The sequence below is a fragment of the Hanstruepera marina genome (assembly GCF_019880635.1).
GTDB classification, from domain to species: Bacteria; Bacteroidota; Bacteroidia; order Flavobacteriales; family Flavobacteriaceae; genus Hanstruepera; species Hanstruepera marina.
Genome location: NZ_JAINVX010000004.1, coordinates 230,687 through 288,357 on the forward strand (window position 1 = coordinate 230,687; position 57,671 = coordinate 288,357).

Annotated in this window: 56 protein-coding genes (2 of these 56 running past the window's edge); 24 read left to right on the forward strand and 32 right to left on the reverse strand. The window is 32.2% G+C overall.

Features of this window, described 5'->3' with window-relative positions:
* Positions 1 to 669, forward strand: partial view of a mechanosensitive ion channel family protein gene (locus tag K7G76_RS11890; RefSeq protein ID WP_223034446.1) — the 3' portion only. 570 nt of this gene lie to the left of the window's left edge; the window shows 669 of its 1,239 coding nt (coding positions 571-1,239); the start codon falls outside the window, past its left edge; its stop codon occupies positions 667 to 669.
* Here K7G76_RS11890 and K7G76_RS11895 read toward each other — a convergent pair.
* Together K7G76_RS11895 and K7G76_RS11900 are read right to left on the reverse strand one after the other, a co-directional pair.
* Complete coding sequence (locus K7G76_RS11895; RefSeq protein WP_223034447.1) at positions 666 to 1,058, reverse strand: acyl-CoA thioesterase; 393 nt, start codon at positions 1,056 to 1,058, stop codon at positions 666 to 668. The genes K7G76_RS11890 and K7G76_RS11895 overlap by 4 nt on opposite strands.
* Before the next feature lie 3 nt (positions 1,059 to 1,061).
* On the reverse strand, positions 1,062 to 1,949 hold the full coding sequence (locus tag K7G76_RS11900) for a DUF72 domain-containing protein (RefSeq protein WP_223034448.1): 888 nt from the start codon (positions 1,947 to 1,949) through the stop codon (positions 1,062 to 1,064).
* Between the two features lie 173 nt (positions 1,950 to 2,122).
* Here K7G76_RS11900 and K7G76_RS11905 point away from each other — a divergent pair, with 173 nt between their 5' ends.
* Entirely contained in the window at positions 2,123 to 2,536 is a 414-nt protein-coding gene (locus K7G76_RS11905) for a glyoxalase (RefSeq protein ID WP_223034449.1), read from the forward strand.
* Here the strand turns inward: K7G76_RS11905 and K7G76_RS11910 are convergent.
* From K7G76_RS11910 to K7G76_RS11940, 7 genes are all read right to left on the reverse strand, one after another.
* Entirely contained in the window at positions 2,529 to 3,206 is a 678-nt protein-coding gene (locus K7G76_RS11910) for a DUF2461 domain-containing protein (RefSeq protein WP_223034450.1), read from the reverse strand. The genes K7G76_RS11905 and K7G76_RS11910 overlap by 8 nt on opposite strands.
* A 76-nt stretch (positions 3,207 to 3,282) precedes the next feature.
* On the reverse strand, positions 3,283 to 3,840 hold the full coding sequence (locus tag K7G76_RS11915) for a hypothetical protein (protein ID WP_223034451.1): 558 nt from the start codon (positions 3,838 to 3,840) through the stop codon (positions 3,283 to 3,285).
* Between the two features lie 52 nt (positions 3,841 to 3,892).
* Positions 3,893 to 4,024, reverse strand: a complete 132-nt coding sequence (locus tag K7G76_RS11920; protein WP_255573008.1) for a hypothetical protein — start codon at positions 4,022 to 4,024, stop codon at positions 3,893 to 3,895.
* Between the two features lie 89 nt (positions 4,025 to 4,113).
* Positions 4,114 to 4,278, reverse strand: coding sequence for a DUF1328 family protein (locus K7G76_RS11925; protein WP_223034453.1), 165 nt, complete (start codon positions 4,276 to 4,278; stop codon positions 4,114 to 4,116).
* 48 nt (positions 4,279 to 4,326) lie between these two features.
* Positions 4,327 to 5,232: a mechanosensitive ion channel family protein gene (locus K7G76_RS11930; protein WP_223034454.1), complete on the reverse strand. Its 906-nt coding sequence runs from the start codon at positions 5,230 to 5,232 to the stop codon at positions 4,327 to 4,329.
* 42 nt (positions 5,233 to 5,274) lie between these two features.
* Complete coding sequence (locus K7G76_RS11935; RefSeq protein ID WP_223034455.1) at positions 5,275 to 5,778, reverse strand: Dps family protein; 504 nt, start codon at positions 5,776 to 5,778, stop codon at positions 5,275 to 5,277.
* A gap of 173 nt (positions 5,779 to 5,951) precedes the next feature.
* On the reverse strand, positions 5,952 to 6,635 hold the full coding sequence (locus K7G76_RS11940) for a tRNA pseudouridine synthase A (protein WP_255573009.1): 684 nt from the start codon (positions 6,633 to 6,635) through the stop codon (positions 5,952 to 5,954).
* 200 nt (positions 6,636 to 6,835) lie between these two features.
* Here K7G76_RS11940 and K7G76_RS11945 point away from each other — a divergent pair, with 200 nt between their 5' ends.
* Positions 6,836 to 7,267 carry a hypothetical protein gene (locus K7G76_RS11945; protein ID WP_223034457.1) on the forward strand — a complete coding sequence of 144 codons (432 nt, stop codon included), beginning with the start codon at positions 6,836 to 6,838 and terminating at the stop codon, positions 7,265 to 7,267.
* A gap of 36 nt (positions 7,268 to 7,303) precedes the next feature.
* Here the strand turns inward: K7G76_RS11945 and hisIE are convergent, their stop codons facing one another.
* The 19 genes from hisIE to K7G76_RS12040 all read right to left on the reverse strand — a co-directional run bounded on the left by hisIE (position 7,304) and on the right by K7G76_RS12040 (position 25,757).
* On the reverse strand, positions 7,304 to 7,900 hold the full coding sequence (gene hisIE, locus K7G76_RS11950; RefSeq protein ID WP_223034458.1) for a bifunctional phosphoribosyl-AMP cyclohydrolase/phosphoribosyl-ATP diphosphatase HisIE: 597 nt from the start codon (positions 7,898 to 7,900) through the stop codon (positions 7,304 to 7,306).
* On the reverse strand, positions 7,897 to 8,652 hold the full coding sequence (hisF, locus tag K7G76_RS11955; RefSeq protein WP_223034459.1) for an imidazole glycerol phosphate synthase subunit HisF: 756 nt from the start codon (positions 8,650 to 8,652) through the stop codon (positions 7,897 to 7,899). Before hisF ends, hisIE begins: the two co-directional genes overlap by 4 nt.
* Complete coding sequence (gene hisA, locus K7G76_RS11960) at positions 8,642 to 9,388, reverse strand: 1-(5-phosphoribosyl)-5-[(5-phosphoribosylamino)methylideneamino]imidazole-4-carboxamide isomerase (protein WP_223034460.1); 747 nt, start codon at positions 9,386 to 9,388, stop codon at positions 8,642 to 8,644. The genes hisF and hisA overlap by 11 nt, the downstream gene beginning before the upstream one ends.
* On the reverse strand, positions 9,385 to 9,966 hold the full coding sequence (gene hisH, locus K7G76_RS11965; RefSeq protein WP_223034461.1) for an imidazole glycerol phosphate synthase subunit HisH: 582 nt from the start codon (positions 9,964 to 9,966) through the stop codon (positions 9,385 to 9,387). The genes hisA and hisH overlap by 4 nt, the downstream gene beginning before the upstream one ends.
* Complete coding sequence (gene hisB / locus K7G76_RS11970) at positions 9,966 to 11,102, reverse strand: bifunctional histidinol-phosphatase/imidazoleglycerol-phosphate dehydratase HisB (RefSeq protein ID WP_223034462.1); 1,137 nt, start codon at positions 11,100 to 11,102, stop codon at positions 9,966 to 9,968. Before hisB ends, hisH begins: the two co-directional genes overlap by 1 nt.
* 85 nt (positions 11,103 to 11,187) lie before the next feature.
* Positions 11,188 to 12,228: a histidinol-phosphate transaminase gene (gene hisC, locus K7G76_RS11975; protein WP_223034463.1), complete on the reverse strand. Its 1,041-nt coding sequence runs from the start codon at positions 12,226 to 12,228 to the stop codon at positions 11,188 to 11,190.
* Positions 12,225 to 13,511, reverse strand: coding sequence for a histidinol dehydrogenase (gene hisD / locus K7G76_RS11980; protein ID WP_223034464.1), 1,287 nt, complete (start codon positions 13,509 to 13,511; stop codon positions 12,225 to 12,227). The genes hisC and hisD overlap by 4 nt, the downstream gene beginning before the upstream one ends.
* Positions 13,508 to 14,365: an ATP phosphoribosyltransferase gene (hisG, locus tag K7G76_RS11985; protein WP_223034465.1), complete on the reverse strand. Its 858-nt coding sequence runs from the start codon at positions 14,363 to 14,365 to the stop codon at positions 13,508 to 13,510. The genes hisD and hisG overlap by 4 nt, the downstream gene beginning before the upstream one ends.
* 251 nt (positions 14,366 to 14,616) lie before the next feature.
* Positions 14,617 to 15,429, reverse strand: a complete 813-nt coding sequence (locus K7G76_RS11990) for a prohibitin family protein (protein WP_223034466.1) — start codon at positions 15,427 to 15,429, stop codon at positions 14,617 to 14,619.
* A gap of 15 nt (positions 15,430 to 15,444) precedes the next feature.
* The gene (locus K7G76_RS11995; protein WP_223034467.1) at positions 15,445 to 17,478 is read right to left on the reverse strand and encodes a VWA domain-containing protein; all 2,034 of its coding nucleotides are present in this window, start codon (positions 17,476 to 17,478) and stop codon (positions 15,445 to 15,447) included.
* A gap of 1 nt (position 17,479) precedes the next feature.
* Complete coding sequence (gene fabG / locus K7G76_RS12000) at positions 17,480 to 18,226, reverse strand: 3-oxoacyl-[acyl-carrier-protein] reductase (RefSeq protein WP_223034468.1); 747 nt, start codon at positions 18,224 to 18,226, stop codon at positions 17,480 to 17,482.
* Positions 18,227 to 18,334: 108 nt separating this feature from the next.
* On the reverse strand, positions 18,335 to 19,207 hold the full coding sequence (gene sucD / locus K7G76_RS12005; RefSeq protein WP_223034469.1) for a succinate--CoA ligase subunit alpha: 873 nt from the start codon (positions 19,205 to 19,207) through the stop codon (positions 18,335 to 18,337).
* Between the two features lie 71 nt (positions 19,208 to 19,278).
* Complete coding sequence (locus K7G76_RS12010; RefSeq protein ID WP_223034470.1) at positions 19,279 to 19,686, reverse strand: nuclear transport factor 2 family protein; 408 nt, start codon at positions 19,684 to 19,686, stop codon at positions 19,279 to 19,281.
* Positions 19,687 to 20,622 (reverse strand): UDP-3-O-(3-hydroxymyristoyl)glucosamine N-acyltransferase, encoded by a 936-nt coding sequence (locus K7G76_RS12015; protein ID WP_223034471.1) that lies wholly within the window; start codon positions 20,620 to 20,622, stop codon positions 19,687 to 19,689.
* Position 20,623: 1 nt separating this feature from the next.
* A complete protein-coding gene (efp, locus tag K7G76_RS12020; protein ID WP_223034472.1) occupies positions 20,624 to 21,190 on the reverse strand; it encodes an elongation factor P in 567 nt (188 codons plus the stop codon).
* Between the two features lie 4 nt (positions 21,191 to 21,194).
* Positions 21,195 to 21,980 carry an acyl-ACP--UDP-N-acetylglucosamine O-acyltransferase gene (gene lpxA, locus K7G76_RS12025; RefSeq protein ID WP_223034473.1) on the reverse strand — a complete coding sequence of 262 codons (786 nt, stop codon included), beginning with the start codon at positions 21,978 to 21,980 and terminating at the stop codon, positions 21,195 to 21,197.
* A gap of 100 nt (positions 21,981 to 22,080) precedes the next feature.
* Positions 22,081 to 23,487, reverse strand: a complete 1,407-nt coding sequence (locus K7G76_RS12030; RefSeq protein ID WP_223034474.1) for a bifunctional UDP-3-O-[3-hydroxymyristoyl] N-acetylglucosamine deacetylase/3-hydroxyacyl-ACP dehydratase — start codon at positions 23,485 to 23,487, stop codon at positions 22,081 to 22,083.
* Positions 23,474 to 24,502, reverse strand: a complete 1,029-nt coding sequence (gene lpxD, locus K7G76_RS12035; protein WP_223034475.1) for a UDP-3-O-(3-hydroxymyristoyl)glucosamine N-acyltransferase — start codon at positions 24,500 to 24,502, stop codon at positions 23,474 to 23,476. Before lpxD ends, K7G76_RS12030 begins: the two co-directional genes overlap by 14 nt.
* A 25-nt stretch (positions 24,503 to 24,527) precedes the next feature.
* Positions 24,528 to 25,757 carry an HD domain-containing protein gene (locus tag K7G76_RS12040; RefSeq protein ID WP_223034476.1) on the reverse strand — a complete coding sequence of 410 codons (1,230 nt, stop codon included), beginning with the start codon at positions 25,755 to 25,757 and terminating at the stop codon, positions 24,528 to 24,530.
* A gap of 36 nt (positions 25,758 to 25,793) precedes the next feature.
* Between K7G76_RS12040 and porX the strand changes: the two genes are divergently transcribed.
* The 5 genes from porX to K7G76_RS12065 all read left to right on the forward strand — a co-directional run bounded on the left by porX (position 25,794) and on the right by K7G76_RS12065 (position 30,291).
* Positions 25,794 to 27,347, forward strand: coding sequence for a T9SS response regulator signal transducer PorX (porX, locus tag K7G76_RS12045; RefSeq protein ID WP_223034477.1), 1,554 nt, complete (start codon positions 25,794 to 25,796; stop codon positions 27,345 to 27,347).
* Positions 27,348 to 27,421: 74 nt separating this feature from the next.
* A complete protein-coding gene (gene tsaE / locus K7G76_RS12050) occupies positions 27,422 to 27,844 on the forward strand; it encodes a tRNA (adenosine(37)-N6)-threonylcarbamoyltransferase complex ATPase subunit type 1 TsaE (RefSeq protein WP_255573010.1) in 423 nt (140 codons plus the stop codon).
* A 260-nt stretch (positions 27,845 to 28,104) separates the two neighbouring features.
* Positions 28,105 to 28,656 (forward strand): hypothetical protein, encoded by a 552-nt coding sequence (locus K7G76_RS12055; protein WP_223034478.1) that lies wholly within the window; start codon positions 28,105 to 28,107, stop codon positions 28,654 to 28,656.
* Between the two features lie 63 nt (positions 28,657 to 28,719).
* Positions 28,720 to 29,919, forward strand: a complete 1,200-nt coding sequence (locus K7G76_RS12060; RefSeq protein WP_223034479.1) for an alanine dehydrogenase — start codon at positions 28,720 to 28,722, stop codon at positions 29,917 to 29,919.
* Positions 29,920 to 29,922: 3 nt separating this feature from the next.
* Positions 29,923 to 30,291, forward strand: a complete 369-nt coding sequence (locus K7G76_RS12065; protein WP_223034480.1) for a hypothetical protein — start codon at positions 29,923 to 29,925, stop codon at positions 30,289 to 30,291.
* A 49-nt stretch (positions 30,292 to 30,340) separates the two neighbouring features.
* Here the strand turns inward: K7G76_RS12065 and K7G76_RS12070 are convergent, their stop codons facing one another.
* The gene (locus K7G76_RS12070) at positions 30,341 to 33,382 is read right to left on the reverse strand and encodes a T9SS type A sorting domain-containing protein (protein WP_223034481.1); all 3,042 of its coding nucleotides are present in this window, start codon (positions 33,380 to 33,382) and stop codon (positions 30,341 to 30,343) included.
* Between the two features lie 411 nt (positions 33,383 to 33,793).
* Between K7G76_RS12070 and K7G76_RS12075 the strand changes: the two genes are divergently transcribed.
* The 8 genes from K7G76_RS12075 to asnB (K7G76_RS12110) are packed head-to-tail and all read left to right on the forward strand — an operon-like array spanning position 33,794 to position 44,298.
* A complete protein-coding gene (locus K7G76_RS12075; protein ID WP_223034482.1) occupies positions 33,794 to 34,891 on the forward strand; it encodes a glycosyltransferase family 4 protein in 1,098 nt (365 codons plus the stop codon).
* Complete coding sequence (locus K7G76_RS12080; protein ID WP_223034483.1) at positions 34,888 to 35,835, forward strand: glycosyltransferase family 2 protein; 948 nt, start codon at positions 34,888 to 34,890, stop codon at positions 35,833 to 35,835. Before K7G76_RS12075 ends, K7G76_RS12080 begins: the two co-directional genes overlap by 4 nt.
* A 13-nt stretch (positions 35,836 to 35,848) precedes the next feature.
* Positions 35,849 to 37,189 carry a murein biosynthesis integral membrane protein MurJ gene (murJ, locus tag K7G76_RS12085; RefSeq protein WP_369412205.1) on the forward strand — a complete coding sequence of 447 codons (1,341 nt, stop codon included), beginning with the start codon at positions 35,849 to 35,851 and terminating at the stop codon, positions 37,187 to 37,189.
* Complete coding sequence (locus K7G76_RS12090) at positions 37,189 to 38,304, forward strand: O-antigen ligase family protein (RefSeq protein ID WP_223034484.1); 1,116 nt, start codon at positions 37,189 to 37,191, stop codon at positions 38,302 to 38,304. The genes murJ and K7G76_RS12090 overlap by 1 nt, the downstream gene beginning before the upstream one ends.
* Positions 38,305 to 38,307: 3 nt before the next feature.
* On the forward strand, positions 38,308 to 40,158 hold the full coding sequence (gene asnB / locus K7G76_RS12095; protein ID WP_223034485.1) for an asparagine synthase (glutamine-hydrolyzing): 1,851 nt from the start codon (positions 38,308 to 38,310) through the stop codon (positions 40,156 to 40,158).
* Entirely contained in the window at positions 40,158 to 41,246 is a 1,089-nt protein-coding gene (locus K7G76_RS12100) for a glycosyltransferase (protein ID WP_223034486.1), read from the forward strand. The genes asnB (K7G76_RS12095) and K7G76_RS12100 overlap by 1 nt, the downstream gene beginning before the upstream one ends.
* Positions 41,246 to 42,403 carry a glycosyltransferase gene (locus tag K7G76_RS12105; RefSeq protein WP_223034487.1) on the forward strand — a complete coding sequence of 386 codons (1,158 nt, stop codon included), beginning with the start codon at positions 41,246 to 41,248 and terminating at the stop codon, positions 42,401 to 42,403. The genes K7G76_RS12100 and K7G76_RS12105 overlap by 1 nt, the downstream gene beginning before the upstream one ends.
* Before the next feature lie 5 nt (positions 42,404 to 42,408).
* Positions 42,409 to 44,298: an asparagine synthase (glutamine-hydrolyzing) gene (gene asnB, locus K7G76_RS12110; protein WP_223034488.1), complete on the forward strand. Its 1,890-nt coding sequence runs from the start codon at positions 42,409 to 42,411 to the stop codon at positions 44,296 to 44,298.
* Here the strand turns inward: asnB (K7G76_RS12110) and K7G76_RS12115 are convergent.
* On the reverse strand, positions 44,285 to 45,238 hold the full coding sequence (locus K7G76_RS12115) for an ATP-grasp fold amidoligase family protein (protein ID WP_223034489.1): 954 nt from the start codon (positions 45,236 to 45,238) through the stop codon (positions 44,285 to 44,287). The genes asnB (K7G76_RS12110) and K7G76_RS12115 overlap by 14 nt on opposite strands.
* 84 nt (positions 45,239 to 45,322) lie before the next feature.
* Between K7G76_RS12115 and K7G76_RS12120 the strand changes: the two genes are divergently transcribed.
* From K7G76_RS12120 to K7G76_RS12135, 4 genes are read left to right on the forward strand one after another with little or no spacing between them, the layout of a single operon-like run.
* Positions 45,323 to 46,408: a glycosyltransferase family 4 protein gene (locus K7G76_RS12120; protein WP_223034490.1), complete on the forward strand. Its 1,086-nt coding sequence runs from the start codon at positions 45,323 to 45,325 to the stop codon at positions 46,406 to 46,408.
* Between the two features lie 8 nt (positions 46,409 to 46,416).
* Positions 46,417 to 47,625, forward strand: coding sequence for a DegT/DnrJ/EryC1/StrS family aminotransferase (locus tag K7G76_RS12125; protein WP_223034491.1), 1,209 nt, complete (start codon positions 46,417 to 46,419; stop codon positions 47,623 to 47,625).
* On the forward strand, positions 47,622 to 48,212 hold the full coding sequence (locus K7G76_RS12130; RefSeq protein ID WP_223034492.1) for a sugar transferase: 591 nt from the start codon (positions 47,622 to 47,624) through the stop codon (positions 48,210 to 48,212). The genes K7G76_RS12125 and K7G76_RS12130 overlap by 4 nt, the downstream gene beginning before the upstream one ends.
* Positions 48,212 to 49,201: a polysaccharide deacetylase family protein gene (locus tag K7G76_RS12135; protein ID WP_223034493.1), complete on the forward strand. Its 990-nt coding sequence runs from the start codon at positions 48,212 to 48,214 to the stop codon at positions 49,199 to 49,201. Before K7G76_RS12130 ends, K7G76_RS12135 begins: the two co-directional genes overlap by 1 nt.
* Here K7G76_RS12135 and K7G76_RS12140 read toward each other — a convergent pair.
* Positions 49,194 to 50,432 (reverse strand): GNAT family N-acetyltransferase, encoded by a 1,239-nt coding sequence (locus tag K7G76_RS12140; protein ID WP_223034494.1) that lies wholly within the window; start codon positions 50,430 to 50,432, stop codon positions 49,194 to 49,196. The two genes, K7G76_RS12135 and K7G76_RS12140, sit on opposite strands and share 8 nt — an antisense overlap.
* Entirely contained in the window at positions 50,422 to 51,660 is a 1,239-nt protein-coding gene (locus K7G76_RS12145; protein ID WP_223034495.1) for a GNAT family N-acetyltransferase, read from the reverse strand. The genes K7G76_RS12140 and K7G76_RS12145 overlap by 11 nt, the downstream gene beginning before the upstream one ends.
* 381 nt (positions 51,661 to 52,041) lie before the next feature.
* Here K7G76_RS12145 and K7G76_RS12150 point away from each other — a divergent pair, with 381 nt between their 5' ends.
* The 4 genes from K7G76_RS12150 to K7G76_RS12165 all read left to right on the forward strand — a co-directional run.
* On the forward strand, positions 52,042 to 53,163 hold the full coding sequence (locus tag K7G76_RS12150; RefSeq protein WP_255573012.1) for a DegT/DnrJ/EryC1/StrS family aminotransferase: 1,122 nt from the start codon (positions 52,042 to 52,044) through the stop codon (positions 53,161 to 53,163).
* Positions 53,164 to 53,305: 142 nt separating this feature from the next.
* A complete protein-coding gene (locus tag K7G76_RS12155) occupies positions 53,306 to 55,051 on the forward strand; it encodes a polysaccharide biosynthesis protein (protein ID WP_255573013.1) in 1,746 nt (581 codons plus the stop codon).
* Between the two features lie 12 nt (positions 55,052 to 55,063).
* Positions 55,064 to 55,855 carry a polysaccharide biosynthesis/export family protein gene (locus tag K7G76_RS12160; RefSeq protein ID WP_223034498.1) on the forward strand — a complete coding sequence of 264 codons (792 nt, stop codon included), beginning with the start codon at positions 55,064 to 55,066 and terminating at the stop codon, positions 55,853 to 55,855.
* 11 nt (positions 55,856 to 55,866) lie between these two features.
* On the forward strand, positions 55,867 to 57,671 hold the 5' portion of the coding sequence (locus tag K7G76_RS12165) for a GumC family protein (RefSeq protein WP_223034499.1). The gene runs 514 nt beyond the window's last position; the window shows 1,805 of its 2,319 coding nt (coding positions 1-1,805); its start codon is at positions 55,867 to 55,869; the stop codon falls past the right edge of the window.

A 57,671-nucleotide genomic window follows, 5' to 3' on the forward strand; every position in this document is an offset into this window, starting at 1 on the left:
ACCATTTTGGGTTTTGTAGCCAGTATTCAGTTTGCCGTTAACGACACTATTAGAATTGGAGATTGGATAACTATGACAAAATATGGCGCTGATGGTGATGTTATTGCTATAAATTTGAATAATGTACAAGTTCAAAATTTTGATAAAACCATAACTATTATTCCAACTTATGCTTTTATTAGTGAAGCGTACACCAATTGGCGCGGCATGGAAGAGTCTGGCGGAAGACGAATAAAAAGGTCATTAACAATCAAAGCCAATAGTATTACCTATTTAACGGATGAGGATATTCAAAAACTTAAAACAATAGATTTAATAAGTAATTATATTGAATCTAGACAAGACGATATTAATGCTTACAATGAAAAAATTGGCGCCAATAAAGAATTGTTAATTAATGGTAGAAACCTAACTAATCTAGGTGTATTTAGAAAATATGCACAAGAATATGTCACCAACCATTCTGCCATTAATAAAGATATGACCATTATGATTAGACAGCTTGCGCCAAATTCAAAAGGAATTCCTTTAGAGGTTTATGCCTTTAGCAGTGATAAACGTTGGGCAAACTACGAATACATTATGGCCGATATTTTTGATCATTTACTAGCCGCTGTACCCTACTTTCAACTTGAGATTTTTGAGGATATTTCTGGTAAGGTAAACTAATCTGTTTCCAATCTATCCTTTACAAATTCAACTTGGGTTTTACCATGAGGTTTTGGTTTTCCTTTTTCATCCAGATTTACCATTATAATTTTATCTATGGTCAATATGGTTTCTCGGGTCATTTTATTTCTGGCTTCACAGCGCAAAGTGATTGAAGATTTACCAAATTTAACAACCTCCATTCCCAACTCAACTATATCACCTTGTTTAGCAGAACTCATAAAATTGATCTCTGATACAAATTTGGTAACAATACGTTTATTTTCAAGCTGAATTAAAGTATACAAGGCTGCTTCTTCATCTATCCAAGCCAATAATCGACCACCAAATAATGTCCCGTTAGGATTTAAGTCTTCAGGTTTTACCCATTTTCTTGTGTGAAATCTCATGTTTTAAAGTAAGGTTTGTTGCGAATCATCATTGGGGATTTTCAAATTACACCCTAATTCAGCATTTAATTTTTTTATAAAATAGGCAGAAAGCAAAGGTGATTCTTTCTCTATATTTTGGTGTACAAAAAAATCTATTTCCTTTATGCCCTGCTCTTGCCATTCTTTTAACCTAGTAACCCAATCATCTAATCGTGAATAATCACTCGGATGATTAGCGCCAACGTACCTAACAAATGCTGTTGGGTTGGTTAATCGCATGTGCATTAGATCTCTTCTTCCAGCAGTATCAACAATAACGTTTGAAATATTATTGGATTCCAGTAAATCATACAATTGATTTGAAACGGCTTCATCATTGTACCAATCAGTATGCCTAAACTCAATGGCCAATGGCAACTCTTTTGGCCAACTTTCAACAAAGTGGACCACCCTGTCAAAATCTTTTGGCGCAAAATTATTGTGCATCTGCAAAAAAATTGTTCCCAACTTTTCTTTTAGATTGGACGCATTGTAGAGGTAATTTTCAACAACAGCTTGTACGTCGTTTAGACGTTTCCAATGGCTAATTTCCTGATTGAGCTTAGGGAAAAACTTAAAACCTTCTGGTGTTTTCTCATACCATGCTGCAAATTGTTCTGGAGAAAAAATCCTGTAAAACGTTGCATTCAATTCTATGGCATTAAACTGTCTGGAATAATAGCCTAATTCATCTTTAGTTCCTCTGGGATAAAAACCTTTCAAATCGGCTTTGTTCCATTTGGCACAACCAACATATATACTGGGAACATTATCATCTTTTACCCTATTCAATACCCGTGCTGTATCAATATGATCGGGTTTTAGAGTAAAATCTATGCTTTCAGGATTGTCAACGCTTCCAAACTTCATTTTATCGGGTTTTAACCAAAGATAATGGTTACAATTATTAAAATAAAATACTTTAAATAATTAAGCTTGATTTTAAAATGCAAAGAATCTATTGTTGATAACGCTGTTAATATTGAAATTGAAGTTGACCGGTATAAGCTATTTGAATTTATATTTTTAATAAAACTAAAATCATGAACCGATCTACAAGCCTATTGCAATGCCGACCAGAAATTTCATCGGCATTATTTTTTGACACCATGAGTCCTGATGAACGTTTTCAAAACAAGACTTTACGACCTATAATTAAAATGCAAAGTGATTTGTTTGTGGCTGTATTTAAAAACTATGCTGCCAAGCACAAAAATGTTTTTTATGGTTTATCTGTTGAAAAGCAGATTCACTACATTGAAAATGCTATTCACAAAGACATGAAGTTTAGAAACTCACTAAAAGGAATGATAATTGGTCAATTTACTGTAGAGGAATATAGTTTTTATATAACCAACTCTTCAGCTTTGAATAAACGTATGATGAATATTGTTAAGGAGCGTTTTATTAGCGACATTCAATTATTCCAAAAAGATACAGTTTTAGAAGCTATTTGATAAGTGATTCGCCATTTAGATTTGTAGTGAGTACATCGCTCATGTAATCAAAAAAAGGTCTAACAGCCTTAAACGAATTATTAACTTCGTCCAAGAAATTATTGGACAAGACCTCTGAATCCTTATATTTTTTGGTAAAAATGTATTGTTTTTTTCTAATTAAATCTATGTCTGGATGATTTTTATCAAAATCTCTTGGTGCTGATTTTAGTTCGTCGCCCACCAAATTCCCCCAAATAGTTTTAAAAGAAACCTCATTCATAATATCCCTCATTTCCGAAGCATCCATTTCAAACTCCTTTCGCATTCTTAACAAGTCATCTTTATTAGGTTCCCAAAAACCTGTAGCGATAAACGATTCATTGTTTGGAGCAATATGCAAATAGTAACCACCTCTAAGCTGCGGTTTTTTTCTATGAAATGAGCCGCCAAAATGTGTTTTGTAAGGCTGTTTGTTTTTTGAAAAGCGAACATCACGGTATATTCTAAATATTTTGGAACTGTCAACATCATCGTGAGTCTTTAGCATAGTAAATAGCTCATTATAGAAAGCCTTTACTTGTGTTTCTAATGCTTTAAATTCTTTTTTGTTATCGTTAAACCAGTCACGATTATTATTTTTTTCTAATTTCTTTAAAAAGTTTAAGACGCCTTTGGAAAGTGTTTTCATACCAAATATTTTTTATAAAGTTATAAAAAAATGCCTCAATAAAATTGAGGCATTGTTATTAATCTATAACAGTCTATTATTTACTAGACTTTAGAGTCATAAATTTAGTTGTCATTAAAGAATTGGATTCCGTATCATAATATTCTATAACGAAATTTCCTTCGTCTGTAAAATACCCAATGCCCGAATAATCCTTATTGTTAAAAATATAATATCTGTCATCCAAACTTGTTTTTAAGGCATTACCAAAAACACTTTTAGAACTATTGCTAGTTACCGAAAATCCGTTAGATTTTTTTATAAAATCATACTCCTTTCCATTTCTAATATAAGTTACCAACTCAATTTCAGAATCGTAAAACGGATCATTATCATTATCAATTGCAATGGTTTTAGTCACCGTTTTATCGTCATGAATAACCATATCCTGATTTACTTTTCCGGCATCAGCCTTATCAAGCTTTATTTTCTTTTCTTCTTTTGTTGTTACTTTAATTTTGTTTTCTACAACCTTCTCGCCATTGTTAATCTTAACGGTTTTTACTTCAGTTGTTTCAGACATGTCTTTTGGTTTTTCTTGTGCAAATAGAGCACCAGAAATTAAGAATACTGATATATAAATTAAATTTTTCATTGTTAAATAGTTTTTAAGGTTAATAATATAGTTTCAAATAAGGAAATGGTAATTAATCGTCTACTACATCTTCAACGGCATCGCCAACTTCATCTGCAGCATCTTCTACATCATCTCCAACTTCCTCTACTGTTTCTTCAATTTTTTCACTTGGTTCTTTTTCATCTCTACATCCTGTAAACACAGTTGATACAGCGAATAAGAAAACAAATGCTACTAATATTTTTTTCATCGTATTTAATTTTAATGGTTAATAATCTCTTGTTTTTGTTTCTATTTAGTGCTCAATAAACCCTTTAGTAAGGATAAAACAAACAGTACTAAGAAAACAAAGAAACATATTTTAGCAATTCCTGCTGATGCTCCAGCTATTCCACCAAAGCCAAGTATTCCAGCTATAATTGCAATTATTACAAATGTGATTGTCCAACGTAACATAATTTTTGTTTTTTAAATTAGTATTAAGGCTTTTATTTTTAGCCTACTCTAGTTATTAGAGAATTCTTCTTGAAATTTGACAGGATTTTCAAACTTTAGTTTGTTGTCAAATTGTAAAGTTCGAATTGGGAATGGTATAATTATACCAGCTTTATCATAAGCTTTTTTTATCTCGATAATGGCCTGTGTTTTAGCACGCAGTTTTTCCAACATGCTTTCTGCATCAATCCAAAAGCGGCATAAGTAGTTAATTGAGCTATCACCAAATTCTGTGAAGTAAAATTCTACATCTTCAGCAGATTCTACTTGTTCAAAAGTTTTAGCAATAACCTTTTTAGTTAATGATTCTACTTGTTCAAGGTCAGAATCGTAATTAACACCACATTCTAAAAACACACGCATTTTTGTTGTTAATGAATAATTTTTAAGTGGGTTTTCAAGAATCATCTTATTAGGAATGACCACTATATTGTTATCGGCTTCCTTTAAAGTGAAATCTTTCATATTAATATCTATTACTTCACCCGAATATCCATTGGTTTCTACCCAGTTACCAATTTGAATTTTCTTTCTAAACGATAGAATAATTCCAGAAATGGTATTCGCCAAGGTCCCTTGTAAGGCCAAACCAATGGCTAAACCTGCAACACCGGCACCAGCTAACAATGATGTAAGTGCTTTGTTTAAATTCATTATTCCTAACGCTAGAAATAATCCGGCTAAAACAACTACTACAGCAGTTATTCTAGAAATCATACTACTTACCGCTTCATCACTAACACGTTTGTCTACGATTTTTTTAGTAAGCTTGTTTACATATTTAGCGATAAAAAAAGCAGTCGCTAATACTATTAATGCTAGTAAAAGATTAGGAAGATATTCCACTATTGTATTAAACCAACCTTTTAATTTGCTTACTAAATTACCAAATGCTTCTGCTAATTGCTCTTTCATTGTTCAATGCTTTTAGTCGTTAATAATTCAGTTAGGCATATACTAAACTTCCATAGGCGCTTCTTTTAAAGAGTCTTTAGTGTCCTTTAACCAAGCATCTAACATCCAGCTTGTTTTTTCCAATTCTCTAATGTAAGCACCTATCAAATCAATTGTTCCTTCATCTGAAACAGATTCCGCTTTTTTAATTACTTGACTCATTTGCTTTAAAAGAATTTTATGGTCACTTAATGTTTCTTTTACCATATCAACATCGGTCTTTAAATTGTCTTTTTCTGTTATGGCAGACACTTTAAAATAATCTTTGAATGTACTCATTGGATGAAATCGTAATGTTAATATTCGCTCTGCTATTTCATCAATTTTTACTTTAGCGTCATTATACATCTCTTCAAATTTCATATGCAAATCAAAGAAGTTCTTGCCCAAAATATTCCAATGGTTACTTCTTAACTTTTGATAGTATATATGGTAATCTGCTAATAGTGTATTTAATTCTTCAACAACTGGTATTAGATTTTCATCTTTCATATTCAAATAACTCATAATCTTACTTTCTTTTTTGGTTTTACATTAATTACGAGTATAAACTATGGGCTAGATGAGAAATGTCAAGCGATTTAACAAGCTTTAACGGCATTAAGATTTATTTAACTTAAATTATGTTAAAGGAAATATGGTACTGTTAAACAATTTAACAGAAATTACATCAAGTATTTCTATATAAATTCAACTTTATTTAGGATTAATCCCGAAGCTGGAGCGATATAGTTTATTGGTATATTATGATTAGGATGTAGACTGTCCTCTACATCCTGAAGCGATAACTCGCCTTTACCGACTTGTATTAGCACTCCCATCATTAGCCTTATTTGGTTACGCATAAAACCTTTGCCTTTTACACGTAACAAATAAGATTCTTCAGGAAAAAAACTTGCAGTAAACGTTTTGTTTTCTGTTATTTCGCAAACATCAATTTCCCTATCATAAACACCTTTGTCTGTAGCTTTATAGCAGTACGATTTTAAATAGTGTTTCCCTTCAAACAGTTTAGCTGCGATTGTCATTTGCTCGACATCCAAATCATCTAGAATTGTTGTCATAATAGGTGCGCAAAACGGATGGAACTTACCACCACAAGCAAAAACATAGAGGTACTCTTTAACTTTTGAATCTTGAATGATATTGAAGTTTTCTGTAACAGGCTCAATACTTAAAGCACGAATGTCTTGGGGCAAGTTGTAATTAAACAGCTCTAAAAAAACATTAAGGTCTTCAATTTGGTGGTATATAAACAATTCGAAAGCTGCTTCATTAGCAGAAACCATGGCATCTGTTCTACCTGAAGTCAGTGTTTTAAAACGTATACCTTCTAATATATAATTTAAGGTTTTATCTATCATTAAGTGCAACGTTTTTAAATTAGGCTGCTTTTGCCAACCATGGAATCTGTAACCCAAGTATTGACATTTAATAAGATAATAGAAACGCTTTTTTTCAAACACTTTATAGAATTTTAAAACCGTTCGAAATTACTGTATTTTAAGTATCTAACAAATTTTTTATAAATTGTAATATATAAACTAACTAAATACTTAAAAAAATGACTGAATCAAACAAACCTGCAATCTGGTTTTGGATTGTAAGCATTATTGCTTTGTTATGGAACTTAATGGGTGTTAATGCCTATATTCAACAGGCTTACAGAACAGAAGCTGTTATGTCTCAAATGACACCTGAACAAATTGCTTTACTTGATGCTAGACCAACTTGGGTAACTGCACTATTTGCTATAGCTGTTTTTGCTGGAGCAATTGGTTGTTTATTATTGCTTTTAAGAAAAAAGCTAGCCACTAATGTTTTAATTTTATCTTTTTTGACAGCGACAATTCAGCAAATATGGTGGTTCACAACTGATGGGCCTACAACTATGGATCAATTTTCAGGGACAATCATGCCTATCATGATTATTGTTATCTGTTTATTTTTAGTATGGTTCTCAAAAAAATCTGCTGCTAAAGGTTGGATTTCATAATTGAATCTATAAAGATTAAAAAAGGCATTAGAAATTCTAATGCCTTTTTTTTAAGACCTTTTCAATATCACATAATTTATAACCTTTAGCTTGCAATAAAATTAAATAATGAAAGAGTAAATCAGCACTTTCATTTAAAAACAAATCATTATTGTCGTCTTTAGATTCGATAACTAATTCCACAGCTTCCTCACCTACTTTTTGCGCTATTTTATTAATGCCTTTTGCAAATAATGATGCCACGTAAGATTCATCTTCTAAAGAATTATTTCTTCTGTTTTCAATTATAGATTCCAATTTGGAGATAAATCCATGTTTTGATTTGTTTTCTTCATTCCAGCATGTATCAGATCCTTTATGACAAGTTGGTCCTTCTGGATTTACTCTAATAAGTAGCGAATCGTGATCACAATCTGATTTAACAGATACAAGGTTAAGTACATTGCCACTCTCCTCGCCTTTTGTCCATAGTCGATTTTTAGTTCTGCTAAAGAACGTCACCAACTTGGTTGACTTTGTTTTTTCTAAAGCTTCTTTATTCATATAACCTAACATCAGTACAGCGTTAGTTACATCGTCTTGTATAATTGCTGGAACTAGTCCGTCGTTATTTTTGTTGAAATCTATATTCATAGCCTAACTTCTATATTTTTATTCTTTAGTTCTTGCTTCAAATCAATAATATCAATTTCACCAAAATGAAATACACTTGCTGCTAAAGCTGCGTCGGCATTACCTCTTCTAAAAACATCAGTAAAATGCTGAACTGTGCCCGCTCCACCAGATGCTATTATTGGTATATTAACGAGTGTTGATAATTTGGCTAATGCACCATTTGCAAAACCTTTTTTAGTTCCATCATTATTCATAGAAGTGAATAATATTTCTCCAGCACCAAGTTGTTCGACCTCTTTTGCCCAATCAAATAGATTGAGTTTTGTACGAATAGTTCCACCGGCTAAATAAACTATCCATTCATCATTATTTTTTTTTGCATCAATTGCCACAACAACACATTGACTTCCATACCTGTTGGCCAACTCGTTTATTAATTCTGGACGCTTCACTGCTGATGAGTTTACCGATATTTTATCAGCCCCATTTTTAAGCAATATATCCACATCTTCTACAGATGAAATACCACCACCCACAGTAAAAGGAATATTTACTTGTTCCGCCACCTTTAAAACTAGATCTTGCATAGTTTTACGTCCTTCTCTTGTAGCCGAAATATCTAAAAACACTAATTCATCAGCTCCTATCGTTGCATATTTCTTGGCTAAAGCAACAGGGTCACCGGCATCACGTAAATCCATAAAATTGATGCCTTTTACGGTTCGTCCGTTTTTAATGTCTAAACAAGGAATGATTCTTTTAGTTAGCATTAATAATAAAATTTTCCAGTTCTCTTAATGATATTTTATTCTCGTAAATAGCTTTTCCTATGATTGCTCCTTCACAACCAATACTCTTTAGATTTTGTAGGTCTTCAATTTTAGTTACTCCTCCAGAAGCTATTAAATTTAGAGATAACGTATTTAGATTTGTTTGGCAATATTTTATTATTCTTTTGTAGAGCTCTTCTGATGCCCCCTCTAACATGCCATCTTTAGAAATATCAGTACAAATCACATAAGTAATTCCAGCCTCTAGGTATTTTTTAATGAATGGTATTACATTAATATTACTCTTTTCTGTCCATCCACTTATAGCAATTTTTTGCTTGTTACAATCAGCTCCAAGAATTATTTTTTGAGCTCCATAACGTGAAATCCAATTTTTGAAGGTGTCTTCATGCTTAACCGCAATACTACCGCCAGTAACTTGTTTCGCCCCAGAATTAAAGGCAATTTGTAAATCCTCGTCTGATTTTAATCCTCCTCCAAAATCAATCTTCAAATTTGTTTTTGAAGCTATCATTTCTAATACTTTATAGTTAATAATATGTTTTGCTTTAGCCCCATCTAAATCTACTAAATGAAGATACTCTACACCAGAATCTTCAAATTGCTTCGCTACTTCCAGTGGGTTTTCGTTGTATACTTTTTTGGTGCTATAATCACCTTTCTTAAGCCTAACGCATTTTCCTTCTATAATATCTATTGCTGGTATTATTCTCATAATTCTAAAAAATTTTTTAAAATTTGTTCTCCTGCCTGACTACTTTTTTCTGGATGAAATTGTACACCATAAAAATTATTTTTTTGCAAAGCAGAAGCATACTCTAATTGATAATTGGTTGTTGATATACACTCTTGACAATTTTCAGCATAATAACTATGCACTAAATACATAAATTCATATTCATTTACATTTTTAAATAATTCAGATTTTAAATTATAAATAGTATTCCATCCCATTTGAGGCACCTTTGAACTTGTACTAAATCGTTTAACCTTCGTGTTAAAAATCCCGAGTCCTTCTGTATTGCCTTCTTCAGTTTCCAGGCACATAAGTTGCATGCCTAAACAAATTCCCAAAACAGGTAGCTTAAGTTTTGGAATCAATATATCGAGACCACTGTTTTTAAGCATTTTCATAGCTGAACTCGCTTCTCCCACACCAGGAAATATAATCTTATCTGCCGATTCAATTTTTTCAGGATTATTTGATAAAATGGCATCAACTCCCAGTCTTTTGAACGCGAATTGTATACTCTTTATATTTCCAGCACCATAATTTATGATTACAACATTCATTATAATACGCCTTTAGTGGATGGTAGAATCATTCTTTCTACATCGCGCTTTATTGCCATTTTTATAGCTTTAGCAAAGGCTTTAAAAATGGCTTCTATTTTATGGTGTTCGTTAGTACCTTCTGCTTTAATGTTGAGATTGCATTTGGCGCCATCTGTAAACGATTTAAAAAAGTGCATAAACATCTCTGTAGGCATTTTACCAACCATTTCACGTTTAAAATCAGCCTCCCAGACCAACCAGTTTCTTCCTCCAAAATCAATAGCAACTTGTGCCAAACAGTCATCCATAGGCAAAGAGAAACCATAGCGCTCTATGCCTAATTTATCGCCTAACGTAATTGCAAATAGTTCGCCTAACGCTATTGCAGTATCTTCAATGGTGTGGTGTTCATCAACCTCTAAATCACCGTTAACCTTAATATTTAAATCTAGTTGACCATGTCTAGTTATTTGATCCAGCATGTGATCGAAAAACGCAATACCTGTGTCTATTTTGCTTTTTCCAGTTCCGTCTAGGTTCAAATAAATTTCAATATTCGTTTCGTTTGTATTTCGTTTAATACTGCCTGTTCTATTTTTGGTTTTAAGAAATATGTATATTCTCTCCCAATCATTACTTTCCAATGCTATAAACGAATCTAGCTCATCTCCATGAACGGTAATCTCATTGGCGCCTAAATTGGTATTATTATTTATAAAGATACCTTTAGCCCCTAAGTTCTTTGCCAGTTCTACATCTGTAAGGCGATCACCAATAACAAATGAATTTTCTAAATCGTAATCATTAGAAAAATATTGAGTTAGTAAACCCGTATTTGGTTTACGAGTTGGTGCATTTTCATTTGCAAAAGTTCTATCAATAAATTGTTCTTTAAAAACAATGCCTTCTGCTTCAAATGTTTTCAATATAAAATTGTGAACTGGCCAAAATGTTTGTTCTGGATAGGTTTCTGTTCCCAATCCGTCTTGATTTGTAATCATTACTATTTCAAAATCAAGTTCTTTTGCAATTTTACTTAAGTATTGAAATACTTTTGGATAAAACACTAGCTTTTCAAAACTATCTATTTGCTCGTCTGCTGGTTCTTTAATAAGTGTGCCGTCTCTATCTATAAATAATACTCTTTTTTTCATATTTATCTTGTTTATATTGTAAAATCAGGAATCTATTTGATTTATACTCTATTATGGATTTCACAATAAGTTTGGATTGACCATTTTATTTAAATTCATTGAAAATTTTTACTAATTTTTTGTTCTCTTTTTCTGTTCCAATAGTAATGCGCAAGCAATTATCGCAATTGGTTTCATTTGTCCTATTTCTGACAACAATGCCTTTTTTAATAAGTTGATTGTATCGTTTAATTGCACTATCAACTTTTATTAAAATAAAATTGGCATCAGATGGGAATATTTTTTCAATACATTCAATGTGTTTTAATTGCTCGACTAATTGTGCTTTTTGTTCTATTAAATAATTTACCTCTTGAACAACATTTGAACTGTTCATTAGTCGTTTTATAGCCTTTTGTTGCGTTAATTCATTTACATTGTATGGTGGCTTAATTTTATGTAATGCATCTGTAATAGTTTTTGAAGCGTAACAAATACCAAGTCTAATTCCTGCCATTCCATATGCTTTTGATAAAGTATGTGTTACAATTAAATTTGGAAATTCATCGAGCCTGCTTAACCAACTTTCTTGCTTTGAAAAATCTATATAGGCCTCATCAATAATCACTATACCTTTAAATTGGTTTAATAATTTTTCAACTAACTCTGGATTAAAGCTATTGGCTGTTGGGTTATTTGGAGAACATAAAAACAAAAGTTTAGTACGCTTATTCGCGGCTCTTAAAATTTCATCAATATCGGGCTGAAAATCTATACTGCGCAACGGAATTTCAATATTTTTTACTGCATTGATATTTGCCAATACATTATACATTCCATAGGTAGGTGGTAACGTGATTACTTTATCCTGATTTGGTTCGCAAAACACTCTAAAAATTAAATCTAAAATTTCATCACTCCCATTACCTAACAAAATATTATTAATTGGAATATTCTTAATTTCAGACAACCTGTTTTTTAAAACAAATTGTTGGGGATCTGGATAACGATTCATATCATTATCAAAAGGATTTTCGTTAGCATCTAGAAAAACCAAATCGCTTGATATATCCTTAAATTCATCTCTAGCAGATGAGTACGGTTTTAGTGATTTTACATTGCCTCTTATTAAAAGTTCTATATTCATTGTTTTAAGTCTTTTAGTCGATAAGAAACCGCATTCTTATGAGCTTTCAAGCCTTCTGCTTCTGCCATTAACTCAATAACACTTCCTATATTTTTTATTCCTGCTTTAGTTATTTTTTGAAACGTGATGCTTTTTGTAAAACTATCAAGATTAACTCCTGAGTACGCTTTACAAAATCCGTTTGTCGGTAATGTGTGGTTTGTCCCAGACGCATAGTCACCTGCGCTTTCTGGTGTGTAATTACCTATAAAGACAGAACCTGCATTTTGAATGCCATCAACAAAAAATGTTTCGTTTTTAGAGCATATAATAACGTGTTCTGGTCCATAGCTGTTTATTAATTGCAAAGCATCTCTATCAGATTTTAGATGTATGGCTTTTGAGTTTTTAATTGCTGTTTTTGCGATTTCCATTCGTGGAAGATCTACAACTTGTTTTTTAATTTCTAAAGTCACTTTTTTAATCAAATCTTTAGAAGTAGATACTAAAATAACTTGGCTATCTGTTCCATGTTCAGCTTGACTTAATAAATCTGAAGCCACATATCTTGGAATTGCAGCATTATCTGCAAAAATGAGTAGTTCACTTGGTCCTGCAGGCATGTCTATAGCTATACCGTATTTCGTAGCTAATTGTTTAGCTACGGTAACAAATTGGTTTCCAGGACCAAATATTTTATACACTTCTGGGATACTATTTGTTCCGAAGGTTAAAGCTGCAATAGCTTGAATACCTCCTACTTTAAATATTTTGGTTATGCCACATAAATTTGCTGCATATAAAACTTCATCTGCAATTTTTCCATTCTTATTGGGCGGTGTACACAAAACAATATCTTCACAGCCTGCAATATTAGCTGGGATTGCTAACATTAAAACCGTAGAAAATAAAGGTGCTGTTCCTCCAGGTATGTATAATCCTATTTTATTAATAGCCCTTTTTTCTTGCCAACATTTAACCCCAGTTGTGGTTTCGACTTCTATACGCTTAGTTTTTTGAGCTATGTGGAATTTTGTGATATTGGATTTTGCAACTTGAATAGCCGCTTTTAAATCATCGGATATACGCGAATTAGCTAAATCAATTTCAGCTTTGGCAACCCTAAAATCATTTAAAATTGCACCATCAAACATACAAGTATATTTAGAAACTGCTTGATCTCCGTTACGTTTCACATCATCAAAAATTAGATTTACTGTATTTTCTATATCATGAACCGTTTGGGTGGGTCGTTTTAATATTCTTGACCAATTTTCTTTTTTTGGGTTTTCAATTACTATCATAATACCATATTTTCAATTGGGCAAACTAAAATTCCTTCTGCACCATTATCCTTGAGCTCATTAATTACATCCCAGAATTCATTTTTATTAATTACAGAGTGAAGGGAACTCCAACCTTCTTTTGCCAAAGGCAGTATTGTTGGACTGTTCATTCCAGGTAGAATACTAACAATTGCATCTAGCCTTTCATTTGGGGCATTCAGTAAAACATATTTGTTTTGTCTTCCTTTTAAGACGGATTGAAGTCTAAATTGAATTTTATCCAAAATAGCTTGGTTCTCATCAGATATTTTTGGTGAGACCGCTAAAACGGCTTCTGACTTTAGTAACACCTTTACTTCTTTTAAACCATTTTTAAATAGCGTGTTGCCACTAGATACAATATCTACTATAACATCAGCCAATCCAATATTAGGCGCTATCTCAACTGACCCATTTATAATATGCAATTTTGCTTTAATTTTGTTTTTAGCCAAAAAATGATTTACAGTATTTGGGTAAGATGTAGCTATGCGCTTTCCTTGTAAATCTTTTATAGATATAAAGGTTTGTGATTTAGGAATGGCTATAGAAACTTTACATTTAGAAAAACCTAATTTCTCAATTATTGAAATTCCATTCCCTTTTTCTATAAGGACATTTTCTCCAATAATAGCAGCATCTACAATACCATCTTTAAGATATTGTGGTATATCACCATTCCTCAAATAAAATACTTCTAAAGGAAAATTTCTGGTTGATGCCTTAAGTTGATCTTTACCGTTGTCTATTGAAATACCTATTTCCTTAAGGATTTTCATTGAATCGTCGTGTAACCGACCCGATTTTTGAACTGCAATTTTTAATTTACTCATTATTCTTTTTTTGTTGTCTGAGTAAATCTTTTGGAGAGATTTCTAATGTGATAGAAATAAAAAACCGCTTGATTTACTCAAACGGTTTTAAAAATATCTTGGTTTTTATTCAATACATCTTCAGCTCGCTTGAGTGCAAGTATGAAAATGATGATGATGTAATTGAATAAAATTCATTTGTCTTTTTCTTCCGAACAAATTTTCAAAAAATAATTTTATATATCCAAATGTTTTTAGGTTTTTTTTGAACTCTACTGATTACCAAGTATAATAGGCATTCCTGAATCGCCAGAACCTATAACGATTACTTTTGAGTTTGGTGACTCCGATAATTTAATGGTGGCTTCAATACCTTTGTCTTGTAAAATCTTATCAGTTAACGAGGCGCTTAATATTCTGTTTGCATCTGCTTTACCTTGAGCTTCTATACGTTGGCGTTCGGCTTCTTTTTGGGCTGTAACCAATCTAAATTCATATTCCAACGATTCTTGCTCTTGTTTTAATTTGCGCTCAATTGCATCTTTAATAGTTGGAGGTAGTGTAACATCTCTAATTAAAATACTATTCAATTGAATGTATTGATCTTCAACAATTTTTTTGGTTTCTTCATAAATTTCTGCCTGAATGGCGTCACGTTTCGTAGAATACAACTGCTCTGGTGTATAGCGCCCTACTACACTTCTAGCTGCAGAACGAACCGCTGGCTGTAAAACACGTTGCAGGTAATCTTTTCCTTTTTCTTTATGCAATCGTGGCAATTGTGAGTACTTTGGCTGATATAATACTGAAGCATCCAATTTAATATCCAATCCGTTTGAAGACAAAACTGACATTTTCTCTGGTATTTCCTGTTGTCGTACCTCGTACTCAATAACACTATTCCATGGTGCTACGAAATTAATCCCTTCTCCAAGAGGATCGCTATCGGGATCTACTCCTCCACCCAACTGATATAAAACTCCAGCATAACCAGAATCAATAGTTACAATAGATTTTGTAACAAGAACAAATAAGACTATAACTGTAATAATAATTGGCAACCCAATTTTTGGCAATTTTTCCATTTTTGAAATTTTAAATTAAATAAGTCCGTTATATTTTCTAATAAACCATTCCGAAGCTAAACACATAGCTATTAAGGCAAGTAAATATTTCCAATCTATCAAAGGTACTGTATTTTTTGTGCTTTTCTCAATAGCTACAAAGCGATTATCATTTAATAAACTACTAATCAAATCTTGAGATGTATTAGGGAAATAGGCTTTTCCATAGCTATTATTAGCCAATGCCTGCATTTTTGTTACATCGGCATTTAAAAACTGTTCCTCAATATTATATTCCAGGATTTTAAATTTACCTGATTTACTTAAATTATCCGTTGTGGTTTTTACAGTAAAACTATAATCTGAAGGTAGTAAACTACTTAAATCGACTTCAAAATTATTATTTCGCAAAACAAACGGAAAATCTCTAACAACTTTTGTACTGTCATTCATTACAGAAACAACTAAATTTTCACGATTGTCAAATTCATAGTTTTTATTGTAATACTGTGCCTTAATAATCACGTTTGAGTTGCCTTCGTAAAAAGAATTATAGTCTAAAGTCAAGCGTTCTTTGCGTTTATTTGTAGATAAATATTGAACCAACTTTCCTGTGAAATTATCAAAAGGATTAAACGAATTTTTATTTAAAAAGGACTGTGCTCGCCATTTCCAAATATCTTCTCCAAAAATAATGGCTTCTCTCCTTCCATTTATTTCAAAACTAGCCATCAATGGATTGTTGGTTGTTGTGTTTCTTATTTTTTTAAATAACACGGTTTCAAAAGGAATCGTAAACTCAACATTACCAAATTTTGATTTTAAAGGCGGAAAGGATTCAAAATCTAGCTCATTTATAATAAATACATTGTAATTTTGATTTGGTGATGCTAAATAATTTTCTGTTTGTGCCGAGTTTTTTTGCGTGTAAAATGAATTCACTTGATTTAAGAAATTCCAATCAGTTTTTGTACCTGTAATAACCAATTTATTACTTTTAGAAGCCTCAAGTTTTTCATAAATTGACTTAAAGCGATTGTTAGGCTGATATAGAACAACTAATTGAAAATCGTTAATTTGATTTTCGTATTCTTTTGCAGTTAAAATACTTACTGTTCGCTGTTGATTACTTTCAATACTCTTTTTTAAGGCGCCAATATCTGGATGAAGCCAATCGCTAACAATTGCTATTTTAGATTTCTCATCCACAACCTCAATAGCAAAATTTTTAATATTGTTTTGTGTATTTAATTCACTTGTTATGGGTTCTACACTAACTTGATAAGAAAATGTCCCAACTTTATTTGCCGGCAGTGTAAAATTCACAACAGCTGAATTGCTATTCTTATCGAGCTTTAATACTGACGAATAAACCGTAGAGCTACCACTTTTAACTGTAAATTTTGGGTTGAACTCTTCATCACCATTATAAACGACTATAGCCTCAACAGGAAATTTATTCTTCAAAAATGCATATTTGTTGACGTTTAATTGCTCTATCTTTAAATCGATGTGCGCTACTGTATCACCCAATATTACAGGGAAAATAGGCTGTTTATATGCTCTTGTTGCAAAACTATAATCGCTACCATAGGTTTGATTTCCATCAGACAAAATAATAGTTGGAGCAACCGTTTGTTTATAAACATCATTTAAACCATCAAATAAGTTGTCAAGATTGGTTTGTTTATCTTGAAATGACAAGCTATCAGAAAGCTTCAATTCATTTCCAAAAGCATAAAAATCAATATTAAATTTTTCATTTAATTCTTGATGGTTTCGTATTTTACCGACTATATTTTCAACTAAAGAATCTTGGTTTAAGAACGATATAGAATTAGAGTTATCTACTGCTACAACCAAACTAGGCTTTTCATAAAAAGTAGACAACTGTTCAATTTTTGGATTTAACAATAATAGAATGACCGCAAATACTGTAATAAATCGTAGCACCAATAAATAATTATTAACGGACAATTTATGTTTCACCTTATATCTATACTGAAAAAGCGCTACTAATAGCGCTATAATTCCAGATATTACAATATATAAGATTACTGTATTTGACATTTTATGTTAACATACCTCCATCTACATTTAAAGTTTGACCAGTAACATAAGCAGACATATCACTTGCCAAGAACACACAAGCATTAGCTATATCTTCTGGAGTTCCACCTCGCTTTAACGGGATTGCTTCTCGCCATCCTTTCACGGTATCTTCATCTAGTTTGGCGGTCATTTCAGTCTCAATAAAACCTGGAGCAATAACATTGCTTCTAATATTTCTCGAGCCTAATTCTAAAGCCACTGATTTGGAAAATCCAATAATACCTGCTTTTGAAGCCGCATAATTAGTTTGTCCAGCATTCCCTTTTACACCAACAACAGAACTCATATTTATAATTGATCCCTTACGTTGTTTTAACATAGTACGCTGTACGGCTTTGGTCATATTAAAAACAGATTTTAAATTCACTTCTATAACTGTATCAAAATCTTCTTCGCTTATTCGCATAAGCAAATTGTCTTTAGTAATTCCTGCATTATTAACAAGCACATCTATACTTCCAAATTCAGCTACAACTGCATCGGCAAGTTCTTGAGCTTCTTGAAAACTAGCAGCATTGCTCTTATACCCCTTTGCTTTAATACCTAAAGCGTTTAATTCTTTTTCTAATTCATTTGCTGCTTCAACAGAAGAGCTATATGTAAATGCTACATTAGCACCTTGTTGTGCAAAAACTTGAGCTATCCCTCTACCTATTCCTCTACTAGCTCCAGTTATTATGGCTGTTTTACCGTCTAATAATTTCATGTTTCAATGTTGAGATTGGTTGTTTGTCAAATATAATAAATACAAGTTGCATCAAATAAAAAAACCTTACAAGATTTTGTAAGGTTTTTAACAGAATATTATAAGCTTTTAAGCTAAAACTTCAGCTACTTTCTTTCCTATTTCAGCAGGTGAATCCACGACATGGATACCGCAAGCTCTCATGATTTTCTTTTTAGCTTGAGCTGTATCATCACTACCACCCACTATAGCACCAGCGTGTCCCATAGTTCGCCCTGCTGGAGCTGTTTCGCCAGCAATAAAACCAACTACAGGTTTTTTACTTCCGCTTTCTTTATACCAATTGGCAGCATCAGCTTCCAACTGACCGCCTATTTCCCCAATCATTACAACTGCTTCAGTTTCCGGGTCGTTAATTAATAATTCAACAGCTTGTTTGGTTGTCGTTCCAATAATTGGGTCACCACCAATACCAATTGCTGTGGTAATACCTAAACCTTGTTTTACAACTTGATCTGCCGCTTCGTATGTTAGGGTTCCTGATTTAGAAACAATACCAACTTTTCCTTTTTTGAATACAAAGCCTGGCATAATACCAACTTTTGCTTCCTCTGGTGTTATAACACCTGGACAGTTGGGGCCAATTAAACGACAATTTTTATCTTTTATGTAATCTGAAGCAACAATCATGTCTGCAACAGGAATACCTTCTGTAATCGTAATAATAACTTTAATTCCTGCGTCTGCAGCTTCCATAATAGCATCTGCGGCAAAAGCCGGAGGAACAAATATTATAGTCGTATCAGCACCTACTTTCTCCACAGCTTCCTGTACTGTATTAAAAACAGGCTTATCTAAATGGGTTTGTCCACCTTTACCAGGTGTTACTCCTCCTACTACATTTGTACCATACTCAATCATTTGACCAGCGTGAAAAGTACCTTCACTACCAGTAAATCCTTGGACTATTATTTTTGAATCTTTATTAACTAAAACGCTCATTTAAGTTTGATTTTTGTTGTTTTTTAATCGACTACAAAAGTAGTCTTTTGCATACTATTTGTAAAAGTATTTTACGAATTTATTTTATTGAATGCATTTGAATTTAGTGTATCATTATCTGCAGGCTGACTCATTTCATAAACACGATAAATCTTATTATCTTTAATTTCAATAATGCACATATAGTGAGCCAATGGAATTTCTTCTTCAGTAGATTCTATTGTTCTTGCGTACAATGTATATCGTGTTGTTACTTGGTTTCCTTCTGACAATAGATGACTTAACTGAAATCTTAAACTATCATAAGATTCTGTTACGCCCTTAAAAAAATTATAAACTCCTGAAAAATCGCGTTCACGAAATCCCATGCTACTATTCCAATATACCTTACAGTCTTGGTGATAAAACTTTTCAATTAAGCCTAAATCATTTGCCAGATCGGATTCGTAAAAAGATTGTATTAATTTTTTAGGGCTCATTTATTTTTTATTTAATTTTTCCAATATTTCAGGAATCTTTTTAATTGATGCTATTTCTTTATATTTTGATCTAAAATCATCTGCAGGAGTACCAAAATAGCTTTTACCACCTTCTAGTGATTTACTGACTCCTGATTGCGCAGAAATAACAGCCTTTGCTCCGATGGTAATTCCACTGGTCATTCCAACTTGTCCCCAAATGGTTACTTCATCTTCTATAATAACACAGCCAGCTATTCCGACTTGAGAAGCAATAAGACATTTTTTTCCAATTATTGTATCATGCCCTACTTGAATTTGGTTATCCAATTTAGAACCTTCGCCAATAGTAGTATCACCAGTTACACCCTTATCAATTGTACAAGCAGCTCCAATATGGACATGATCTTCAATTATTACACGACCTCCAGATAATAGTTGGTCAAAACCTTCAGGACGGTTTTTGTAATAAAAGGCACTGGCTCCTAAAACTGTTCCTGCATGAATTGTTACATTATTACCTATAACCGTATCATCATAAATACTGACATTGGAATGTATAACACAGTTATCACCAATTGTAACATTATTTCCTATAAAGCAATTGGGTTGAATAACAGATCCTTTTCCAATTTTTGCTGAACTGGAAATTGAAGAGTTTGATGATTGAAATGGTTTAAAGTGTTTGGTGAGCTTATTAAAGTCGCGAAAAGGATCATCACTAATCAATAATGCCTTACCGTCAGGACAATCAACTTCTTTATTAATTAAAACAATAGTTGCAGCAGATTGCAAGGCCTTATCATAATACTTTGGGTGATCAACAAAAACAATGTCTCCAGGTTCTACAACATGAATTTCATTCATGCCCAATACCGGAAAATTTTTATCACCAACAAAATCAACACTGATTAAATTGGCAATTTCTTGTAAAGTATATGCTTTTGGGAACTTCACCTTATTCCTTAATACGTTCTTTGTACGTACCTTTTTCGGTTTCTATTTTTATTTTATCGCCTTCATTTATAAATAAAGGCACATTAACTTCAGCACCGGTCTCAACAGTTGCAGGCTTTGTAGCATTTGTAGCTGTATTCCCTTTTACACCAGGCTCTGTATGCGTTACTTCTAAAATCACACTCGCTGGCATTTCTACAGAAAGCGGCATATTATCTTCTGAATTGATTAAAATAGTAACCACTTCGCCTTCTTTCATTAAATCGGGCCTATCTAAAGCAGCTTCCAATAATCTAATTTGCGTATAATCTTCTTGGTTCATAAAATGATAGAATTCACCATCGTGGTATAAAAACTGAAACTTGTGGGTTTCTACACGAACATCATCAATTTTATGTCCTGCTGAAAAGGTGTTGTCAATAACTTTCCCTGTTGTTACACTTTTTAATTTTGTTCTTACAAACGCTGGACCTTTACCAGGCTTTACATGTAAAAACTCTATAATTTTATAAATATCATGATTATACCTGATGCATAATCCATTTCTAATATCTGATGTACTAGCCATAAACTTAATTTGATTTAAAATATCCTTTCATAATACCACGCTGCGAATCTTTAATAAATTGAAGAATTTCGTCACGTTCTGGAGTAGCTTCCATCTCTGCTTCAATAATTTCTGCAGCTTGGGTATTGTTATAATTCTTTTGATAAAGTATTCTATATATGTCTTGAATCTCTCTAATTTTTTCTGTTGAAAACCCGCGTCGTCGCAATCCCACGGAATTAATACCAACATAAGATAAGGGCTCTCGTGCTGCCTTAACAAATGGCGGCACATCTTTTCTTACTAATGAACCTCCTGTTACAAAGGCATGGTTACCAATTGAGCAAAACTGATGCACAGCGGTCATTCCAGCAAGCACAACAAAATCACCAACATTAATATGACCAGCCAAAGTGCTATTATTTGAAAAAATACAATTGTTCCCAACAATACAATCGTGAGCCACATGGCAATAGGCCATTATTAAGCAATTATTACCAATTACCGTTTTCATTTTATCGGTAGTACCTCTATTTATGGTCACACACTCTCGAATAGTTACATTATCTCCTATTTCTACGGTTGTATCTTCGTCATTATATTTAAGGTCTTGTGGAACTGCAGAAATAACTGCGCCAGGAAAAATATTACAATTTTTACCAATTCGCGCACCTTCCATAATAGTGACATTACTACCAATCCATGTACCCTCACCAATTACAACATTATTATGAATAGTTGCAAAAGGTTCTATAACGACATTTTTGGCAATTTTTGCTCCAGGATGTACGTATGCTAAAGGTTGATTCATTTTAGTAATTTTATTATTGATATATAGGAAAACATATATTCGCCTATTAGTTTTTCAGAACTAACCCAAATTTTCACATTGGCTCTGTTCATTTGTTTGTTTATTTTACTTTTGAAATTTGTGCCATCAATTCTGCTTCAGCACATAATTTGCCATTAGCATATGCATAACCTTGCATATGGCAAATACCACGTCTAATAGGCGTTATTAAATCACATTTAAAAATCAAGGTATCACCAGGCACCACTTTCTGCTTGAATTTAACATTATCTATTTTCATAAAGAAGGTTAAATAGTTTTCAGGATCTGGAACGGTACTTAATACTAAAATCCCTCCTGTTTGCGCCATAGCCTCTACTATTAGAACACCTGGCATGACCGGAGCCCCTGGGAAATGACCAGCAAAAAAAGGCTCATTCATCGTTACATTTTTAGTACCAATGACATGAGATTCACTTAACTCGAAAATTTTATCGATTAACAAAAAGGGTTGACGATGTGGCAACATAGCCATTATTTCATTCACATCTTTTAAAGGCTCTTGATTCAAATCGATATTTGGAACATGGTTACGGCGCTCATTTTTAATGATTTTAGACATTTTTTTTGCAAATTGCGTGTTGACAAAATGTCCGGGTTTGTTGGCAATAACCTTTCCTTTTATGGGTGTTCGTATAAGTGCCAGGTCACCTATTACGTCAAGCAACTTGTGCCTAGCAGCTTCGTTAGGGTGATGTAACGTTAAATTATCCAGAATTCCGTTTGGTTTTACAGCAATATTGTCTTTTTTGAAAGCTACGCGTAATTTATCCATAGTTTCAGGTGATAACTCTTTATCTACATAAACTATAGCATTGTTCAAATCGCCGCCTTTGATTAACCCATGCTCCAACAACATTTCAATTTCATGTAAGAAACTAAAAGTTCTAGAATCTGAAATTTCGTCTTTAAATTCTGAAATATGTTTAATAGAAGCATTTTGAGTACCTAAAACTTTAGTGCCAAAATCTACCATAGTTGTAACTTGATATTCGCTAGATGGCATAACCAAAATTTCACTTCCTGAATCTTCATCTGTATACGAAATGACATCGGTTACTTCATAAACTTCGCGCTTTGCATCTTGCTCTACAACTTCAGCTTTTTCTAATGCTTCAACAAAGAACTTTGAAGAACCATCCATTATTGGTGGTTCAGAAGCGTCAAGTTCTAAAATAGCATTATCAATATCTAAACCAACCAATGCAGCTAAAACATGCTCACATGTTTGGATAGTAACACCATTTTTTTCTAAACAGGTGCCTCTTTGTGTGTTGGTTACGTAGTTAGCATCTGCTTCAATTATTGGACTGCCTTCTAAATCAATACGTTTAAAAGCAAATCCTGAATTTTCTGGAGCAGGTTTAAATGTTAACACAACATCTTTGCCTGTATGTAATCCTACGCCTTTAAGCGACACATCATTTTTGATGGTCTTCTGCTTAATATCAGTATTAATTATTCCCATTTACTTTTTTTTCAATATCATTTATAGTTTTTGCCAATCGTGGTAGGTTTTTAAAATACACATAAGATTTATTGTAGTCGCCATAACCAAGAGCTGGAGAACCCTGTAAAACCTCATTATCTACTACATTTCTACCAATTCCAGACTGTGCCTGTATTTTTACATTATTGCCAATGGTAATATGCCCTACTATACCGACTTGGCCACCTATTTGGCAATTCTCGCCAATTTTGGTTGAGCCCGCAATTCCGGTTTGAGCAGCTATAACGGTATTCTTACCAATTTCTACGTTATGGGCTATTTGAATTTGATTGTCTAATTTAACCCCACGTCTAATAATAGTTGACCCTAATGTAGCACGATCTATAGTTGTTGCAGCACCAATATCAACGAAATCTTCGAGTATTACATTACCTATTTGAGGCACCTTATTATACTCACCTTTTTCGTTTGGTGCAAAACCAAAACCGTCAGCTCCAATTATGGCTCCAGAGTTAATTACACAATTCTTACCTACAACACACTCTGAATATATTTTAGCACCAGAAAACAAAATTGAATTATCACCAATTACTACGTTATCACCTATATAACTATTGGGGAAAATCTTTACATTGTCACCTATTTTGACATTGTCTCCTATAAATGTAAATGCCCCTACATAAATATTATCACCCAAAGTTGCTGATTCTGAAATTGACGTTGGATTGTCAATCCCTAACTTATTCAACTTAATCTGATTATAATACTCCAATAATTTAGAAAACGATTTATAAGCATCCTCAACTTTAATTAAAGTTGTTTCAAGTTCATGTTCTGGAACAAAGCTTTTGTTTACAATAGCAATTGAAGCTTTTGTAGTATATATATATTGTGTATATTTTGGATTAGCCAAAAAGGTCAAGGAACCTTCTGTTCCTTCCTCTATTTTTGATAGTTTAGAAACTTCAACTTGTGCATTACCTACAATGTCACCTTCTAAAATACCTGCTATTTGTTCTGCTGTGAATTTCATTAGGAGCAAAAATAGAAAAAATGTATCACATTTTATCTTTAGGGTAGCATATAAAATATTTAGTAACTGGTTTTGTGAGCGCTTTTAAGTTTAATTGATCTGAAGCCTTAACAATATCTACAATTTTACCAGATTTATACAGGATATTAATATCCTGCGTACCTTGCTCGTAAGCTTGGTTTGAAATGGATCCTGAAAAAACAAAATAGCTGGCTTCATAATCTGAAATTCTGTATTCAGTTTTTAAGTTTTCAATATGCTTTGAAAGCTGTTTAGGCTTTATACTGTTCTTTTTAATTTTAATTTTCAACAGATGCCTATTGATTATCATTTCACTTAAATTACTTAAAACAAAATCCGGATGGTGCTGCCAAGCTTTCATAGCCGATATAATATCATAATCATCAAGTCTGGCAAACATTTTAAGTTCATCAGACTTAAAATTATCGAATGACACATCATGTTTTAAAAAATATGTCAATGGTTCACTAGAATCCAGTTCCACACCTTGTTTGGTTAATTCCTTGGCTCGTTGCAACATGCGTGTTAATAATTGTTCAGCCACCAAACCTGTTTTGTGCAAGTAAACCTGCCAATACATCAATCTGCGAGCCACTAAAAATTTTTCTACGCTATAAATTCCTTTTTCCTCTATCACCAAGGCATCATCAACCACATTAAGCATGGTTATCAAGCGTTCACTATTTATATTACCTTCAGATACACCTGTATAAAAACTATCACGCTTTAAATAATCGGCTCGATCCATATCCAACTGACTCGATATTAGTTGACACAGAAACTTGCGATGATAATCGCCCTTAAAAATAGTTATGGCCAGCGTTAAACTTTCGTTAAATTCACGGTTCAAATCCTCCATAAACAACAACGAAATCTGCTCGTGGGAAATGCCATTTACGATACTATGCTCCATGGCGTGCGAAAAAGGGCCGTGACCTATATCGTGCAATAAAATAGCTATATACAAAGCATTTTCTTCGTCATTGGAAATGCTAACACCTTTAAAACGAAGTGTCTGAACGGCTTTTTGCATTAAATGCATACAACCTATCGCGTGATGAAAACGGGTATGATGAGCTCCAGGATATACCAAATATGACATGCCCATTTGTGAAATACGTCGCAGGCGTTGAAAATAATTATGCTCAATTAAATTAAAAATTACCGAATTGGGAATGGTAATAAAACCGTAAATTGGGTCGTTAAATATTTTAAGTTTGTTAGTTTTAAGCAAGTCTTTTAAATTCTATAATTACATAAACAAATATACATGAACAATATAAATATTCTTTGGGTTGACGATGAAATTGATTTATTAAAGCCTCATATTATTTTTCTTCAACAAAAAAACTATAATGTTACAACATGCAAGAGCGGAACCGAAGCTATTGAAGTTTTAGACGATAAAACCTTTGATATTGTATTTCTGGATGAAAACATGCCTGGTCTAACCGGTCTTGAAACCTTAAACGAAATTAAGGCCAAACGCGACACACTTCCTGTGGTTATGATTACCAAGAGTGAAGAAGAATACATCATGGAGGAAGCCATAGGCAATAAAATAGCCGATTATCTCATTAAGCCTGTAAATCCCAATCAGATTCTTTTAAGTTTAAAAAAGAATTTAGACCACTCTCGATTAGTTTCCGAAAAGACAACTTCTAATTATCAGCAAGAATTCAGAAAAATTGCCATGGATTTAACTATGGTAAATAATTTTGAAGAGTGGGCCAACCTCTACCAAAAATTGATTTACTGGGAAATGCAATTAGAAGATATTGAGGATACGGGTATGTTTGAAATTTTAGAATCCCAAAAAACGGAAGCTAATACACAGTTCGGAAAGTTTATTGACAAAAACTACCCGAGCTGGTTTGAACCACATGTAGATGCACCTACCATGTCGCATAATTTATTTAAAAACAGGGTCGTTCCCGAATTAAGCAAAGAACAACCAACATTATTGGTAGTAATAGATAACTTGCGCTATGACCAGTGGAAAGCCTTTGAACCTATTGTAAACAACTACTACAAAAAAGAACAAGAGACTCCGTTTTATAGCATTTTACCAACAGCAACTCAATATGCTAGAAATGCTATTTTTTCAGGTTTAATGCCAGCCGACATGGAAAAAATGCACCCTAACCTATGGAAAAATGATACCGACGAAGGGGGTAAGAATTTACATGAAGCTGAATTTTTAGAGGCTCAAATGAAACGATTGGGATTAAACCACCTTAAACATGAATATTACAAGATTACCAATCTAAAAAACGGAAAAAAATTAGTTGACAATTTCAAAGGACTAAAAGATAATGATCTTACTGTGGTTGTCTATAATTTTGTTGATATGCTTTCGCATTCTAAAACCGAAATGGATGTTGTTAAAGAACTCGCCTCAAATGACAAAGCCTATCGCTCACTTACAACAAGTTGGTTTAAAAATTCACCATTACTTGAAATGATTCAACAAGCACAACAATTGGGCTTTAAATTAATTTTAACTACAGACCACGGGACCATAAATGTCAAAAATCCTTCTAAAATTATTGGTGACAAGGATACTAGTTTAAACTTACGCTATAAAACTGGACGCTCGTTAACTTATGAAGACAAGGATGTTTTGGTTGCTAAAGACCCAAAAAACATACATCTACCAACAATAACCATGAGCAGTTCGTTTGTGTTTGCTAAAAACGATTTGTTTTTTGCCTATCCAAACAACTATAACCACTATGTAAGTTATTATAGAAACACCTATCAGCATGGTGGTGTTTCATTAGAAGAAATGATTATTCCATTTGTGGTTTTAAACCCAAAATAACTCCACGTAACGCAAAAAAATCCGATGAAATACACATTTTTTTAGTTTTTCTCAATTTTAATATGTATAATTGCATGGAAAGATTACAGAACGTGACTATTGAATATAGCTTAAATGATGTAAAAACTGTTGCAGACCAGATTATTAAATTGGTAAAATCCAAGACCATTTTGTTTAATGGTGAAATGGGATCTGGAAAAACAACATTAATCAAAGCTTTGGTTGAGCAATTGGGAAGCGATGATGATGTGAGTAGTCCAACCTTTTCAATAGTAAATGAATATGTAACAGACAATGATGTTATTTATCATTTCGACTTGTATCGTATAAATAGTATTGAAGAAGCCTACGATTTTGGAATTGAAGACTATTTAGATACAACACACTGGAAATTTATAGAATGGCCAGATTTAATTATTGAGAATTTAGATGATGATTATTCGGAAATAACATTAAAAATTAACGATAATAATAAACGAATTTTAACGCTGAAATAACGAGTTTTTATAAGATTAGAAACAACAAATTGCCCCAAATTGATTGCATTTACGGAAAAACCGTAACGGAAAAATCGAAAAACGTTGATTTTAACATAATTTTAACATTTCGACCCGATTTCAAAGTAACATCCTACATACTTTTGGATTATTAATTAATTAATCCCTTAATAAAATGAAAACAAAAAAGTATGTATTAGCAATCGCAATTTTTGGCGGTATGTTGTTTACGGCTCAAGCAGCTAACATGATTGACACTGATGGAAATCAAACAACAAAAATCGACGGAAGGAAAATTAAAGTTCCGACAAACGGATAAAAAAAATAATAAAGTTATACTGAAAGGTAGCCTTATAGCAACTTTTATAGCTTTAACTCCTTATTTATTTTATTTATATGAAAGTGTTCCTGACGTAAAAGTTTGGAACACTTTTTTATTTACTTATGAAAGTAAAGTCTACGAAAGTGCCCATGTGGTAGCTTGGACACTTTCTGGTAAATTAATTCCATTATTATTATTGTTAATCTGGTTTTTTACTTGTCGCCATTGGTGGTACCATGTTTTATTAGTACCAATAGTTATGTATACTTATCAAACCATTTCATTTATAACATCTGACACTGGGATCTTTGACGAATTTCAATTACTTTATTTAGTTCCTGTTATGGCTATAGTTGTACCATCAATTTATCTTATTAGAGCACGTATGTTTAATAAATTGAACACAGCTAATAAAACACTTGAAGAGCTTGAGGAAGAATTTAAAATTAAGCCAACTACTTTCTGGGAAAAAGTGAAACAGTATTTTTAATTTTCATATTATTCTTTACAAAATTAATTCGTAATTTGACTATCTGTTTTTAACTAGTCAACTATGTCTAAATCTTTGTCGCCCTTTACCAAGCAACAACTGTTGCCACAAGAGGAAACTCTTGAAATTCTTAAAAACAAAAGCGAACTTTTTATAGGTATTCCTAAAGAAACAGCGTTTCAAGAAAAGCGTGTTTGTTTAACGCCAGATGCTGTATCTGCATTAACAAGTAATGGTCACCGAATTTTAATTGAGTCTGGCGCAGGTAAAGGCGCTAATTTTAGTGATAAAGATTATAGCGAAGCTGGAGCAGAAATCACAAAGGATAGTGCCAAAGTATATGCTTGTCCAATGATTTTAAAGGTAGAGCCTCCTACTCTAGATCAAATAAAGCTGATTAATCCGCAAACTATTTTAATTTCGGCATTACAGCTTAAAACACAATCTAAAAAATATTTTGAAACATTAGCCGCAAAACGTATTACGGCTTTGGCCTTTGAATTTATTAGAGATGAAGATGGGGCTTATCCAGCTGTGCGATCGTTAAGTGAAATTGCCGGAACAGCTTCCGTTTTAATAGCTTCGGAATTGTTAAGCAACGTCAATGATGGTAATGGGCTCATGTTTGGTAATATTAGTGGCGTTCCTCCGGTTGAGGTGGTTATTCTTGGCGCTGGAACTGTTGGTGAGTTTGCTGCGAGAAGTGCACTCGGACTTGGAGCCAACATTAAGGTTTTTGATAATTCCATAACTAAATTACGTTGCATTCAGGCCAATTTAGGTAGAACCGTTTTTACCTCTACTTTACAACCTAAAAATTTATCGAAAGCGCTTAAGCGCTGTGATGTGGTTATTGGTGCGGTTCGTGGTAAAAACAGATCACCAGTTTTAGTACGCGAATCTATGGTTGAAAGCATGAAAAACGGCTCGGTAATAATTGATGTAAGTATTGATATGGGAGGTTGCTTTGAAACTAGTGAAGTTACTTCGCATAAACAACCTACATTTGTAAAACATGGTGTTACACATTATTGTGTCCCAAATATTCCTGCGCGATATTCACGATCGGCCTCAATTTCAATTAGTAATATTTTTACACCATATCTTTTAAAGATTGCTGATGATGGCGGTTTAGAAAATTCATTGCGTTTTGATAAAGGATTGAAAAATGGTTTGTACATTTATCACGGAATTTTAACCAGCAAATCTGTTGGTGAATGGTTCGACTTAAAACACAGTGATATAAACTTACTTATTTTTTAAATTTTGAAATTAATTAATCGTATTGGCTACTATTTAGGTGGCTTTTCTATTGGGCTTATTATATTGGCCTTTTTCTTAAATGGCAAAAAGGTTTCTTGTAATTATGGTCCTGAAGCCCGCGTTTTGAAAAACATTAATTCTAAAGAATTAGTTTATGATGAGTCTGTTCTACAAGCCTTTAAAAACAAACAATTAGATACATCTGGTGCTAGACAGGTTTTGCGTTACGGTGACCTTACAATAAATAGTGAGTCTAGAAAAAAACCTTGTGGTTTTTATAAGATTGAAGGACTTATTTCTGAACAAACAGTATTATTTACCATTGAAAATTGCGATAGTATTGCAACCGTAAAACAAGTAGAATTCAAATAAAAAAGCCCAGTAAAAAACTAGGCTTAAAGATTTATTCTTCTCTTATTAGTTAGTTTAGTATTATTCGCTTTGAAAACGTTGTTCCATTTTTATTAATGCTCAATACAAATACTCCACGTGGTAAATTAGATACATTAATGGTTTTCGTCATTATTTCTGTATTACCATTTGAAATCCCTTCAGCATATAATTCTCTGCCTCGTAAATCGTAAATTTTTATATTTGTATCAGATAAATACCCTGTAACCCTCACATTGATTTCAGATCTAGCAGGAATTGGATATACCTGTATTTCAGAATCCAAAACAGTATCCTGTTCTGTTTCTGTTTCACATACATTTAGAGTAACTAATACAGATGCCGTGGCTGTTTGACTTCCATTAGAAACTTGAACATTATATTCTGTTGTTGTTTCTGGATTTACCGTTATACTTGCCGTAGTTTCACCAGTACTCCATAAGTAAGTAGTTCCACCTGAAGCATTAAGGGTAATAGATTCGCCATTACATATCTCTACATCTTCACCTGCTGATGCTTGTATGGGTTCTAAAACTGTAACTTGGACGCTATCTGAATCACTACATTCACCAATATATACGGTTACCGAGTAACTAGTTGTTTCTGTTGGGCTAACCGTAATTTGTTGCGTGGTAGCGCCATTGCTCCATAAAAAGCTATTCCCACCTTCAGCTGTTAATGTGATTGACGATCCTAACTCAATAGTTTCATCTTCACCAGCATAGGCTACTGCCAATGGGTTTACCGTTACTGTTACGCTATCTGAATCAGAACTTTGCCCGTTTGAAACGGTTACCGAATATGTTGTTGTAGTTAGCGGGCTAACCGTTATGCTTTGAGTGGTTTCCCCTGTGCTCCATACATAATCAGTACCGCCTGTAGCTGTAAGGGTTACATAATCATATTGACAAATTGTAACATCTTCTCCTGCATCGGCAATAACAGTTGTATTATTAGGAATTACAGTAACAATTACGCTGTCAGCTTGACTTGTACACCCGTTATCAGAAACCGTTACAGAATATGTTGTAGTTTCAGTTGGATTTACCGTTATACTTTGTGTGGTTTCTCCTGTATTCCAAGAAAAACTTGTGCCTCCAGAAGCTGTTAGCGTTGTACTTTCGCCTTCGTTTATGGTAACATCATCTCCCGCATTTGCTGATGGAATTGGATTTACAGTTACAATTACTGAATCGCTATCTGAGACGTTTCCTTCAGAAACTGTTACCGTGTATGTTGTTGTTGTCTGTGGATTAACCGTTATGCTTTGTGAAGTTTCACCTGTACTCCACACATAATCTGATCCTCCCGATGCCGTTAAAATAGTGCTTTCACCAAAACAAATGGCAACATCTGCACCAGCATCGGCTTCTATGGGAGTGGGTATTACAGTCACTGTAACTTCGTCTGGTTCGCTTGTACACCCATTATCTGAAACAGTTACAGAATATGTGGTTGTTTCTGTTGGACTTACAGTTATGCTTTGTGACATTTCGCCTGTACTCCATAAAAAACTACTTCCACCTACTGCAGTTAAATTAACAGACTCTCCTTCGTTTATAGTTATATCTGTTCCTGCATTCGCAATTGGAACAGGATTAACGGTTACAGTAACATCATCAGAAACACTATTTCCTGAATTATCAGATAAGGTTACTGTATATGTTTCAGTTGCATTTGGAGATACAGTTATACTTTGACTTGTTTGACCAGTACTCCATGCATAATTTGTTCCACCGGTTCCAGTAGCCGTTAATGTAATGGTATTACCGTTACAAATTTGTCTGTCATTCCCGGCGTTTACTGTCATACCAACATTACCTTGTGGATATTCTAATACATAAGCTGGCGGATTTGGATCGTTCATTATAGAACTATCATTCCAATTACTAGCAAATAATATTTTTGTTCCATTTCTATTAGGCACCGCTTGAGCCGAATGTCCTAAACCTCCTGGAGAAACGTCATTATGATGTTTTGCATATCGCTCTATAGTACCTGAATCGTCTAGCTTAATAGCAAATATTTCTCTTGGAGCAACTGGGTTTGTTGTACAGCATTGCTCACTTACATAAGCCCATCCTGGTCTATTAACATTTCTACAACTTATATGTCCACCCCAAATTCCTCTATTATTAACATATGGGAATAAATTAGTGACACCTCCTCCATCTAATCTAACCATGAAAAGACTATAATCGGCATCCCATTGACTTTGACCTCCATAGCTCACGAATACTTCATTTCCATTTTGATCTACTCCCAAATCTCCATGTTCGGTAGTGTTATATAAGTGTTGTTCGTTTGTAAAGTCTAAATTATAACTCTTAATTCCTTGTGTTGCACCTGTACCATCATTTCTCCAAGAAATAACCGCATATTGACCAAGTTGCGATACAGAAAACCATGCTAAATCCCCTTGAGAACCAACATTTTTAGTTCCCACAATATTATCATTCAATATATCATAAACAATAAGAACACGGTCACCATTACCCAAAATGCCAATCAACCCTACATATCTATCGTTATTATCTTGTGTACTTTTTCCAAAACCAAAATCGACTCTTTGATATTCGCTAAATGTTCTTAAGGTTGTTCTAGAATTGGTATTAACATCGTGTGCCACAAATTTATCCACCGAAGTTCCATAAATTATATGAGGTTGTGTATTGCTCCATCGACCATAACTCGGAATGTTACTCCAATACAAAAACTCGAATGTCTCTGCATCTAAAATAGCTGCAGGATAACCGGCTAATTTAATTAATGTTCCATCACTATTCCATGTTTGGTCTAGGGCATAATTGTGTCGTAAGCGCTGTGAAGTTGTACCAAACACATCCCTATCACTAATTCTAGTTATATTACTCCCAGAAAGTGATTCTGTAATGGGCTCTAAATATTCTGGTAATCCACCTGTTGGCAATTGATAGTCCTGATATTCTATATCAGACAACAATACTTCTGGCGGATAATTTTGACCTTTTACCGATGAAATGAAACATAAAAACAACAATAAATTTGAAAAAATCCTTGAATTAAGGATTTTTAAAAAATAAAAATTCTCCATTTGGGGCGATTTTGCTATTAATCGCTGCTAAACTATAATTTCATCAAAGTAGCCAAAACATTTAAGCAAAATATTCGATGAAATACATAATTTTTGTAAGTATATAATTACTAAAAATGCATTTTGTAGTATTTTTTGCACTTTTAATCGATGATTTTTATTTTTTAGATTAGGCTTCTAAAAAAGAGGGTCAGCAAATATACGGTTAAAAGAAGGTTTTGGATTATTATTAAACTGATAATATTTACAACTTATCCACATGTGTTTAACAAAAGATGCTGGTAATGATGCAGTTTGCATTATAAAACCGCAGTTTATCTAATATAGATGTACACATATCTTAAAGATTTAAAAAAATATATACTTTTAAAAAAACTTTAGTGTCTAACAGCACAGATTATATAAAATCAATTGAAGAAACGAAAAATAGCATTTATAATTCCAAGTCTTCAAACTGGTGGTGCCGAACGTGTTGTAGTAACCTTATCCAACTCGTTATCTACACGTTTTGACGTTACGATTATTGCCTTGTACAGTAGTGAAATATTTTACGCTTTAAACCCAAACGTTACGGTTAAATTTTGCTCTGGCACTTATAAATTCAATACTAATCCTATAACGAGAGTTCTTAATCATTTTAAGCTAATTAAGGGCATATATTCAATCGTAAAACAAAATAAAATTGAAGTTATGATTGGATTTATGACTACCCCAAATGTTTATGCTGTTATAGCATCGAAAATAGCAAAAGTGCGTTGCATAATCAGTGAGCGTGTACATCCAAATCATATTCAAGCATCTAAATTTTGGGGCTTGATTAGAAAAAAGATATATCCCTTCACGGACTATATGGTGATACAGACCCAAGAAATTGCTGACTATTTTTCAAGTTTCATAAAAGCTGAAAAGATTAAAATCATTTTAAATCCTTTAAATCCAGAACTACTAAATAAAATACAATCTGATAATAAGCGAGAAAATGTAATATTAAATGTTGGACGATTAGATTACCAAAAAAATCAAGATATGCTTATTAGAGCGTTCTCCAATATTGAACGAAAAGATTGGAAGCTATTTATTGCTGGTGATGGATCACAAAAAAACAACTACTTGAAATTAATTGACGAATTAAATCTAACTAATTCAGTAGAATTACTAGGAAATATAGATGATTTATCCCATTATTATAATTCAGCAAAAATATTTGCGTTCACATCACGATACGAAGGATTCCCAAATGCTTTAACCGAAGCTATGGCATTTGGGTTAAGTTGTATTTCTACTGATTGTCCCTCTGGTCCTTCCGAACTAATAATTGATAACAAAAATGGAATTTTGATACCTGTTGAAGACCAAACCTCATTAGAAGTTAAGTTGCAATTATTAATGGATAACGAGGCGTTAAGAACTGATTTAAGTTTAAACGCTCAATTAGACACTCAAAAATTCGAACATCATGCAATTGCCAACCAATGGGAGTTGCTAATAGAAAATTTATTACCTGCATGACTCTAACCGAATTAATACCAACTTTTAAGGGTGTCGTAAATTTTGAACCACACTATACGTTTACTGTGTTTACACCTGTTTTTAATCGTGCCGACACATTGGAACGGGTTTTTAATTCCTTGAACAATCAAACGTTTAAAGATTTTGAGCTTGTGCTAATTAACGATGGATCAACAGATAACTCACATGCAGTTGCACAAGATTTAATAAAAACTGCTGAATTTCCAATTCAATACATTAACAATTCGAAGAATCAGCATAAAATGGCGTGCTTTTTTCAGGCTATTGAGATGGCTAAAGGACAATTTATTTTACCCTTTGATTCAGATGATGAATGTTTACCAGATGCATTACAGATCTTTCATGAGGAATACCTTGCTATCCCAAACGATAAAAAAGATAAAATAAGCGGTGTTACTTGTTTATGTGAAGATCAAAACGGAAACTTAATTGGCCAAAAATTTCCCAAAAGCCCATATTACAGTAATACATTTTTGCAAAATATTGAATCGCCACTAACATCTGAAAAATGGGGATTTACAAGAACCAATATTCTAAAAGGTATTCATATCGATAAAAATGTTTTTTCTAAAGGGTATATTCCTGAAGGTATCATATGGGAACTTCTATCGAAAGAAGGCTATGGCACCAAGTATATTAATGAGGTTTTAAGAATTTATTATCTCGACACCGAAAATAGAATTTCTATACAAAACCATGAAAAAGATGCTTTTGGAATGGCTATATACTCATTAGCAATATTAAATTGGTTTCAAAATGATTATTTATTAAAAACTCCAAAATTATTTATTAAACGTTGTTACACTTTATTACGAGCAGCCCATTATTTAGAATTTAATTTAAAAGATTATTTAAACGCTATAGAAAACAAGATGCTAAAATTTGTTTTTTTTATGGGATGGCCATTTAAAAGATTGTTCTAGAAAAATAACCATCGTGAAAGGACAAAAACTCATATCAATATTTCATTCTTTAAAAAAGAATCCTACTGTTATAAATATTATAACGGTAGGTGCCATCTCCATTTTTGTAAAAGGTTTTGGTTTTTTTAAGGAAATTGTAATCGCTGGAGAATTCGGACTGTCTGAATTGTTGGATACTTTCTATATTGCATTATTAGTACCCGGTTTTATAAATGAAGTTTTTATAAACGCCTTTAACACGGTTTTTATACCTAACTATATTGCTGAAGAGAAAACTCAAAAAGCTATAGGGCCATTTCAATCTACAAGTTTTATTGTCACTATTTGTAGTTCTTTGGTTTTTATGTTTATTGCCTTCCTATTTACAGATGTTTATTTAAATGTTTTTTTTAGTGGTCATACAGCTGAATATTATGCCTTAATTAAATCTCAATTCTATTATTTACTTCCTTGTATTCTATTTTGGGGGTTAACGTCATTTTTAAACGGACTTCTTAATATATATGACGAGTTTAGGTATTCTACAATCTATCCAGTTTTAACATCAATAGCCATGCTAATTTGTTTGCTTGGCTTTCAAGATGAATTAAAGGACGATGTTTTGGCGATCGGCATGTTAATTGGCGCTATCAGTCAATTTCTGTTTTTACTTGTAGTTTCATTTCAAAAAAACATAATAACGTTGGGCATCCCAGATTTTAAAAACAAGAATGCTGTAACCATGTTTAAACAAGTTCCTGCAAAGGTGTCTTCTGGTTTTTTAACTGGTTTGATTCCAGTGGCAGATCAGTTTTTTGCTGCACAGTTGATTATAGGTTCTATTGCTGCATTAAATTACGGATTAAAAATACCAGCATTTATAACCACTATTTTACTGTTGGCTCTAGGGAATGTTCTGCTTCCTTATTTTTCAAAGTTATCGGTTGACAATATTAACCAAGCATACAAGAAATTATACCAATTGCTTAAATGGTTATTTATATTGTTAATTTCTATCACCCTCATTCTAATCATTTTTTCGAACAATATTATTGAATTGGTTTTTGAACGTAATAATTTTTCAGAATCTGACACCAATATAGTTTCCAATGTTCAAAAAATGTTTTTAATAGGCTTACCATTTACAATATGTGGCAATATTGTAGTTCGCTTTTTAACCAGCATAAATAAAAATGCCTATATGGCTTATGTATCTTTAGTAAGTATCATTTTAAATGTTATTTTAGATTGGATTTTGATGAAACAGTACGGTATTATGGGAATAGCTTTGTGTACTGCTATTTTACAAATTTTAAGAAGCTTGGTATTGTTTAATTACACTAGAAAACAGCATAAATTAATTAATTCGCATTAGTGAAGGTCTTTAGATACATATTACTTGGATTAATTATTTTAAACGTACCTACGTTTAGCTTGGCTGTATTTGGGACTACTGCTGGAGCACTTACCAATTCTATGATGTTTGTTGGTTTGGTTGTATATTTTTTTATGGAAAAAAAATATACAGTAATTATCCCTTTTCTCGTTCTTGGGATAACTTACTTTTCAATTTCTGGCTTTAATTACACAGGCATTACTGAAGAATATATAAAAGATGTTATTCGTTATTTTGTGTTTATTATTGGAGCCATAAGTTTAGCCAAAAGCACCGACAGAAAGACCTTGCTTATTTTATTTATAATTGGGGGTGCAAGTGTTTTGATTAATGCACTAGTTTTCCCAAATTCCTATGGACGTTATAGTGGTCTTTACCTTAACCCCAATCGAGCTGGTTTAGTATGCTTAATTGGATTCGTATTGACTTATACAATTGATAAAACCTATCTTCGGTTACTTTTTCAATTTGTACTTACCATAGCCGGAATACTGACATTGTCTCGATATTTTATACTTGTATTGGTAATCATAAATGTTGTTTCAGTTTTTGTAAACAAGAAAAATTCAGCTGGATTACTTGCTGGTGCTGTTGCACTAATAATCATTATCGGCACGTCTTCACTACAACTTAATACAGACAGATTTAGAGCCTTAAAAAGTATATTTAGTGGCAATACAGATGTAAAAACCATTACAAAAGAGTCCCGCGATGAAACTTGGGCACTTTATCATGATATCTTAGTAAACAACCCACTTATTGGAGTTGGATATAGAGAAATGCAGGGAAAAAAAAGTCATAAAGTTTCCATTAAATCGGGTGTTCATAACACTTATTTAATGGTTTTGGGGGAATCAGGAATAGTACCATTTTTAATAATTATAGTATTTTATTTGTCTATGCTAGTAAAAAGCAGGCGATTTTTGGCTACACATCAGGAGTTGGCTTACATGGCATTTACATTAACCACCTTTTTACTAGTCTCCCATAATTATTTTGACAATTATATAGTTCTGTTTTTATCTATTTGGCTTTATAGTTCTCTAACCATTTCAGATGAAAACCCAATTAATCAAAACAATATTATAGCTTAAATTATGTGTGGCATATACGGCGTAACATCAAACAAATACACAGAAAATCAAATTCGATTAAAACTCGAACGCACTAAATTTCGCGGCCCAGATAAACTTGATTTTAAATTCTTGGGAGAGAATAACCACATTGTTCTAGGCCACAATAGACTTTCAATTATAGATTTAGATGAAAGATCCAATCAACCTTTCAGCTATGACAATCGCGTAAGTATTGTTTTTAATGGTGAAATATATAATTTTAAAATCCTAAAATCTGAATTAGAACAAAAAGGCTATACTTTTAGAACGACTAGCGACACCGAAGTAATTTGCGCCGCATATTTAGAATATGGTGAGGCGTTTGTAAGCAAACTAAACGGCATGTTTGCTTTTGTTATTTATGACCATATAAAAAACTTACTATTCGCAGCGCGAGATAGAATGGGGCAAAAACCATTTTATTATCATTTTAATGGCGACTCATTTGAATTTGCCAGTCAATTATCATCTATTCAATTATTCAATGCAAACCTTTCTATTTCAAGTAAAGCTATAAGTTATTATTTGGCTTGGGGCTTTGTACCAGATCCTTACTCTATTTTTAATGAAGTTCATAAGCTAGAGCCTGGTCATTCACTTCGATATGACTTATCAAAAAAGAAGTTAGAAAATAACCAATACTGGGATATAGATTACAATGGCTTGAACAAATTTAATGGTAGCTATACAGAAGCAAAGGCTGAATTAACCGAAATATTGAAAGATTCTGTATCTAAACGATTATTTGCAGATGTTCCTGTTGGTGTGTTTTTATCTGGTGGTATCGATTCTTCTTTGGTTGCCGCATTAGCTACAAAATCTACGGAAAGTAAAGTAAAAACCTTTTCTGTTAAGTTTAATGAAAAAGGGTTTGACGAAAGTGTTTATGCCCAAAAAGTAGCAGACCATTTACAAACCGAACACCATGTCATACAGTGTAATTATGATGAAGGTTTAGATTTAATTGAAAATTTTGATTATTACTATGATGAACCCTTTGCAGACTCGTCTGCAATTCCATCTATGTTGCTTTCAAAATATACTAGAGAGAAAGTAACTGTTGCTTTATCTGGAGACGCTGGCGATGAAAGTTTTATTGGCTATCACCGTTATCATTGGATGAAACAAGTAAGCCCTATTTATAAAATGCCTTCGGTATTGAGAAATATAGGATCAAGTGCTTTAAGTAAAATGCCATATTATAAGCTTAAAACTATTGCGAAAGGCCTAAAATATGAGTCACTGGAACGTTTGTACTTGGCCTCTGTAACTGGAGTAGATTTGTCATGGCTTAACACTAAGTACGATTGTCTAAATATAAAAGAGCTCAAGTATTTGAATCACACCAACAAAAATGTTTATGAAAGAATGTCTGATTTTGATCTGAAGACCTATTTAAATTGTGATATTAATACTAAAGTTGATAGAGCGTCCATGGCGTTTTCGTTGGAAGCCCGTGCACCACTAATGGATTATCGAGTAGTAGAGTTTGCAAGAGCCTTACCAACTAATTTTAAATATTCTGGAAGCAATCAAAAACGCATTCTCAAAGATATTCTTTATGACTTTGTTCCAAAAGCGTATTTCAACCGACCAAAAGCTGGTTTTACCATGCCGTTTTCAGATTGGTTTAGAAACGAATTAAAGGATTTAGTATTGGATGAACTTAACGATTCAAGCTTGAAACAAATTCCAAATATCAATGTAAATGAAGTGAAACTTCGTATTAAACAACATATGGATGGTAGCTGGAATCGTTACCCTTTAATATGGAAATTACTGGTTTTAAAACAATGGCTAAACAAGAATGGTAAAGCGTATACCATAAATTAATGGACAATAAACGTGTACATATTATTTTTGTGCTCCCATCGTTAGCTGCTGGTGGAGCAGAACGTATTTTGTCTTACGTAGCCTCGCGTCTTGATAAATCTATTTTTAGCGCAACTTTGGTTATTACCGGTTATGAAAAAGACACGGTTTATTCGGTTGATAACCTAAACGTTGTATACTTGAATATGCCAAGGGTTTTGAAAGCATTTGGAAGTCTATTCAAATACCTAAAAAAAGAAAAACCAGACATTGTTGTAAGTTCAATAGTCCACTTGAATACCATTATGGCCTTTATGTCTCCTTTTTTCAGCAATACAAAGTTCGTGGTCAGAGAAGCTAATGTTTTAAGCGTATTGAATAAGTATAATCCTTATACCAAATCTATTTTTCCAAAGTTTATGGTAGTATTGGCCTACAAACTTGTCGATTGTATTATTTGTCAATCTAAAGATATGAGAAATGATATGATTAATAATTATAAGGTTAAAGCATCTAAAATGGTTTTAATCAATAACCCCATTACGCAGGCGTTTAAAACTAAGGTTGAAACCCCTAAAAATAAAAAAACCTTAAAGTTTATTACCATTGGCAGGTTAAGCAAGGAAAAAGGTCATATTAGAATTATTGAAGCCTTATCAAAATTGAACTACCCATTTCATTATACAATTATTGGAAAAGGCCCTGAAAAAGGAGCCATTTTTGATTACATCAATCATAAAAACTTGATTAATTCTATTCAATATATTGAATACACCAATGAAGTTGAGCACTATCTCACTGATAGTGATTTGTTTCTGCAAGGTTCGTATTCTGAAGGTTTTCCTAACGTACTTATTGAAAGTTCTGTAGTTGGCACTCCAATTTTAGCTTATAATGGTGTTGGTGGTTTGGATGAGATTATTGAGATTGAAAAAAACGGGTATATAGCTAATTCGCTCGATGAGTTTGTAAATTACCTAAATGTCATTCATGATAATTTCCCTTTTAAACCACATACAGTGAGTCAAGTAGTTGTAAATAAATTCAGTAGTTCAAAAATCATGGCTCAATACACTAATTTATTTTTAAATTTAACCAAACAGAATTGATGCCTCAAAAAAGAAAAATAGCCTTATTTGTTTCAGCCATTGGGTTTGGTGGTGCAGAAAAAGTAGTTAGCCTATTGTTGGATGAGCTTACAAAATACTTTGATGTCACTTTAATTCTGCTTTACGATGAAATTAAATTACCCTTAAACAAAAATGCTAAAATCGTAATTTTATCAAAGCCTGGAAGCTCATTTAAATCTAACATCCTTGCGCGTTTATATGATAACTTTAAGTTTATTTTCAAATATCAAAAAGCATTAAGAAAGCATAATATAGAGGTTGCCGTTTCCTTTTTAGTGAGACAGAACATTATGAATGGTATTGCTAAAATGAACAACAAACAATTAAAAACTATTATTAGTGAACGCTGTTTTCCTTCAATAATGTATAGCGACCAAATGGCAACTTCATTTTTAACAAAATTGCTTATACCCTACTTTTACAATAAAAATGACAAATTATTTTCTAACTCAATTTATATTAACAACGATTTAGTTTCCAATTACAATATCAAAATAGATACATCGGTAATTTACAATCCTATTTTAACCAAAGACAGAAAGCCTAAACTAAAATCGTATAAAAATTTAGAAGATATCTTTAATGTCGTCACTGTTGGCCGTTTAATTCCTGTAAAAAATCAGAAGAGTATTATTGAGGCGCTTAGCTTATTGCCAAGCAACTTTATATTAGATATTTATGGTGATGGCGAATTGCACGATGATTTAAATTTGCAATCTAAAGAACTTAACATTCAAGATCGTATTCATTTTAACGGTAATGTCAATAATGTAAAATCCCATATTGTAGAAAAACATTGCTTTGTGTTAAGTTCAATTACTGAAGGTTTTCCAAATGTAGTATTAGAAGCTATGTCAGTAGGTTTACCTGTAATTTGTACCAATTGTATGTCTGGACCATTAGAGTTACTAAACGATAATGAAAAAGTAAACATCCTATCTGGCTCTTTTGTAAAAGCCAAATACGGTCTTTTAGTAAATGTTGATGATGCTGTTGGTTTGTCACAAGCTATAAAATACATGCAAAATAATATTGAAGAGCGCAATATGTATAGTAAGTTAAGTTTTGAAAGAGCAAAAACCTACGATGTATCAAATATTGGAATTCACGTTAAAAACCTAATAGATAGTCTATAAGTTCTATGTGTGGTATTAATGGTATAATAAGTCAAAAAAAGGATAGACAAGATATTGTGACTTCTCTAACCCAAATGAATGATTTAATTGTTCATCGTGGTCCAGATGATGACGGTATGGTTACGCATTCACAAACTAAATGTACGGTTGGTATGGCTATGCGTCGACTATCCATAATTGATTTAAACTCTGGTAAGCAACCTATTTATAATGACGATAAATCCATTGCAATTGTATTTAATGGTGAAATTTACAACTACAAAGAATTGCGTAATCAATTAATGGAAGAAGGGGTTCAATTTAATACCCAAAGTGACACCGAAGTTATTCTGAAACTCTATATTAAACATGGTACTGGAGCATTTAGACTTCTAGATGGCATGTATGCGTTTAGTATATTGGATACAAACATAGGGAAGGTATTTATTGCTCGAGATTTTTTTGGAGAAAAACCCTTGTACTACTATGTGAAGAATGATGAGCTTTATTGGGCTTCAGAGTTAAAATCAATTATACAAAGCTTAAAACTCAAACCTGAACTATCTAAAGCAGGTTTAAACTTATTCTTCAAACTAACGTATATACCAGCTCCATACACAATTTATAATGATATTTACAAGCTAGAGGCCAATCATTTTATTTCTTACGATTTAAATTCGCATAATTACAAAACATCTGAAATTTTCACACTTCAATCAGAACCATCAGACATAACATTTGATGCTGCTGTATCTAAACTTAACAATCTTGTTATAAACAGTATTGAAAGTCGATCTGTAAGTGATGTGCCTATAGGAACTTTTCTATCTGGAGGAGTCGATTCATCAATAGTAAGTCTAGGACTTTCAAAATTATCAACTCAAAAAATTGACACCTTTTCTATTGGTTTTGATAAAAAATCATTTGATGAAACCGATAAATCCAAATTAGTTGCCAATCTTATTGGGAGTAACCATCATGAATTTATTATATCAGAAAAAGATATTGAGTCACATATTACAGATATTATTCTAAACTTTGATGAACCATTTGCCGATTCGTCAGCTCTACCAACCTATTTAGTTTCAAAAAAAACAAGCGATTTTGTTAAAGTAGCTTTAACTGGTGATGGTGGTGACGAAGTGTTTGGTGGTTACAATAAGTATTATATTGGTAAACTCAATACAAATTATACCAAATGGATTCCTGAATTTGCCCATAAAACCTTTAAACCATTAATCAATTCAATTTTAGCAACACGTGATGACAATAGAGGCAAACGCTTTAAAGCTAAAAAGTTTATTAATGCTATTGATTATAACGATAATAATTACTGGAACATCATATCATTAGGATTTGGAAGCGAATTGTCGCAACTTATAAATTCTAAATTTCACGTTAACAACCCTTTCCAATATTTTAAATCTAACTTACCAAAAGCCAAATCGTTACATGATTTTCGAGAAGTTGATAGACACATAAGTTTAGAAGGCGATATGCTTGTTAAAGTAGACCGAACTAGCATGCTTAACTCTCTGGAATGTCGTACTCCTTTTTTAAATAAGACACTTTGGGAGTTTTCCAATAGTTTACCGGAATCGTATTTGCTAAAAGGCTGGAGTAAAAAACACATTTTAAAAGAAGCTTTTAAACATGAGTTCCCAGAAGGTTTTCTTGATAAATCCAAAAAAGGATTTGTTGTACCCGTTGGTGATTGGCTACGTTCAATATTAAAAATAGAATTACAAAGTTACACTGAAACCGCTTTTTTAGAAACACAAGGCATTTTCAATATAAACTATATTCAAAAAATAGTTAACGAACATATAACTGGAAAAATTGACAACAGCTACAAAGTGTGGACATTCTTTACGTTCCAAAAGTGGTATAAAAATATTTATCTTAACACGTACTAAGTGTACTTAAATCAATTTTAGACCCCAACTCCAAATCCCAAGATTCGGGATAAATACGTTCACAGCCTCCTCCATGATGGAAGGTAATTTCACCAAAATAAATGGCACCATCAACATTATACAAGTCAATTCTAACGTACACAAACGGTTTGGCCAATTGTTCTGCCAAATCTATCATTGTTTGAAAATTTGATGGCTTATCAATACCATGGCCATTAGGCCAAAGTGGATTATTATCTTTCCATTGCGACCACGTAAAAGGCATTAGATTCCAACTACGATCGTAAAAATTACGCTTATGGTTTGAAAACCGATCCAAATCAACTTGAATAGCTTCTACCCTACCATTAAAGCAATGAAATTTGTAATCAAATGGTAAGTCGCCATTTTTGTCTTTCAATAATTTTTCTACCAAAAAAGCTGGAACAATATTCTTGTACTGCCACTCTTTACTCTCCAAATAATAATTTTGCTTTAATAGTTTATTGATTTTTTTTCTAATCAATTTCCAATCTGTTAACTGCGAATTTGAAACTATAAAACCCCCTGAACTATTGTGATTGGTTTTAATAATATAAGGGTTGTCATTTGGGAAATTTTCAGGAGTTAGATCGCTAATGTCAGAACTGTGGTAATAAAGCGGAATTAAATACTTTGAACCAATGACACTTTCCACATAGTTCCTAACCAACAGCTTATCTGCACATTTTGTATGTAAATCTGTACGATCGTTTAATTTCAACCAAATAATTTTTTCGTTTAAAGTTTTTGGACTATCTAAATCTGGGAATTTATTAAAATTAGCTTTATACTGATTAATTACATACTTTCTTTCATCCATAAAACGGATTTCAAAATACTTTCGCATTTCAAAAAAAGCATTAATAATTGTGTTTCCAAGTGAAGTATTATGATATAAATACTTAACTGCTTTTAGCATTCTTAACTAATTTTAACTGATTGTAAATTAAAACAAATTTTCATAAAACGATGAACTTATAATATATTAGTCTAAATTTTATTTATGGCTAAAAGAATTTGCTTTGTTGGTGGTGAAGATGTGCACAAACGCATACCCTTATCAAAACATTTGATTCAGGCAGGTTATCATGTAACCATAATTGGAACCAGTACATCACAATTTCCAGAGCAAATTAGATATTACAATTACAATTTAGTTAGGCACTTCTCTCCTACTTCAGATTATAAAACTATAAAATGGTTAAGAAATTATTTTGGTGAAAACCAATTTGACATCATTCATACTTTCGATACTAAACCTGCATTTTTAGTGCCTTTAGCCCTTAAAAATAATAATACACCCATAACAAGAACCATTACTGGATTAGGAACATTGTTTATGTCTAACAATATATCCAGTTCAATATTAAGGATTGCATATAAACAACTTCACAAAAACGTACAAAAACGTGTTTTTAAAACTGTTTTCCAAAATTTAGATGATTATGAATTGTATTTAAAGAACAATCTCGTAAAAAAAGAAAACTGCGAATTAATTTACAGTAGCGGTATAGACTTAACCGAATTTAAAGATAAGGCAGCAAGAAAGCAAAATCCATTTACATTCATATGTGTAGCCAGATTGGTTTACGAAAAAGGTATAATAAATTATCTTGAAGCCGCTAAAATTTGTAACAATAGAAAATATGACTTTAAATTTTTATTGGTTGGTCCATTGGAAGAAGATTCTAAAAAATTAAACAAACAGATATTGAATTCATACAACGACATTGTTAGTATTTTGGGAGCTCGAACCGACATTATAGAATTACTGCTAAAATCTGATGCATTTGTATTACCTACTTTCAGGGAAGGGTTTTCTCGTGTACTGTTAGAAGCGGCAGCTGTAGGACTTCCTATTGTATCTACGAATGTAACAGGTGTAAGAGATTTTGTTACGCATAAAAAAGAAGCTCTTTTAGTTGAACCTCAAGATTCTGAAACACTAGCAGAATCCATGATAGAAATTGCAACGAATACGGCGTTATCTGAACAATTAGTTAAAAACGCATTAAAAAAGGTTGAAACGTATAGTATTGAGAATGTATCTAAACAATATATAGCTATCTTTGATAATGCTATTAATTAGATTAAAAAATGAAAATTCCTTTTTCTCCTCCTTATATAAATGATGCTGTAATTAATGAAGTAACAGATGCTTTAAAATCAGGATGGATAACAACTGGGCCAAAAGTAAAACGACTAGAAGAGCTGGTTTGCGAATATATTGGAGTTCCAAATTCGTTATGTGTAAATTCAGCTACTTCTGGACTGATTTTAGCCTTAAAATGGTATGGTGTTGGCCAAGGCGATGAAGTCATCATTCCTGCCTATACTTATGCCGCCACTGCACTTGCTGTTATTCATGTTGGTGCTACTCCAATCCTGGTTGATGTTAATGATGATTTTAATATTTCAGTTTCTGAAATTGAAAATGCCATTACACAAAAAACCAAAGCCATTATACCTGTTGACATTGCAGGTTGGCCATGCGACTATGATGAAATAATTAACTTAACAAAACAAAAGAATCACCTGTTTACTCCAAAAAATGCCAATCAAAAAAAGCTAAACAGAATATTGATTTTATCGGATTCAGCCCATGCTATTGGAGCAAAATATAAAGGCAAATATGTTGGAACAACTTCAGATATATGTGTGTTTTCATTTCATGCGGTAAAAAATGTTACTACTGCCGAAGGTGGTGTTGTTTGTTTGAACCTTCCAGAGGAAACCTTCGACAATAATGATGAATACACATATTTACGTTGTTATGCCCTAAACGGTCAAACTAAAGATGCTTTTACTAAATCTAAAGCTGGTGGTTGGAAATACGATATTATTTATCCTGGTTTAAAAATTAATATGCCTGATGTTTTGGCTGCTATTGGCTTGGCACAGTTACCAGACTATTTTGAATTCATTCTGGAAAAACGCGCTGAAATCTATAAGTTTTATCAAACTTTTTTTGAATCTAAATCATGGGCAATTATTCCACCCTATAAAAGCGCAGATAAACTCTCTTCCTGTCATTTGTATGCTTTGCGAATTAATGGAATTACCGAAGATCAACGCGATATAATAATAAATACGGTTTCTCAAAATGGTGTTGCTGTAAACGTCCATTTTCAACCTTTACCATTGTTGAGTCTTTTTAAAAACATGGGCTTTTCTATAACAGATTATCCGAATGCGTATAAAAATTACAAATCTGAAATATCACTACCTATTTACCCACAATTAACTAACGATGAGTTGCATTATATAGTAAATATTATAGAGAGTGCTGTTTTAGCTCAATTATGATAAAACGCTTATTTGATATCATTTTTTCTGCATTAGGTTTAATATTATTATTACCTTTACTCCTGCTAATAGCAATTCTCCTTAAAATAGAATCCAAAGGACCTGTTTTCTACAAACAAGTTCGAGTTGGACTTAATAGCACAGATTTTAAAATATTTAAGTTTAGAACCATGTTTGTAGGTTCAGACAAAAAAGGCTTGTTAACAGTTGGAGATAGAGATCCAAGAGTTACAAAAACAGGTTATTTTTTAAGAAAATACAAGCTTGATGAATTTCCGCAATTAATAAATGTTTTTATAGGGAATATGAGTTTTGTTGGACCTAGACCAGAAGTAAGAAAATATGTGAGTTTGTATTCTAAATCTGATTTAGAAATACTAACTGTAAAACCGGGCATTACGGATTATGCCTCTATTGTTTTTAGGGATGAAGCCGAGTTATTGAAAACTGCTGAAAATCCTGAAGAGTTATATGTTAATGAAATTATGCCAAAAAAAATAGCCTTAAATAAGCAGTATATTAATAAGCATAATACTCTTGTTGACATTAAAATAATATTAAAAACCATTAAAACAATTATTAGTTAATGCCTTCTAAAAACGGATATTTATTAATTTCTTTAGACTTCGAATTGTTTTGGGGAGTTAGAGATGTTAAGACCAAGTCTGGCTATAAAGAAAACTTATTAAATGTTCAAAAAGTTATTCCAAGACTTTTAGAATTAGCTGATAAATATGAGGTTAAATTAAATTTTGCAACAATTGGTTTTTTGTTTGCCACCAATAAAAAGGAATTATTAGACTTTGCTCCTAGCATTAAACCCACCTATAAAAATTCCATTTTTAATCCGTATCAATATATAGACAACATTGATGATGGTGAAAATTATAACTTATATCATTATGCCCCAAACTTAATAGACTTAATCAACTCGAATAAAAATCATGAAATAGCCACACATACTTTTAGCCATTTTTATGTTAATGAAACAGGGCAAACCATTGAGCAGTTTGAAAATGATTTATTGGCCGCTATTGCTATTGCAAAACAGAAAGGTATTACATTTAAAAGCATTGTATTTCCAAGAAATCAAATTAACGAAGATTATTTAAGTGTTTGCCTCAAACATGGAATAACCAATTATAGAGGAACAGAGAAACATTGGATGTTTGATACAACAGATACCAATAGACTTGAGCGTCCTTCCCATAAAATGTTTCGGTTAATGGATGCTTATTTTAATTTATCTGGTTACAATACATATCCCTTATCAAATATAAAATCGATAAACGGTGTTTTAAACATACCCTCAAGTAAATTTTTCAGACCCTACTCAAAATCTTTAAAAGCTCTAGAGCTACGCAGAATTAATAGAGTTAAAAAAGGTTTGACTTATGCTGCAAAACATAATGAAATATACCATATGTGGTGGCATCCACACAATTTTGGGGCTAACATTGAAGAAAACTTCAACAATTTAGAAACAATTTTCAAACATTTTACTACTTTAAAAAGAGACTATAGCTTTAACAGTTTAACCATGTCAGAAATAGCATCGATTGTTAATGCTAAATAATTTCTATACTGTATAAAGAAGCCTTTCCGACAACATAGTATGCTAGCTTACTACCCCTAGATTTATAAACTTTTAAGTTTTTAAAGGGTTCTGGGTTTTTAAAAAGTCCGTCATAAACTATTCTGTTAAGAAAGGGGTACTTAATGCTTTCTTCTTCTAAATTAACCTGTAAAAGACTATCAATATTCTCTAGTTTTTTAATAGGTTTTAGCACAAATCGCTGTTTATTTTTTGTACTAAGTATTATATGTTTAAGCTTGTACTTAACTTTAACTAAAAGCAAATTAAAATTCTTGTCCCTTAAATACTGTTTAAAATTAAAAAAGCGCGCCAACAACCTGGCAGTCATGCTACTGGTGAAACTTGAACTATCGTATAAAATATGACAATTATAGTTATACTCACTATTGGTCCATCTATCCTTATATTTATAGGTCCCTTTAGAAAAATCGAAATATTTTAAATTGTTTTGCAGACAAAACTCTATTAATTTACTGATTTCAATATGGCCAACATTAAATTTATAAAAATCTGAATCAAAAGCTTTAATGGCTCCCACCAATGATACACTTCCTAAAAAAGCCAATGACATAGAAACAGGCTTTCCATTAGCTTTTATTGAAACCAAAATAGCCTTTTCGTCAAGTATCATTTTATAAATCAATTCAGTATAAAATGGCCATTCAGCAATTAAATTCGTGTCTAATTTTAAGGTTTCAAAGCGCCTTACTATTATTTTCTTAAACTCATTAATAGTTCTGATATAATCTTCTTTAGTAATAAAGTCTTTATAAATATTATATTCTACATCAAAACACGTTTCAAATTTTCTTAAAGCACTTCTAAATTTATTTCTTGATTTGGTGTTGAGCTCTTTTAATAAATAACTTTCCAGATTGTCTACACTCTCTAAATTGGCCAAATAGCCTTTATACTGCTTAATAGAATATAATTTAATGGGACTGTCTTCTGCCGGAGGATTTATTTTGTAATAACTTGGAACATCATAGATTAACAGTGTTTTACTTTTATAATCCCTAGCATTATGGTCTAGGTTATATGTAATTCCATTTGTAGAATTACGCCCAACATTTATAAAATAAGGCAGAAATAAATGCTTATAAAACTTTAACCCATCAACAAAATTAAAGGCTATACCTTCTTTATGTCTTGAAAAGTGCTTTAACCACGTTAATTCGTATGTTTTAGATGTAAATGGGTTATTTATCATCTTTTATGATTTTTAAGAGGCTTGTTTCACTTTTAGCAAAATAAGTACTGTCATTTAATTTGTAAAACGTGAAATTGCTAACTTTTTCTGGATTCATATATAGAAAATCATATAAACTTCTTCTCAAGTTATTAAATTTATCTCCAGTAATATCAATAGGATTTGAAGTGCTAACATCAAAATTGTTTGGCTGAATACTCTCTATTTGAAACATGGATTGATCTAAACTAGCTCGGGTTTTATTTCCAAAAAATTTATACTTCCAACTATGATACAGTTTATTAAGCTTCAATTCCCTAAACGCTCTCTTTACTTTAAAGTAGGCAACCATACTATTAGCCAACACCTTACTTTTTAAGGAATTGGAATCATAAAGTATATGGTAATTTGTATTATATTCACTATCACTCCAACGCTTTTTGTACTCAAAATCGCCTTGGGTATAATCAAATAATTTAATGTTGTTTTTAAAACTCCACTCCAACATTTTTAAAATAGTGGTATGACCTATATTAAACCTATAAAAATCAATATCGAAGACCGTAAGTGCCTCAATCAAAATATCTCCTATATGATAACTAAACGTAATACCAACTGGTACTTTGTCACAATATATGACAAACAGCGAAGCTTTTTTATCTTTAATCAATGTAAGCCCTAATTCTGTATAATACGCCCAAACCTTTGGGTCTAATTCTCCACATGGTTCACCTTTATCTGTATAGCGCTTTTCGAATAATTTATAAAAGTTTTTAAAAACAGAATGATATGTAGTTTCGGAAATATCACCGTAGTACATAATATATTCTACATCAAAACAGACTTCCAACCTATTAATGTTTCTTCTTAATTTTGATCGAGTATTCGATTTGTATATAGTTCGTAAATACGCATCCAAAGAGCTGTAATCACTAACCTTTGTTGTATATCCTTTATATTGGAAAACAGCTTTCTGCTTTAAACTATCTAATTCATTTTTTTTGATGTTATGGTACGACGGTACATCACGTATTAAGAATGTTTTCTCTTTATAATCATCATTATCTGATAAACTATAAAAATTACCATTGGTAAGCTTGTTTCCTACATTGTAATATACTGGTAATGAGCCATGCTTGGCAAACAAGATTTGATTTAAAAAATCGAATTTCAAGGCGTTACTTGATTGATTAAAATGCTTTGACCATATCTTTTCAAAAGATGTTGTAGCAAAAGGATTTTGAATCATTTTATTAGCATTTTCTTGTTAAAATTAGTCTTTTAAAACAACATATTTTAGAGGAATATATTTTTTTAGTTGTATGTAAAAAAAAACAACATGAACGGTAATTTTATAATTTATTAAATCAATATTTCTTTTTTAGTATATTTACTTATAGTATTCAGTTAAAACATTTTACTTCCCTTTATAATAGAAATATCAAATAGCAATAGCTTTTTATCACGGTCCAAAATATAATATTGAACGATTAAATGTGTGTAAAAAACGATTAAATCAATACATTTAAAATTTGAAAATCAAAAAACGTAGAAATTAGTTATTTATCGTATTTATTTGAACAAGACTATTTAAACTTTGATATTTACTATGGCAAAACAGGCTTCAAACATGAATTCAAAAATATATTTGTCTGCTCCGCACATGAGTGGTTATGAGCAAGAATTCATTAATGAAGCTTTTAAAACTAATTGGGTAGCACCAATAGGACCTAATGTTAATGGGTTTGAAATTGATTTGGAAAACTATTTAAAATCAAATTCTTATGCCACAGCATTAAGTTCTGGAACAGCTGCTATTCATTTGGCTTTAGTTATGCTTAATGTTGGTAAGGACGATGAGGTTATTTGTCAAACAAAAACATTTGTGGCTTCAGTAAATCCAGTTATTTACGTAGGAGCCAAACCTATTTTTGTTGATAGTGAGTCTAAAACATGGAATATGTGTCCTGATTTATTGGAAAAAGCAATTCAGGATCGAATAAAACAAGGAAAGAAACCAAAAGCTATAATAGCTATTAATCTATATGGCATGCCATACAATGTAAAAAAAATACATACTATTGCTAAAGACTATAACATTCCTATTGTTGAGGATAGCGCTGAAGCTTTAGGCAGTTCATATAATAATCAGCCATGTGGTACTTTTGGAGATTATTCAGTTTTCTCTTTTAACGGAAACAAAATAATTACTACTTCTGGTGGTGGTGCTTTAATATCTAGAACCCAAAAAGATAAAGAAAAAGCTGTTTTTCTTGCTACTCAAGCTAAAGAAAGTGGTCAAGATTATAGTCATAAAACTATGGGGTATAATTATCGCATGTCTAATATTATTGCTGGGATTGGTAGAGGCCAAATGAAAGTTTTACATAAGCGTATTGAGAGCAGACGTAAAATTTATAATTATTATTATCAACAACTCAAACATATTGAATCTATATCTTTTTTAGAAGAGCCTGGCGGTTATTTTTCAAACAGATGGTTAAGCTGTATTCTTTTAGAAACTGAAACTATGCGGAATGATATAATAGATTTATTGAGCAAAAATAACATTGAATCTAGACCTTCGTGGAAACCTATGCATTTACAGGAACTCTATAATGGTTATCCCAGTTATTTAAACGGTATTTCGGATGATATATACAAAAAAGGGCTTTGTTTGCCTAGTGGGTCTGGATTGTCTGAAACCGATTTAGAACGAATAACATCAATTATAAAAAATTACTTTGGATAAATTATATACCATATTAAGAAAGTTATCCAACCGCTATGCGTCAAAGTGGCTTGTGCTATTATTTGATTCTTGCATTGTGGCATTCACCTTCTTTTTGGCTTATTTAATTCGATATAATTTTCAAATTAATTTTGATTTTTTCATGTTTTTAAAACAAATTCCATTTGTTTTAATTGCTGCTATAGTTAGTTTTCTTCTTGTTAGTTCGCATAAAGGAGTTGTTCGTTTTACAGGATTTAAGGATGTTGTTAATTTAATTATTGGTGTAAATATATTGGCAACCATATTAATTATTTCGACTTTTATGAGTCGAAAATTTCAATTTAATAACGTTTTTGACATACCTGGATCCATTATCTATATTCATTTACTACTGAATATTTTCTTTTTAATTGGCTCTAAATTTTTTATAAAATCAATTTATAGAAGCCTAGTAACAGATTATAGCATAAGAAGTACAGTTCTTATATATGGTGCCGGTGATTCGGGAATGATTACCTATAACGCATTAGTTAATGATGCTAAAAGTACCACCGAAGTTTTTGGTTTTATTGATGACAATGAAAGAAAAGTTGGTAAAAAAATCAACTTATTAAACGTTTATCATCCATCAAAAATAACAAAAGAGTTTATAGAAAAACATGGTATTGATGATGTTATTATTTCTATTCAAAACATCAACTCAAACAGGTTATTACAAATTACAAGTAAACTTTTTGCCTTAGGACTGAAAGTAAAAATTGTACCAGCTGTTCAAGATTGGATTGATGGCGATTTGAGCGTTGGTCAAATTGAAGACATTAAAATTGAAGACTTATTAGGCAGAGAACCTATTAATATAGAGAACCCTATATTAAGCGATGAATATGATGGTAAAACTATATTAGTCACAGGTGCTGCAGGTTCTATAGGTAGTGAATTAGTTAGAAAATTAAGTCTTTTTAATTTTAAAAAATTAATCTTAATAGATAATGCTGAATCACCACTTTATAACATTCAACAGGAATTAGTACGTAACAACATTAAAAATGTAACTGCTATTGTTAGCGATATTAGAAATAACGTAAGACTGGATAACATTTTTAATGCCCACAAACCTCAAATAATTTTTCATGCAGCGGCATACAAGCACGTACCTTTAATGGAGCAAAATCCATTTGAAGCTGTAAGCGTTAATGTAAGAGGTACAAAAAATGTTGTTAACCTATCGGTTAAATATGGTTCAGATAAATTTATTCTTATTTCAACCGATAAAGCTGTAAACCCAACCAATGTCATGGGAGCAACAAAGCGTATTGCAGAAATGATTATATGCTGCCAGAAAAATTTAAATAATGTAAAAACCAAATTTATAATAACACGCTTTGGAAATGTTCTTGGCTCAAATGGTTCAGTAATACCATTATTTAAAAGTCAGATTGAATCTGGTGGGCCTATAACTGTAACACATAAGGATATTATAAGATATTTCATGACCATACCAGAAGCAAGTCTTTTGGTTTTGGAAGCAGCAGCAATGGGATTAGGACATGAAATTTTTGTGTTTGATATGGGCAAGCCTATTAAAATATTTGATCTGGCTTTAAACATGATTGCTCTTTCAGGTCTTAAATATCCAGAAGATATAGATATAAAAATTATAGGCCTACGACCTGGTGAGAAAATATATGAAGAATTACTTATTGATGGCGAAAACACCAAGCCAACCTATAACGAGAAAATCATGATTGCCAAATGCAAACCTATTGATATAGTTACAGTTGAAAAAAACATAAAAGAATTATGTTTACTTGGTTCCAATACTCAAAATATAGAAATTGTATCGAAAATTAAAGATATAGTAGAAGAATACAACCCAAACAATTCAACATACGACGTTTTAAACTAACATAGTATTAATATGAAAACGAATACCAAACACCATATAGTTATTAAATTATTATTCTCCTTTGCATTATTAGCAATGGTTTCATCTTGTGTAACAAGCAAGGAAATTATATACTTTCAAGATGAACCCGTTACAAAGTCAAATCAAATGGATATAAATTCTGCTATAATCTACAAACCAAACGATTTACTTTTTATTAGTGTTGGTGGTGAAAAAGATGCTGTTGCTCCATTTAACCTTCCTGCTATTTCTTATAGTGCTTCAGAACTAAATGCCAATGGGCAATTAAAAATGCCAACATACCTAATTGATAATAACGGAAATATTGAATATCCAGTTTTGGGAACAATTAAACTAGGTGGTTTAACACGAATGCAAGCAACATCTTTATTAAAGAATAAGCTTTCTGAATATGTTAAAGATCCTATTGTAAATATTCGGTTGATAAACTTTACAGTTACCGTACTAGGCGAAGTTAACTCACCTGGCACATTCACAATTGAAGATGAACGCATCTCTTTAACTGAAGCTTTAGGCATGGCTGGAGATTTAACCATACATGGTAAACGCGAAAATGTTTTTTTAATTCGTGAGAATGATGGCAAAAAACAGTTTACTCAATTTGATTTAACTTCCGTAAATGTTGTGAATTCCCCAAATTATTACCTCCAACAGAATGATGTACTTTACGTACAACCAAATAAAGCAAAAGTTAGATCGGCTTCCTACAACCAAAATAATGGCATTATAATTTCTGCTGTTGGAACACTAGCTACTATTTTAGCTATATTTTTAGTTCAATAATCTAACATTAAATGAAAGAGACTGAATATTTTAGTGATTTAATTGAACCTTATGTAAGAAAGTGGAAATTTATTCTGCTATGTGTAATTAGTGCGCTATTGCTATCCCTATTATATCTGCGCTATGCCAATTACGAATACCATGCTAAGGCAACCATTAAAATAAAAGACGATAAGTCTCAAAACAAGCTACCAGAAATTTCATCATTACAAAACTACGGCCTCTTCAGCAATGACAAAAACAATGTACTTGATGAAATAGAAATAATAAAATCCCGAAATTTAATAAAAAGCGTAGTTAAGGATCTTAAGTTTAATGTTCAAATGTTTGTTGAAGGTCGTGTACAAGCCCATGAGGTTTATGTCAACAAGCCATTGAATATCAATTTTAGTATAACGGACTCTATTCTGCACAAAATTGATACAACATTTAACATTAGAATAAACTCATCAAAAGACTTTTATATTAAAGGATTAGATGAAGAAACTGATAATGATGGCGAACTATATGATTTTGGTGAGAGCGTCCCAACTACATTTGGAGACGTCATTATTACCCCTAACATTGGTCAGTATGCAACAAAAATAGATTCCAAAATAAAAATAAAAGTATCACCATTAAATGGTATTACAAGTCATTATAAAAACAAACTACAAATTGAAACCAATGAGCTGTCTAGCATCATTAAGCTGTCTATAAATGATAATGTAAGGCAAAAAGCTGAATTGTTTTTAGATAAACTTATTGAAAAATATAATGAGGATGTGGTTAACGATAAGCAAATGGTTATCAAAACTACTTCAGATTTTATAAACAACCGTCTTGAAATTGTTTCTCGTGAACTAGGTCAGGTAGATTTGACTGCTGAAGATATTCAGCAAGAAAAAAAATTAACCGATTTAGCTACGCAATCCAATTTAATGCTTCGCAACGAGCGGGAAAACGAAAGCAAAATAATTGAAGTCGCGAATCAAATTCAATTAATTGATTATATGAACGATCACTTATCTGAAAGTACAGACGTAGGTGATTTGTTACCCGCAAACATTGGTATTGGCGATGATAATATTGCTCAAGTAACCAAACGTCACAACGAGCTGGTTCAAGAACGAAACCGCCTGCTTAAATATTCAAGTGAAAAAAACCCAACTGTTGTTAATTTAACCAATCAAATTAATCAGTTAAAAACCAATCTTTCGCAAAGTTTAAGCAGTATAAAGTCTTCTAATGAAATCACTTATAACAGCTTGTTATCTGAAAATGCAAGAATCAGTTCACAAATTTATTCAGCTCCAGAAAAACAACGTGAATTTAGAGATATTAAAAGACAACAGGACATTAAAGAATCTCTTTATCTTTATTTATTAGAAAAACGTGAGGAATCTGCAATAACGCATGGTGTGTCGTCTCCTAATGCAAAAATTGTAGATAAGGCATTTGCCTCAAGCAAACCTGTTTCACCGAAAAAAATCATTATAATATTAGCTGCTTTAATACTAGGATTTTCTGCGCCTATTGGTTTGATTTACCTAATGAATTTATTAGATACTAAAGTTCATACTGTAAAAGACATCAAAAAACAAGTAGACGTACCGTTTATTGGTGATATACCACGTTCTAACAAGCGTATGCAGCTCATAAATAAAGTTGACTATTCTCCAAAAGCAGAAGCCTTTAGAATGGTTCGTACAAATATTGATTTTATGCTTAAGAGTGTTGATAATAGAGCCAAAACCATCTTTGTCACATCTACAACTAGTAAAGAAGGAAAATCGCACACGTCAATAAATTTAGCCCTATCACTATCGTTTTCAGA

Bases quoted from the DNA above. Each gene is read 5' to 3' on its own strand.
- hisG (WP_223034465.1), bottom strand. From the start codon at position 14,365: ATGAGTAAATTAAAAATTGCAGTTCAAAAATCGGGTCGGTTACACGAC.
- K7G76_RS11930 (WP_223034454.1), bottom strand. From the start codon at position 5,232: ATGAAAGAGCAATTAGCAGAAGCATTTGGTAATTTAGTAAGCAAATTA.
- K7G76_RS11895 (WP_223034447.1), bottom strand. From the start codon at position 1,058: ATGAGATTTCACACAAGAAAATGGGTAAAACCTGAAGACTTAAATCCT.
- K7G76_RS12125 (WP_223034491.1), top strand. From the start codon at position 46,417: ATGAAAATTCCTTTTTCTCCTCCTTATATAAATGATGCTGTAATTAAT.
- K7G76_RS12115 (WP_223034489.1), bottom strand. From the start codon at position 45,238: ATGCTAAAAGCAGTTAAGTATTTATATCATAATACTTCACTTGGAAAC.
- K7G76_RS11940 (WP_255573009.1), bottom strand. From the start codon at position 6,635: ATGATAGATAAAACCTTAAATTATATATTAGAAGGTATACGTTTTAAA.
- K7G76_RS12055 (WP_223034478.1), top strand. From the start codon at position 28,105: ATGGAAATCAAACAACAAAAATCGACGGAAGGAAAATTAAAGTTCCGA.
- K7G76_RS12155 (WP_255573013.1), top strand. From the start codon at position 53,306: ATGTTTTTAAAACAAATTCCATTTGTTTTAATTGCTGCTATAGTTAGT.
- K7G76_RS12135 (WP_223034493.1), top strand. From the start codon at position 48,212: ATGCCTTCTAAAAACGGATATTTATTAATTTCTTTAGACTTCGAATTG.
- K7G76_RS12010 (WP_223034470.1), bottom strand. From the start codon at position 19,686: ATGAGCCCTAAAAAATTAATACAATCTTTTTACGAATCCGATCTGGCA.
- K7G76_RS11990 (WP_223034466.1), bottom strand. From the start codon at position 15,429: ATGGAAAAATTGCCAAAAATTGGGTTGCCAATTATTATTACAGTTATA.
- tsaE (WP_255573010.1), top strand. From the start codon at position 27,422: ATGGAAAGATTACAGAACGTGACTATTGAATATAGCTTAAATGATGTA.
- K7G76_RS12145 (WP_223034495.1), bottom strand. From the start codon at position 51,660: ATGATTCAAAATCCTTTTGCTACAACATCTTTTGAAAAGATATGGTCA.
- porX (WP_223034477.1), top strand. From the start codon at position 25,794: ATGAACAATATAAATATTCTTTGGGTTGACGATGAAATTGATTTATTA.
- asnB (WP_223034488.1), top strand. From the start codon at position 42,409: ATGTGTGGTATTAATGGTATAATAAGTCAAAAAAAGGATAGACAAGAT.
- K7G76_RS12160 (WP_223034498.1), top strand. From the start codon at position 55,064: ATGAAAACGAATACCAAACACCATATAGTTATTAAATTATTATTCTCC.
- hisH (WP_223034461.1), bottom strand. From the start codon at position 9,966: ATGAATGTTGTAATCATAAATTATGGTGCTGGAAATATAAAGAGTATA.
- K7G76_RS11915 (WP_223034451.1), bottom strand. From the start codon at position 3,840: ATGAAAAATTTAATTTATATATCAGTATTCTTAATTTCTGGTGCTCTA.
- K7G76_RS11995 (WP_223034467.1), bottom strand. From the start codon at position 17,478: ATGTCAAATACAGTAATCTTATATATTGTAATATCTGGAATTATAGCG.
- K7G76_RS11900 (WP_223034448.1), bottom strand. From the start codon at position 1,949: ATGAAGTTTGGAAGCGTTGACAATCCTGAAAGCATAGATTTTACTCTA.
- K7G76_RS12070 (WP_223034481.1), bottom strand. From the start codon at position 33,382: ATGGAGAATTTTTATTTTTTAAAAATCCTTAATTCAAGGATTTTTTCA.
- K7G76_RS12060 (WP_223034479.1), top strand. From the start codon at position 28,720: ATGTCTAAATCTTTGTCGCCCTTTACCAAGCAACAACTGTTGCCACAA.
- K7G76_RS12140 (WP_223034494.1), bottom strand. From the start codon at position 50,432: ATGATAAATAACCCATTTACATCTAAAACATACGAATTAACGTGGTTA.
- hisD (WP_223034464.1), bottom strand. From the start codon at position 13,511: ATGATAGTAATTGAAAACCCAAAAAAAGAAAATTGGTCAAGAATATTA.
- K7G76_RS12150 (WP_255573012.1), top strand. From the start codon at position 52,042: ATGAATTCAAAAATATATTTGTCTGCTCCGCACATGAGTGGTTATGAG.
- K7G76_RS12030 (WP_223034474.1), bottom strand. From the start codon at position 23,487: ATGGGAATAATTAATACTGATATTAAGCAGAAGACCATCAAAAATGAT.
- sucD (WP_223034469.1), bottom strand. From the start codon at position 19,207: ATGAGCGTTTTAGTTAATAAAGATTCAAAAATAATAGTCCAAGGATTT.
- K7G76_RS12105 (WP_223034487.1), top strand. From the start codon at position 41,246: ATGCCTCAAAAAAGAAAAATAGCCTTATTTGTTTCAGCCATTGGGTTT.
- hisC (WP_223034463.1), bottom strand. From the start codon at position 12,228: ATGAATATAGAACTTTTAATAAGAGGCAATGTAAAATCACTAAAACCG.
- hisA (WP_223034460.1), bottom strand. From the start codon at position 9,388: ATGAGAATAATACCAGCAATAGATATTATAGAAGGAAAATGCGTTAGG.
- K7G76_RS12120 (WP_223034490.1), top strand. From the start codon at position 45,323: ATGGCTAAAAGAATTTGCTTTGTTGGTGGTGAAGATGTGCACAAACGC.
- K7G76_RS12100 (WP_223034486.1), top strand. From the start codon at position 40,158: ATGGACAATAAACGTGTACATATTATTTTTGTGCTCCCATCGTTAGCT.
- K7G76_RS11910 (WP_223034450.1), bottom strand. From the start codon at position 3,206: ATGAAAACACTTTCCAAAGGCGTCTTAAACTTTTTAAAGAAATTAGAA.
- hisB (WP_223034462.1), bottom strand. From the start codon at position 11,102: ATGAAAAAAAGAGTATTATTTATAGATAGAGACGGCACACTTATTAAA.
- hisF (WP_223034459.1), bottom strand. From the start codon at position 8,652: ATGCTAACTAAAAGAATCATTCCTTGTTTAGACATTAAAAACGGACGA.
- K7G76_RS11905 (WP_223034449.1), top strand. From the start codon at position 2,123: ATGAACCGATCTACAAGCCTATTGCAATGCCGACCAGAAATTTCATCG.
- K7G76_RS12130 (WP_223034492.1), top strand. From the start codon at position 47,622: ATGATAAAACGCTTATTTGATATCATTTTTTCTGCATTAGGTTTAATA.
- lpxA (WP_223034473.1), bottom strand. From the start codon at position 21,980: ATGAATCAACCTTTAGCATACGTACATCCTGGAGCAAAAATTGCCAAA.
- efp (WP_223034472.1), bottom strand. From the start codon at position 21,190: ATGGCTAGTACATCAGATATTAGAAATGGATTATGCATCAGGTATAAT.
- fabG (WP_223034468.1), bottom strand. From the start codon at position 18,226: ATGAAATTATTAGACGGTAAAACAGCCATAATAACTGGAGCTAGTAGA.
- asnB (WP_223034485.1), top strand. From the start codon at position 38,308: ATGTGTGGCATATACGGCGTAACATCAAACAAATACACAGAAAATCAA.
- K7G76_RS12080 (WP_223034483.1), top strand. From the start codon at position 34,888: ATGACTCTAACCGAATTAATACCAACTTTTAAGGGTGTCGTAAATTTT.
- K7G76_RS11935 (WP_223034455.1), bottom strand. From the start codon at position 5,778: ATGAGTTATTTGAATATGAAAGATGAAAATCTAATACCAGTTGTTGAA.
- lpxD (WP_223034475.1), bottom strand. From the start codon at position 24,502: ATGAAATTCACAGCAGAACAAATAGCAGGTATTTTAGAAGGTGACATT.
- hisIE (WP_223034458.1), bottom strand. From the start codon at position 7,900: ATGAATATAGATTTCAACAAAAATAACGACGGACTAGTTCCAGCAATT.
- K7G76_RS11925 (WP_223034453.1), bottom strand. From the start codon at position 4,278: ATGTTACGTTGGACAATCACATTTGTAATAATTGCAATTATAGCTGGA.
- K7G76_RS11945 (WP_223034457.1), top strand. From the start codon at position 6,836: ATGACTGAATCAAACAAACCTGCAATCTGGTTTTGGATTGTAAGCATT.